The organism is Bacillus sp. FCW2 (assembly GCF_021228595.1).
Taxonomy (GTDB): domain Bacteria; phylum Bacillota; class Bacilli; order Bacillales; family Bacillaceae; genus Bacillus; species Bacillus velezensis.
This window is the reverse complement of record NZ_CP089436.1, coordinates 3696482-3754152: the sequence shown is the minus strand read 5'-3', so window position 1 is coordinate 3754152 and position 57671 is coordinate 3696482. Positions and strand designations below refer to the sequence as shown.

The 57671-nt window shown below is 48.0% G+C and carries 56 protein-coding genes and 1 pseudogene (1 of these 57 cut by a window edge); 43 read left to right on the top strand and 14 right to left on the bottom strand.

Annotated features, from left to right (window positions below; genetic code table 11):
* From K3G25_RS18645 to cyoE, 17 genes are all read left to right on the top strand, one after another.
* Positions 1-765: the 3' portion of a tRNA dihydrouridine synthase gene (locus K3G25_RS18645; RefSeq protein WP_029974017.1), read on the top strand. 219 nt of this gene lie to the left of the window's left edge; the window shows 765 of its 984 coding nt (coding positions 220-984); the start codon falls outside the window, past its left edge; it ends in the stop codon at positions 763-765.
* 156 nt (positions 766-921) lie between these two features.
* Complete coding sequence (locus K3G25_RS18640) at positions 922-1401, top strand: DUF6884 domain-containing protein (protein WP_014417213.1); 480 nt, start codon at positions 922-924, stop codon at positions 1399-1401.
* Between the two features lie 276 nt (positions 1402-1677).
* A complete protein-coding gene (gene acoA, locus K3G25_RS18635; RefSeq protein ID WP_053285219.1) occupies positions 1678-2679 on the top strand; it encodes an acetoin:2,6-dichlorophenolindophenol oxidoreductase subunit alpha in 1002 nt (333 codons plus the stop codon).
* A 1-nt stretch (position 2680) separates the two neighbouring features.
* Complete coding sequence (gene acoB, locus K3G25_RS18630; protein ID WP_007408525.1) at positions 2681-3709, top strand: acetoin:2,6-dichlorophenolindophenol oxidoreductase subunit beta; 1029 nt, start codon at positions 2681-2683, stop codon at positions 3707-3709.
* A gap of 14 nt (positions 3710-3723) precedes the next feature.
* Complete coding sequence (locus K3G25_RS18625; RefSeq protein ID WP_110085588.1) at positions 3724-4917, top strand: dihydrolipoamide acetyltransferase family protein; 1194 nt, start codon at positions 3724-3726, stop codon at positions 4915-4917.
* A 14-nt stretch (positions 4918-4931) separates the two neighbouring features.
* Positions 4932-6311: a dihydrolipoyl dehydrogenase gene (gene lpdA / locus K3G25_RS18620; protein WP_109566790.1), complete on the top strand. Its 1380-nt coding sequence runs from the start codon at positions 4932-4934 to the stop codon at positions 6309-6311.
* 106 nt (positions 6312-6417) lie between these two features.
* Positions 6418-8226, top strand: a complete 1809-nt coding sequence (locus K3G25_RS18615) for a sigma-54-dependent Fis family transcriptional regulator (RefSeq protein WP_128496513.1) — start codon at positions 6418-6420, stop codon at positions 8224-8226.
* A gap of 66 nt (positions 8227-8292) precedes the next feature.
* Positions 8293-8475: an H-type small acid-soluble spore protein gene (locus K3G25_RS18610; RefSeq protein WP_003155535.1), complete on the top strand. Its 183-nt coding sequence runs from the start codon at positions 8293-8295 to the stop codon at positions 8473-8475.
* Positions 8476-8645: 170 nt separating this feature from the next.
* Complete coding sequence (gene glvA / locus K3G25_RS18605) at positions 8646-9995, top strand: maltose-6'-phosphate glucosidase (protein WP_021493855.1); 1350 nt, start codon at positions 8646-8648, stop codon at positions 9993-9995.
* 68 nt (positions 9996-10063) lie between these two features.
* Complete coding sequence (locus K3G25_RS18600) at positions 10064-10825, top strand: MurR/RpiR family transcriptional regulator (protein ID WP_014417219.1); 762 nt, start codon at positions 10064-10066, stop codon at positions 10823-10825.
* Positions 10826-10841: 16 nt separating this feature from the next.
* Positions 10842-12428, top strand: coding sequence for an alpha-glucoside-specific PTS transporter subunit IIBC (locus K3G25_RS18595; RefSeq protein ID WP_029974000.1), 1587 nt, complete (start codon positions 10842-10844; stop codon positions 12426-12428).
* Between the two features lie 185 nt (positions 12429-12613).
* On the top strand, positions 12614-14938 hold the full coding sequence (locus tag K3G25_RS18590; protein ID WP_021493854.1) for a peptidase G2 autoproteolytic cleavage domain-containing protein: 2325 nt from the start codon (positions 12614-12616) through the stop codon (positions 14936-14938).
* 282 nt (positions 14939-15220) lie between these two features.
* Entirely contained in the window at positions 15221-16954 is a 1734-nt protein-coding gene (locus K3G25_RS18585; protein WP_021493853.1) for an ABC transporter ATP-binding protein, read from the top strand.
* Complete coding sequence (locus K3G25_RS18580) at positions 16935-18752, top strand: ABC transporter ATP-binding protein (RefSeq protein ID WP_021493852.1); 1818 nt, start codon at positions 16935-16937, stop codon at positions 18750-18752. Before K3G25_RS18585 ends, K3G25_RS18580 begins: the two co-directional genes overlap by 20 nt.
* A gap of 167 nt (positions 18753-18919) precedes the next feature.
* Positions 18920-19324, top strand: a complete 405-nt coding sequence (locus K3G25_RS18575) for a DoxX family oxidoreductase CatD (protein WP_012117101.1) — start codon at positions 18920-18922, stop codon at positions 19322-19324.
* Between the two features lie 16 nt (positions 19325-19340).
* Positions 19341-20198 carry a catechol 2,3-dioxygenase gene (locus tag K3G25_RS18570; RefSeq protein WP_021493851.1) on the top strand — a complete coding sequence of 286 codons (858 nt, stop codon included), beginning with the start codon at positions 19341-19343 and terminating at the stop codon, positions 20196-20198.
* Positions 20199-20555: 357 nt separating this feature from the next.
* Complete coding sequence (gene cyoE, locus K3G25_RS18565; protein ID WP_021493850.1) at positions 20556-21503, top strand: heme o synthase; 948 nt, start codon at positions 20556-20558, stop codon at positions 21501-21503.
* 37 nt (positions 21504-21540) lie between these two features.
* Here the strand turns inward: cyoE and K3G25_RS18560 are convergent, their stop codons facing one another.
* Positions 21541-22092 carry a PadR family transcriptional regulator gene (locus tag K3G25_RS18560; protein WP_014417225.1) on the bottom strand — a complete coding sequence of 184 codons (552 nt, stop codon included), beginning with the start codon at positions 22090-22092 and terminating at the stop codon, positions 21541-21543.
* A 233-nt stretch (positions 22093-22325) separates the two neighbouring features.
* Between K3G25_RS18560 and K3G25_RS18555 the strand changes: the two genes are divergently transcribed.
* The 5 genes from K3G25_RS18555 to bstA all read left to right on the top strand — a co-directional run bounded on the left by K3G25_RS18555 (position 22326) and on the right by bstA (position 27523).
* A complete protein-coding gene (locus K3G25_RS18555; protein ID WP_007408540.1) occupies positions 22326-22928 on the top strand; it encodes an NAD(P)H-dependent oxidoreductase in 603 nt (200 codons plus the stop codon).
* The gene (locus K3G25_RS18550) at positions 22919-24007 is read left to right on the top strand and encodes an acyltransferase family protein (protein ID WP_021493848.1); all 1089 of its coding nucleotides are present in this window, start codon (positions 22919-22921) and stop codon (positions 24005-24007) included. Before K3G25_RS18555 ends, K3G25_RS18550 begins: the two co-directional genes overlap by 10 nt.
* A gap of 241 nt (positions 24008-24248) precedes the next feature.
* Positions 24249-26660 carry a PEP/pyruvate-binding domain-containing protein gene (locus tag K3G25_RS18545; RefSeq protein ID WP_232489461.1) on the top strand — a complete coding sequence of 804 codons (2412 nt, stop codon included), beginning with the start codon at positions 24249-24251 and terminating at the stop codon, positions 26658-26660.
* Positions 26661-26682: 22 nt separating this feature from the next.
* Positions 26683-26955 (top strand): ribonuclease inhibitor Barstar, encoded by a 273-nt coding sequence (locus K3G25_RS18540; RefSeq protein ID WP_031304057.1) that lies wholly within the window; start codon positions 26683-26685, stop codon positions 26953-26955.
* 25 nt (positions 26956-26980) lie between these two features.
* Positions 26981-27523: a bacillithiol transferase BstA gene (bstA, locus tag K3G25_RS18535; RefSeq protein ID WP_021493845.1), complete on the top strand. Its 543-nt coding sequence runs from the start codon at positions 26981-26983 to the stop codon at positions 27521-27523.
* Here the strand turns inward: bstA and K3G25_RS18530 are convergent.
* Both K3G25_RS18530 and K3G25_RS18525 read right to left on the bottom strand, forming a co-directional pair.
* Positions 27483-29075 carry an MFS transporter gene (locus K3G25_RS18530; protein ID WP_021493844.1) on the bottom strand — a complete coding sequence of 531 codons (1593 nt, stop codon included), beginning with the start codon at positions 29073-29075 and terminating at the stop codon, positions 27483-27485. The genes bstA and K3G25_RS18530 overlap by 41 nt on opposite strands.
* A 108-nt stretch (positions 29076-29183) precedes the next feature.
* On the bottom strand, positions 29184-29666 hold the full coding sequence (locus tag K3G25_RS18525) for a MarR family transcriptional regulator (RefSeq protein ID WP_012117110.1): 483 nt from the start codon (positions 29664-29666) through the stop codon (positions 29184-29186).
* A 168-nt stretch (positions 29667-29834) separates the two neighbouring features.
* On the opposite strand from K3G25_RS18525, the gene mprF reads away from it, so the two are divergent.
* The 3 genes from mprF to K3G25_RS18510 all read left to right on the top strand — a co-directional run bounded on the left by mprF (position 29835) and on the right by K3G25_RS18510 (position 34045).
* The gene (mprF, locus tag K3G25_RS18520; protein WP_095061114.1) at positions 29835-32405 is read left to right on the top strand and encodes a bifunctional lysylphosphatidylglycerol flippase/synthetase MprF; all 2571 of its coding nucleotides are present in this window, start codon (positions 29835-29837) and stop codon (positions 32403-32405) included.
* A 94-nt stretch (positions 32406-32499) separates the two neighbouring features.
* Positions 32500-33384: a PhzF family phenazine biosynthesis isomerase gene (locus K3G25_RS18515; RefSeq protein ID WP_061861285.1), complete on the top strand. Its 885-nt coding sequence runs from the start codon at positions 32500-32502 to the stop codon at positions 33382-33384.
* Between the two features lie 76 nt (positions 33385-33460).
* Positions 33461-34045 carry a nitroreductase family protein gene (locus K3G25_RS18510; RefSeq protein ID WP_007408549.1) on the top strand — a complete coding sequence of 195 codons (585 nt, stop codon included), beginning with the start codon at positions 33461-33463 and terminating at the stop codon, positions 34043-34045.
* Positions 34046-34084: 39 nt separating this feature from the next.
* On the opposite strand, the gene K3G25_RS18505 is transcribed toward K3G25_RS18510, so the two are convergent.
* The 3 genes from K3G25_RS18505 to K3G25_RS18495 all read right to left on the bottom strand — a co-directional run bounded on the left by K3G25_RS18505 (position 34085) and on the right by K3G25_RS18495 (position 35414).
* On the bottom strand, positions 34085-34276 hold the full coding sequence (locus K3G25_RS18505; protein WP_003155508.1) for a YfhD family protein: 192 nt from the start codon (positions 34274-34276) through the stop codon (positions 34085-34087).
* A 70-nt stretch (positions 34277-34346) separates the two neighbouring features.
* Positions 34347-34457: a YfhE family protein gene (locus K3G25_RS18500; RefSeq protein WP_003155504.1), complete on the bottom strand. Its 111-nt coding sequence runs from the start codon at positions 34455-34457 to the stop codon at positions 34347-34349.
* A gap of 57 nt (positions 34458-34514) precedes the next feature.
* The gene (locus K3G25_RS18495) at positions 34515-35414 is read right to left on the bottom strand and encodes a TIGR01777 family oxidoreductase (protein WP_072176834.1); all 900 of its coding nucleotides are present in this window, start codon (positions 35412-35414) and stop codon (positions 34515-34517) included.
* A 91-nt stretch (positions 35415-35505) separates the two neighbouring features.
* Here K3G25_RS18495 and recX point away from each other — a divergent pair, with 91 nt between their 5' ends.
* The 3 genes from recX to K3G25_RS18480 all read left to right on the top strand — a co-directional run bounded on the left by recX (position 35506) and on the right by K3G25_RS18480 (position 37957).
* Positions 35506-36297, top strand: coding sequence for a recombination regulator RecX (gene recX / locus K3G25_RS18490; protein WP_022552784.1), 792 nt, complete (start codon positions 35506-35508; stop codon positions 36295-36297).
* A gap of 6 nt (positions 36298-36303) precedes the next feature.
* Complete coding sequence (locus tag K3G25_RS18485) at positions 36304-36618, top strand: YfhH family protein (protein ID WP_007408553.1); 315 nt, start codon at positions 36304-36306, stop codon at positions 36616-36618.
* A 145-nt stretch (positions 36619-36763) separates the two neighbouring features.
* The gene (locus K3G25_RS18480) at positions 36764-37957 is read left to right on the top strand and encodes an MFS transporter (RefSeq protein ID WP_129091760.1); all 1194 of its coding nucleotides are present in this window, start codon (positions 36764-36766) and stop codon (positions 37955-37957) included.
* Between the two features lie 39 nt (positions 37958-37996).
* Here the strand turns inward: K3G25_RS18480 and K3G25_RS18475 are convergent, their stop codons facing one another.
* The 3 genes from K3G25_RS18475 to K3G25_RS18465 all read right to left on the bottom strand — a co-directional run bounded on the left by K3G25_RS18475 (position 37997) and on the right by K3G25_RS18465 (position 39557).
* Positions 37997-38386 (bottom strand): DUF2606 family protein, encoded by a 390-nt coding sequence (locus K3G25_RS18475; RefSeq protein ID WP_061861286.1) that lies wholly within the window; start codon positions 38384-38386, stop codon positions 37997-37999.
* Entirely contained in the window at positions 38349-39260 is a 912-nt protein-coding gene (locus K3G25_RS18470; protein ID WP_029973980.1) for a trypsin-like serine peptidase, read from the bottom strand. The genes K3G25_RS18475 and K3G25_RS18470 overlap by 38 nt, the downstream gene beginning before the upstream one ends.
* Before the next feature lie 144 nt (positions 39261-39404).
* The gene (locus tag K3G25_RS18465; protein ID WP_003155495.1) at positions 39405-39557 is read right to left on the bottom strand and encodes a small, acid-soluble spore protein K; all 153 of its coding nucleotides are present in this window, start codon (positions 39555-39557) and stop codon (positions 39405-39407) included.
* 123 nt (positions 39558-39680) lie between these two features.
* Between K3G25_RS18465 and K3G25_RS18460 the strand changes: the two genes are divergently transcribed.
* The 6 genes from K3G25_RS18460 to K3G25_RS18435 all read left to right on the top strand — a co-directional run bounded on the left by K3G25_RS18460 (position 39681) and on the right by K3G25_RS18435 (position 45698).
* On the top strand, positions 39681-39950 hold the full coding sequence (locus tag K3G25_RS18460; protein WP_003155492.1) for a YfhJ family protein: 270 nt from the start codon (positions 39681-39683) through the stop codon (positions 39948-39950).
* A 131-nt stretch (positions 39951-40081) separates the two neighbouring features.
* Positions 40082-40609, top strand: a complete 528-nt coding sequence (locus K3G25_RS18455) for an SH3 domain-containing protein (RefSeq protein ID WP_232489460.1) — start codon at positions 40082-40084, stop codon at positions 40607-40609.
* 85 nt (positions 40610-40694) lie between these two features.
* Entirely contained in the window at positions 40695-41030 is a 336-nt protein-coding gene (locus K3G25_RS18450) for an SdpI family protein (protein WP_017419152.1), read from the top strand.
* A complete protein-coding gene (locus K3G25_RS18445; protein WP_095061110.1) occupies positions 41023-41883 on the top strand; it encodes an alpha/beta fold hydrolase in 861 nt (286 codons plus the stop codon). The genes K3G25_RS18450 and K3G25_RS18445 overlap by 8 nt, the downstream gene beginning before the upstream one ends.
* 212 nt (positions 41884-42095) lie before the next feature.
* On the top strand, positions 42096-43076 hold the full coding sequence (locus tag K3G25_RS18440) for a glycosyltransferase family 2 protein (protein WP_003155484.1): 981 nt from the start codon (positions 42096-42098) through the stop codon (positions 43074-43076).
* A gap of 36 nt (positions 43077-43112) precedes the next feature.
* Positions 43113-45698 carry a YfhO family protein gene (locus K3G25_RS18435; RefSeq protein ID WP_128496519.1) on the top strand — a complete coding sequence of 862 codons (2586 nt, stop codon included), beginning with the start codon at positions 43113-43115 and terminating at the stop codon, positions 45696-45698.
* On the opposite strand, the gene K3G25_RS18430 is transcribed toward K3G25_RS18435, so the two are convergent.
* Positions 45695-46678 carry a metal-dependent hydrolase gene (locus K3G25_RS18430; RefSeq protein ID WP_022552791.1) on the bottom strand — a complete coding sequence of 328 codons (984 nt, stop codon included), beginning with the start codon at positions 46676-46678 and terminating at the stop codon, positions 45695-45697. The two genes, K3G25_RS18435 and K3G25_RS18430, sit on opposite strands and share 4 nt — an antisense overlap.
* Before the next feature lie 225 nt (positions 46679-46903).
* Between K3G25_RS18430 and mutY the strand changes: the two genes are divergently transcribed.
* Positions 46904-48001 (top strand): A/G-specific adenine glycosylase, encoded by a 1098-nt coding sequence (gene mutY / locus K3G25_RS18425; protein WP_022552792.1) that lies wholly within the window; start codon positions 46904-46906, stop codon positions 47999-48001.
* A 6-nt stretch (positions 48002-48007) separates the two neighbouring features.
* On the opposite strand, the gene K3G25_RS18420 is transcribed toward mutY, so the two are convergent.
* Complete coding sequence (locus K3G25_RS18420) at positions 48008-48232, bottom strand: hypothetical protein (RefSeq protein WP_013351495.1); 225 nt, start codon at positions 48230-48232, stop codon at positions 48008-48010.
* Between the two features lie 81 nt (positions 48233-48313).
* Here K3G25_RS18420 and fabL point away from each other — a divergent pair, with 81 nt between their 5' ends.
* The 5 genes and pseudogenes from fabL (at position 48314) to K3G25_RS18395 (ending at position 52220) form a co-directional block, all read left to right on the top strand.
* Positions 48314-49066, top strand: a complete 753-nt coding sequence (gene fabL / locus K3G25_RS18415) for an enoyl-[acyl-carrier-protein] reductase FabL (RefSeq protein WP_232489459.1) — start codon at positions 48314-48316, stop codon at positions 49064-49066.
* Between the two features lie 83 nt (positions 49067-49149).
* Positions 49150-49302, top strand: a pseudogene (locus K3G25_RS18410) (gamma-type small acid-soluble spore protein); the annotation flags it as partial.
* 160 nt (positions 49303-49462) lie between these two features.
* Positions 49463-49729, top strand: a complete 267-nt coding sequence (locus K3G25_RS18405; RefSeq protein WP_003155476.1) for a YgaB family protein — start codon at positions 49463-49465, stop codon at positions 49727-49729.
* Between the two features lie 135 nt (positions 49730-49864).
* Positions 49865-50395 (top strand): nucleoside tri-diphosphate phosphatase, encoded by a 531-nt coding sequence (locus tag K3G25_RS18400; protein ID WP_003155475.1) that lies wholly within the window; start codon positions 49865-49867, stop codon positions 50393-50395.
* An 82-nt stretch (positions 50396-50477) separates the two neighbouring features.
* Complete coding sequence (locus K3G25_RS18395; RefSeq protein WP_014417243.1) at positions 50478-52220, top strand: ABC transporter ATP-binding protein; 1743 nt, start codon at positions 50478-50480, stop codon at positions 52218-52220.
* Positions 52221-52299: 79 nt separating this feature from the next.
* On the opposite strand, the gene K3G25_RS18390 is transcribed toward K3G25_RS18395, so the two are convergent.
* Together K3G25_RS18390 and K3G25_RS18385 are read right to left on the bottom strand one after the other, a co-directional pair.
* Positions 52300-53364, bottom strand: a complete 1065-nt coding sequence (locus tag K3G25_RS18390; RefSeq protein ID WP_007610190.1) for an aromatic acid exporter family protein — start codon at positions 53362-53364, stop codon at positions 52300-52302.
* A gap of 209 nt (positions 53365-53573) precedes the next feature.
* Positions 53574-54863 (bottom strand): glutamate-1-semialdehyde 2,1-aminomutase, encoded by a 1290-nt coding sequence (locus K3G25_RS18385; RefSeq protein ID WP_061890505.1) that lies wholly within the window; start codon positions 54861-54863, stop codon positions 53574-53576.
* A gap of 157 nt (positions 54864-55020) precedes the next feature.
* Here K3G25_RS18385 and bcp point away from each other — a divergent pair, with 157 nt between their 5' ends.
* Positions 55021-55494 (top strand): thioredoxin-dependent thiol peroxidase, encoded by a 474-nt coding sequence (gene bcp / locus K3G25_RS18380; RefSeq protein ID WP_003155466.1) that lies wholly within the window; start codon positions 55021-55023, stop codon positions 55492-55494.
* A 124-nt stretch (positions 55495-55618) separates the two neighbouring features.
* Entirely contained in the window at positions 55619-56056 is a 438-nt protein-coding gene (gene perR / locus K3G25_RS18375) for a peroxide-responsive transcriptional repressor PerR (protein WP_003155465.1), read from the top strand.
* Positions 56057-56090: 34 nt separating this feature from the next.
* Here perR and K3G25_RS18370 read toward each other — a convergent pair whose 3' ends face one another.
* A complete protein-coding gene (locus K3G25_RS18370; RefSeq protein WP_007408568.1) occupies positions 56091-56444 on the bottom strand; it encodes a YgzB family protein in 354 nt (117 codons plus the stop codon).
* Between the two features lie 202 nt (positions 56445-56646).
* Here K3G25_RS18370 and K3G25_RS18365 point away from each other — a divergent pair, with 202 nt between their 5' ends.
* Positions 56647-57531, top strand: a complete 885-nt coding sequence (locus K3G25_RS18365) for a nucleotidyltransferase-like protein (protein WP_014417244.1) — start codon at positions 56647-56649, stop codon at positions 57529-57531.
* Positions 57532-57671 lie beyond the last annotated feature (140 nt).

Below are 57671 nucleotides of genomic sequence, written 5' to 3'. Positions count from 1 at the left end.
GCCCACATATGGGGAGATAAGCCTGAAAACTTTCGCCAAATGAGTATTGGGATGGCCGAATTAGGGTTTAAGGGCCTGGATATCAATATGGGCTGTCCTGTACCTAATGTGGCGGGGAATGGAAAGGGAAGCGGCCTGATTTGCCGTCCTGAAGTTGCAGCCGAATTAATACAGGCGGCGAAAGCAGGGGGTCTGCCGGTAAGTGTGAAGACCAGACTTGGCTACACGGATATAGAAGAATGGCGCGGCTGGCTGACACACATACTGAAACAAGACATTGCGAATCTTTCCATTCATCTGCGTACAAGAGCGGAAATGAGTAAAGTAGATGCGCATTGGGAGCTCATCCCGGAAATCAAGAAACTTCGTGATGAGATAGCGCCGGATACCCTTTTGACGATCAATGGGGATATTCCTGACCGTGAAACCGGCTTGAAACTCGCTGAACAATACGGTGTTGACGGGATTATGATTGGACGAGGCATTTTTACTAATCCATTCGCCTTTGAAAAGGAGCCGAGAGAGCATAGCAGTAAGGAATTGCTTGATCTTTTGAGATTGCATCTGGATCTTCATGATGAATATTCAAAAGCAGAAGCTCGAGCATATAAACCGCTCCCCCGCTTTTTCAAGATATATCTCCGCGGATTCCGGGGAGCAAGTGAATTAAGAAATCAATGCATGAATACAAAGTCAACAGATGAAGTGCGTGCATTGCTCGATGACTTTGAGAGAAAGTATCTTGATGGGATGGAGCAAGAGTGACATAAACAACCTTCATCCGGCCCGGATTTCGATTTGAATTCCGGGTCTTTTTGTGTGCAGTTTTTACCCAGACAGATCCATGGCCAGTTTCGTCATGCAGAAATAAACGAATAATGGTACATTGATAGGAGATACATCATAAAGGGGGAGAGAAAAATGAAACGACTGTGCATCATCCCCTGCGGCAAGAAAAAAATTTGGGATGTCCATTCAGATACAGGTCCGGTAAGGGCGGAAGACGCTTATCTCAGCCCGTTGCATCAGGCGTGCGAGCGATATGCGAAAGCATTTTTCGATGAGTGGGTGATTTTGTCGGCGAAGCACGGATTCCTTTGTCCGGATGATATTGTTCCCGGAAATTACGATGTCACTTTTGGAACCGGTCATCCGGAGATCATGGCAGCGGACGAGCTGCGCCGTCAATTTCATGAAAAAGGCTTCTCCGACATCGAAGAGCTTGTCATGCTTGGCGGGAAAAAATACCGAAGCGTCCTAAACGCCGTCATCGGAGAGCATCAGCATATCACCTGGCCTCTGTCATCGTATAAAGGCATTGGCTACATGCTTCAAGCGCTGAAACGGGCTGTTGAAGAAAAGCATGAACTGCAGCACGTGGATATGAAAAAAAGAGTGTAACCACTCAAACGCCACGATAGACTGTATGCAGAAGAATGAAGCAGTTAAAAGATTTCCGAGGAAATAAATACGTCGATCATTGTCAAAGACAGGGTGATGCCCGGTCTTTTTTGTATGCCATAAAACGAGACAAAGGGAACAGATCGAGACAAAATGAGACACCTGTCTCAAACTGTCTCCATTGTAAAAATAAAAACATTCATTTTACGGGCTTCAAAGGCTGGCATGCTTCTTGCATTTATAAGTGTGAACCCTAAATAGAAGGAGGCGCACAAAATGGAATTGTTAAAACGAGAAGGCTTGTCATTAACTGAGGAAAAAGCGCTGTGGATGTACCAAAAGATGCTGGAAATCAGGGGCTTTGAAGACAAAGTGCATGAACTTTTCGCACAAGGAGTGCTTCCCGGATTCGTCCATTTGTATGCCGGTGAAGAAGCGGTAGCTGCGGGGGTGTGCGCTCATTTAGATGATGGCGACAGCATTACAAGCACACACAGGGGACATGGCCATTGTATCGCCAAAGGCTGTGATCTGGACGGCATGATGGCGGAAATATTCGGAAAAGCGACCGGACTGTGTAAAGGCAAAGGCGGTTCTATGCACATTGCGGATCTTGATAAAGGCATGTTAGGCGCAAATGGAATCGTCGGGGGCGGATTCACGCTCGCATGCGGATCAGCGCTCACGGCTAAATATAAACAAACTAAAAATGTAAGCGTTTGCTTTTTTGGGGACGGAGCCAATAACCAAGGGACTTTCCATGAAGGGCTGAACTTAGCGGCAGTATGGAACCTTCCTGTCGTGTTCATCGCCGAAAACAACGGCTACGGCGAAGCCACGACATTTGAGTACGCGTCAGCCTGTGATTCAATCGCCGATCGGGCGGCTTCCTATAACATGCCGGGGGTCACGGTGGACGGAAAAGATATTTTAGCGGTTTATCAGGCAGCCGGGGAAGCGATAGAAAGAGCAAGAAACGGCGGAGGCCCGTCTTTGATTGAATGTATGACTTACAGAAACTACGGACATTTCGAAGGAGATGCCCAAACTTATAAAACAAAGGATGAAAAGGCTGAGCATCTTGAAGAAAAAGATGCCATTCAAGGCTTTAAAAACTATCTTCTAAAAGAAACAGATGCAAATAAACTGTCAGACATCGAACAGCGTGTCAGCGAATCGATTGAAAAAGCCGTCTCGTTCAGCGAAAAGAGTCCATATCCGAAAGAGTCGGAGCTGTTGACAGACGTCTACGTGTCATATGAAAAAGGGGGAATGTGAGATGGCGAGAGTCATAAGCATGTCGGACGCGATCAATGAAGCAATGAAGCTTGCGATGAGAAAAGACGACAATGTGCTTGTAATCGGTGAAGATGTCGCCGGGGGAGCGGCGGTCGATCATTTGCAAGATGATGAAGCATGGGGCGGTGTACTGGGGGTCACAAAGGGGCTCGTACAGGAATTCGGGCGCAGCCGAGTGCTGGATACACCGATTTCTGAGGCGGGCTACATGGGTGCGGCCATGGCTGCGGCATCCACGGGGCTGAGACCGATTGCAGAACTGATGTTTAACGATTTTATCGGCACGTGCTTTGATCAGGTGATCAACCAAGGGGCGAAATTCCGCTATATGTTCGGCGGTAAAGCGCAAGTGCCGATCACCGTCCGCACCACATACGGAGCCGGGTTCCGGGCAGCCGCTCAGCATTCGCAGGCGCTGTATGGCCTGTTCACCAGCATCCCGGGTCTGAAGACGGTTGTGCCGTCCAATCCATATGACGCCAAAGGTTTGCTGCTTTCGGCAATAGAAGACAATGATCCGGTATTCTTTTTTGAAGATAAAACGTCCTACAACATGAAGGGCGAGGTGCCGGAAGATTATTATACAATCCCGCTCGGAAAAGCGGATATCAAACGCGAAGGCAGCGACATCACGCTGTTTGCGGTCGGCAAGCAGGTCAATACCGCGCTTGAAGCGGCTGCACAGCTTTCTGAGAAAGGCATCGACGCCGAGGTGCTTGATCCCCGGAGTCTGTCTCCTTTAGATGAGGAAGCGATTTTCACATCGTTAGAAAAAACAAACCGGCTGATCATCATTGACGAAGCCAATCCGCGCTGCAGCATCGCCACGGATATTGCTGCGATTGTCGCCGATAAGGGCTTTGATCTGCTTGATGCGCCGATTAAGCGGATTACAGCGCCGCATACACCGGTGCCGTTTTCGCCGGTGCTTGAAGATCAATATTTGCCGACACCAGACCAAATTGTCAGCGTCACGCTTGAATTGCTTGGCGAGCCGGCAATGAATTAAAGGAGGGATATAGAATGGCTGTAAAAGTAGTAATGCCGAAGCTGGGAATGGCGATGAAGAAAGGTGAAGTATCCGTCTGGAATAAAAAAGTCGGCGACCCGGTTGAAAAGGGAGAAAGCATCGCCAGCATCAACTCGGAAAAAATAGAAATGGAAATAGAAGCGCCTGAAAGCGGCACGCTTCTTCATATTAAAGTCAAAGAGGGAGAAGGAGTCCCGCCGGGAACGCCCATCTGTTATATCGGGGAAAACGGCGAAGAAGTGCGGGAGAAGGAGGCGCCGGCTCCTGAAAAAGCCGGGAAACCGCAATCTGAACCTGAACATATTCCCGCTCCCAAAGCCGGGCAAAAGCGTAAACACCGCGTGAAAATATCTCCCGTTGCCCGAAAAATGGCGGAGAAAGCCGGGTTGAAAGTTGATACGCTGAACGGGACGGGGCCCGGAGGCAGAATCGTAAAAGCTGACGTCATCAAGGCCATGAAGACGGAATCTGAACCGCAGTCTTCGGTTCAGACGGCACAGCCGGAGGGAAAACCGGCTTCAACGATGAGAAAAGTGATTGCAGACCGAATGCACAAAAGCCTGCAAAACAGCGCCCAACTGACGCTGACGATGAAAGCGGACATTACGGAGCTTGTGAAATGGCAGCAGCAGCTCGCCGACAGCGCGAAAAAGCGGAGCGGTGTTAAACTGACGGTCACACATTTCGCATCCCGAGCCGCGGTGCTCGCGCTGAAACAGCATCCTGAGCTGAACAGCTCTTATCAAGAGGAGCGGATCATCACCTATCCATATGTCCACCTCGGGATGGCGGTTTCTCTTGAAAACGGTCTCGTCGTGCCGGTGATCCGGGATGCGGAAAAGCTTTCATTCCTTGAGCTTGCGGATCACATCAGCACATCGGCACGCCGGGCGCGGGAAGGCAATGCTTCCGGAGATGATCTGCACGGATCGACATTTTCTATTACAAATCTCGGGGGTTACGGAATTGAGCATTTCACCCCGATTCTTAATCCGCCTGAAGCCGGTATTCTCGGAGTAGGCGCAAGCTATGAAACGCCGGCGTTTAAAGGAGATGAGCTTGTCAAAAGCACCATGCTGCCGCTGAGCCTTACCTTTGATCACAGAGTATGTGACGGCGCACCGGCTGCGGACTTCCTGAAAACGGTCAAAGCGCTGCTTGAAGAGCCGGCCGGATTGATTTTATAGAGAGGGTGAAGAGATTGACACTAGCCATTATCGGCGGCGGGCCTGCCGGATATGCAGCTGCCGTGACTGCCGCGCGGAGGGGAGAAGAAGTCGTTCTGATCGACAAAGGGCCGCTTGGAGGCACTTGTCTCAATGAGGGATGCATCCCGACAAAGTCGCTTTTGGAAAGCGCGAATGTGCTCGATAAAATCAGGCATGCAAATACATTCGGCATCGAACTGCCGCAAAACATTACACTCAATTGGGCCCGCATGCAGGGGCGCAAACGGCAAATCGTCAGCCGGCTCGTGCAGGGAATTCAATACTTAATGAAAGCAAATCAGATTAAAGTCATCAGCGGGACAGCTTCATTTCTCACAGAGCAGACATTGCTTGTTGAAGGAGAAGGAGGCGCAAAAGACATTCTGGAAGCGGATCGGATATTGATTGCATCCGGATCTGAACCGGCGGAGCTGCCGTTTGCCCCATTTGACGGCGATTGGGTGATCGACAGCAAAGATGCGCTTTCTTTACAGAAAATCCCTTCTTCTCTGCTTATTGTCGGGGGAGGTGTGATCGGCTGTGAATTTGCCTCTTTATTCAGCCGGTTTAAAACGAAAGTGACGGTGATTGAATCGGCTGACCGGCTGCTCCCGGCAGAAGACGGGGAAATCGCCGCCGTTTTCGAAGACTCTTTAAGAGACAGCGGGGCTGATATTCAGACAAAAGCCGCCCTTCAACGGATTGATAAAGAAAGGAAAACTGCCGTGTGGACAAAAGACGGCAAAGAATTTGAGGCGCAGGCTGATCACGTTTTGGTTGCAATCGGGAGAAAACCGCGTTTGCAAGAGCTGAATCTGGAGCAGGCCGGCATCCGGTATTCTCCGCGCGGTATTGAAGTCAATGACCATATGCAGACCAATGTGCCTCATATATACGCATGCGGCGATGCGGCCGGAGGAATGCAGCTCGCGCATGCCGCCATTCATGAAGGAATCACAGCCGCCGCGCATGCCACGGGAAAGGACAGCAAAGTCGATATGCGGGCGGTGCCCCGCTGTATTTATACATCGCCGGAAATGGCCGCTGTCGGGCTGACGGAAACACAGGCGAGAGAAACATACGGAGATGTGAAAATCGGAGAATGTTCATTTTCTGCTAACGGAAAAGCGTTAATTAAACATCAGCATGGCGGCAAAATGAAAATCATTGCCGAACCGGAATTCGGAGAAATCGTCGGCGTGTCAATGATCGGGCCGGACGTGACGGAATTGATCGGTCAGGCGGTCATGATGATGAACGGTGAAATGACGGCGGATATGTCGGAGCACTTTATCGCGGCGCATCCGACTCTGTCAGAAACGCTTCAGGAAGCCCTGCTGAATGTCACCGGACTTGCGGTGCATTCCGTATAACCGGAATACCCTTTCTCAGATGAGAAGGGGTATTTTTCGTTGAAAGCGCTTTATTTTTCCCCTACAATATATGAAAAGATGGTCTGAACAGGGGGGAGCGAATACAATGAATGTCATTCGGAATGATTTTAAAACCTGGAAGCGCTTTGTGAAAGAAGGCGTGCTTGATGAATCCCGTATTCAGAAGCGGGTGGCCGCCTCATGGCACCGCTGCAAAAAAGCCGACGTCAACCCTTATCTCGAAAAGGGGCCGAATGTAATGCCGGCAGATCATTTAGAAAGGCAGGCCGAGAAGCATTCATTATTTTTAGCAGCCTCAATGCCTCATGCAGAAAGAATGAAAACGGCGATGCGGGAAATGGAAATGATGGTTCTTCTGATTGATTCTGACGGCGTGGTTCATTCGGTTGACGGCCATCCGCGCACCATTCATGAAGCGCACCGCATCAATTTCTTAAAAGGCGCCCGCTGGACGGAAACAGCCGTCGGCACGAATGCGATCGGGACGGCTCTTTTTACAAATGAGCCGGTCATGATACACGGCTCTGAACATTATTCGCTCGCTTCTCATCAATGGAGCTGTTCCGCCGCGCCGATCCGTTATGAAGACGGACGGCTGGCGGGTGTCATTGATATTTCCTGCCCCGCCGCCCGCGCTCAGCCTTTTATGCTCGGAATTGCCTCCTCCATCGCTTATACGGCGGAACGGGAGCTTGCCCTAAAGATCAAAATGACAGAACTTGATATGATCAGCAAATTCGCCGGGCTGACCCGGTCTCACGATCCGATCGTGCTTTGCAATGAAATGAGCCGGATTATCGCCGCAAGCCGTCCCGTTCAGCATTTTACCGGACATACGCTGCGCGAGCTTGAGGAACAGGGCTTTCACATCAAGCAGGCGAAGCGGGAGGAGAACGGCTTCTCGTGCATTTACTTATCCAAACGAGAAGAAAAGCCTTCTTTTATATTTCATGGTGCGGCAGGCAAAAGCCCGTCATCCCGACATATGCTCCAGCAGCTGGAGCTTGTCGCCCGAACGGACGCAACCGTCTGTCTTACGGGAGAAACCGGGACGGGAAAGGAGGTTGCCGCCCGGGCGATTCATAACAACAGCTCCAGGAAAAACGGCCCGTTTATCGCCGTCAATTGCGGAGCGGTCCCCGAAAAGCTGATTGAGAGCGAACTGTTCGGCTACTCGGAAGGCGCCTTCACCGGGGCCAAACGGAAAGGACATAACGGCGCTTTGCAAAAAGCCGATAAAGGCACGCTTTTCCTCGATGAAATCGGAGAAATATCACACTCCATGCAGGTCGCTCTGTTACGGGTGCTGCAGGAACGGAAAGTCACCCCGGTCGGCGGGACAAAAGAGATTCCCGTCGACATCAGAATCATCACTGCCACCCACACTGATCTGAGACAGCTTGTCGAATGCAAAAAGCTGAGAGAAGATTTATTTTACCGGCTTCACGTCTGTCCGATTCATCTCCCTCCATTAAGAGAACGCACCGAAGACATTCCCGGACTCTTCCTTGAATTTCAGCGAAATCGCGGCTGGCGGGGGGAGCTTCCTGATGACTTTTTAGACCTATTAAAGAGCCGGAAATGGCCGGGGAATATCAGGGAATTGTTTAATGTATTTGAACGTCTTTCCGTCATGTTCCCGGACGGGCGGCTGTCAGGGCGCCCCATCGCAGCCCTGCTTGAAGCGTCAGGTCTTAAAGAGGCGGCCGAGTCTTATGAACAGGAAGAAGCGTCCCCCGTCTCCATCCGGGAGCACATTCAGAAAAACATCATCGTAAACGCGCTTGAATCGGCGAAGGGAAATGTCACGCTGGCCGCCAAAATGGCCGGAATCCCGCGGAGCACGTTTTACAAACGCCTCAAAAAATTCAAACTCACCGCCGGACAATTGTAAGAAACAAGCATACTTCTCTTGGCTGCCGGACACGTTATGTGTGAGGCCCTAAAGGAGGTTTGAAACGTGAATACACAGCGTGCGAAAGACATTTCGGAATCCGCCGCCATGGCGTATGTGACGTATGAAGGAGTCCCGATTTATATTCAGCATGTCAACGAAGACAAGGAAACAGCCAGAATTTTTCCGATCGGAAATCCGCAATTTGAGCAGGAAGTGCTGCTTTCTGATTTGCAAGAGCATTTTTGAGAATGGGTCTGCTGATGACAGCAGGCCTCTTTCGTACCTGTGGGAACTTTCCCGCTTTTTGAGAAAAATAACTAAAAATGATTAAATGATCTAACTCCTCCAAACCCGGTACAGATCGGACCTTCTCATGATATAAATAAAATGTAAACGTTATCAGAGGAGGGCTTCACATGACAGACAAATCATTCTCAATCGTTATTGCAGGCGGCGGCAGCACATTTACCCCCGGAATTGTATTAATGCTTTTGAATCACCTGGAAGAGTTTCCGATCAGAAAGCTGAAACTTTATGACAATGATAAAGAAAGGCAGGAGCGGATTGCGGGTGCGTGTGAGGTATTCATAAAAGAAAAAGCGCCGGACATTGAATTTTTGGCGACTGATGACCCAGAGACGGCTTTTACGGATGTTGACTTCGTCATGGCGCATATCCGCGTCGGAAAATATGCGATGCGCGCGCTCGATGAACAAATCCCGCTGAAGTACGGCGTGGTCGGCCAGGAAACATGCGGGCCGGGCGGAATCGCATACGGCATGCGCTCTATCGGCGGTGTTCTGGAGATTCTTGATTATATGGAAACGTACTCGCCTGACGCATGGATGCTGAATTACTCCAATCCGGCGGCGATTGTGGCTGAAGCTACACGGCGCCTCAGACCGAATTCAAAAATATTGAACATCTGCGACATGCCGGTCGGAATTGAGGATCGCATGGCGAACATCCTCGGATTATCTTCACGGAAAGAAATGAACGTCCGTTACTACGGCTTGAACCACTTTGGCTGGTGGACGTCCATCACAGACCGGCATGGCAATGATTTAATGCCGAAGCTGAAAGAGCATGTCCGTGAATACGGCTACGTTCCGAAGACGGAGGCCGAACAGACTGAAGCAAGCTGGAATGACACATTCAAAAAAGCGCGCGACGTTCAGGCGGCTGATCCGGATACGCTTCCGAACACATATCTGCAATATTACTTATTCCCGGATGATATGGTGAAAAAATCAAACCCGAACCATACGAGAGCCAACGAAGTCATGGAAGGGCGCGAAGCTTTCATTTTCAGCCAATGCGATATGATTACGCGCGAACAATCATCGGAGAACAGTGAAATTAAAATTGATGATCATGCTTCCTATATCGTCGACCTTGCCCGGGCCATCGCTTACAACACAGGGGAGAGAATGCTGTTAATCGTTGAAAATAACGGCGCGATCGCAAACTTTGATCCGTCAGCCATGGTTGAGATTCCTTGTCTCGTAGGTTCAAACGGACCTGAACCGCTCTCAATCGGGAACATACCGCAATTTCAAAAAGGCCTGATGGAACAGCAGGTGTCTGTCGAAAAACTGACGGCTGAAGCGTGGGAAGAGCGGTCATTTCAAAAGCTGTGGCAGGCGCTGATTCTGTCAAAAACAGTGCCGAACGCCCGTGTGGCAAAACTGATTCTTGAAGATCTGATGGAGGCTAATAAGGACTACTGGCCTGAACTTGATGTAAGTCCGTCTCCTATTTCTTGATGACAATCGTCCCCGTTTTCTTTATCTGTTATTCTATATAATAGAAAGAAAACGGGGGGATTTTTGGGATGAGTCTTGAAGAACTGGTTAACCAGCATTACGCGAAATTAAATGACAACGATTTTTATATTTTAAAATATATATTGAATCATAAACATACGTGCTACCATCTCGGTATCAATGACATGGCGAAAGCCTGCAATGTTTCTCGGTCTTCCATCCTGCGGCTCGCCCAAAAACTGGGCTTCAGCGGCTATAGTGAATTCCGGGTTTTTCTGAAATGGGAGGATCAGCCTGAAGAGGGCGAGAATATGACGTTTGAAAAGCTGCTGGATGATATTGAAGCCAATGTAAAATACGTGAAGTCAAAAGATATGACGGAGATGTGCCGGCTGATAGATGAAGCAAAACGGATTTTCGTTTACGGATCGGGGACGGCTCAGAGGGTGTGCGCCCGTGAGCTGCAGCGGATGTTTGTATCCCGGCGGAAGTATCTGATTTTAATTCAGGACATTATAGAGTTTGATATCATGTGTGATGATTTTAAGGTTGATGACGTATTCATCATTATTTCTTTATCAGGCGAAACACCCGAATTAATTCCGCAGGTAAGGACCCTGTCCGCAAAGGGAGTTCCGTTTATTTCAATCACCAATCTGAAAAACAACGTACTGGCGCAAACGACGCCGTATAATCTTTATGCGACCAGCAAGCCGGTGACGTTAAGCGATAAAACGGAAATCGTCGCATTTGCCCCGTTTTTTCTGGTGGGCGAAGCGTTATTCCGTGCATATGTTGATTATAAAGAGCTCGAAAATTTTGATAAATAGCGGGAGGTCACGTGAAATGATGCAAAAAGTCCAGCGCTTCGGCAGCGCGATGTTTGTGCCTGTTTTATTATTTGCATTTTCCGGTATTATTGTCGGTCTGAGTACGCTGTTTAAAAATAAAACGCTGATGGGGCCGCTGGCTGATCCTGACGGGCTTTGGTATCAATGCTGGTACGTCATTGAACAGGGCGGCTGGACCGTCTTTAATCAAATGCCGCTCCTGTTTGCGATCGGCATACCTGTCGCTTTAGCGAAAAAAGCGCAGGCACGAGCCTGTTTGGAAGCGCTTACAGTTTATCTGACATTCAATTACTTTATCAATGCGATTCTGACGGTTTGGGGCGGGGCTTTTCATGTCGATATGACTCAGGAAGCCGGCGGAACGAGCGGGCTGACGATGATCGCCGGCATCAAAACGCTTGATACGAATATTATCGGCGCCATCTTTATTTCATCTATTGTCGTGTATTTGCACAATCGTTATTTTGATAAAAAACTGCCGGATTTTCTGGGGATTTTTCAAGGATCTTCATACATCGTTATCATTTCTTTCTTTATTATGATACCGATTTCACTTGCGGTGGCATACGTATGGCCGATGGTTCAGTCCGGAATCGGATCGCTGCAAAGTTTTCTCGTTTCTTCCGGGGCGATCGGCGTGTGGATTTACACGTTCCTGGAGCGGATTTTAATTCCGACCGGCCTGCATCATTTTATTTACTCGCCGTTTATTTACGGTCCGGCTGTGGCTGAAGGCGGTATCGTCACCTATTGGGCGCAGCATCTCGGGGAATACTCTCAAAGCGTCAAACCGCTGAAAGAATTGTTCCCGCAGGGGGGATTCGCGCTTCACGGCAACTCGAAAATCTTCGGCATTCCGGGAATCGCGCTCGCTTTTTACGTCACGGCTTCAAAGGAAAAGAAAAAAATCGTCGCCGGCCTTTTGATTCCGGTCACCTTAACGTCCATTGTGGCGGGAATTACAGAGCCGATTGAATTTACATTCCTTTTTATCTCGCCGTTTTTATTTGCGGTTCATGCTTTGCTTGCCGCTTCCATGGCAACCGTCATGTATATGGCCGGCGTCGTCGGAAATATGGGAGGCGGTTTGATCGAAGCTGCGACCTTGAACTGGATCCCGCTGGCGTCAAGCCATGGCTTGACGTATGTATACCAGATCATCATCGGGTTGTGTTTTACCGCTATTTACTTTTTCGTCTTCCGTTTCCTCATTCTCAAATTCAACATCGCCACACCGGGCAGAGAAAAAGAGGAAGGACAGGAAACAAAGCTCTATTCGAAAAAGGAGTACAGAGAACGGAAGCAAGCTTCAAAAGAAACAGCGGCGGCAGACGAAACACAGCGGGATACAGCCGCTTTGTATATTGAAGCGCTGGGCGGAAAAGACAATATTACGGAGGTCACCAACTGCGCCACCCGTCTCCGCGTCACTGTCGCTGATGAATCAAAGGTCAAAAGTGACGCCGATTTCAGAGAGCTGGGAGCCCACGGCGTCGTCAGAAAAGGCAGGGCGCTTCAGGTCATTGTCGGATTAGGCGTTCCGCAAATGCGGGAGCGTGTCGAGAAAATATTGAACGGTTAAAATACTGCAGCAGCAGACTATGTGCAGAATGGGAAGAGCGCTTGTTAATCCGGCGCTCTTTTTATGTTTTGAAGAAATGTATGAATTTGTCATACCTTTGCCACCTGTACATGCAGGAGTGAAAACGAAAGACTTCTGTGGTGTTCGGTGTTTTAAACAGCAATTCAAAAATAGGAGGCAAGACAATGACAAACTATACGACTTTCTTAGGACTTTACAAACCCGATAAAGCTGAAGGGATTGAAGTTGAAAGCATTGCTCAAAACTTTGAAGCGATTGACAGCAAAATCGGTGCAGCCCTTAGTGATGGCACGTCAACTTATGAAAACTTAAACGAAAGACTTAACATGTATGAAAACAGGTTTGACAATGTTACAGAGCGGAACGTTATGGACTTTGGAGCTAAAGGTGACGGCGTAACAGATGATACGCAGGCATTTCATGATGCCATGGCCGACGGAGGTTATGTCGTAACAGTTCCCGCGGGTGTATTCAGAACATCGGGATTGTTCGTTCCGTCAAATACAATGCTTGTCGGAGCAGGCAAGAAAAGAACGGTCATTAAATTATTAGACGAAACACCGGTCGGTCATTCTGTTCTGACCAACAGTGATTATACGAACGGTAATGAAAATATTTACGTCGGCCATCTCACGCTTGACTGGAACAAGGATACGCGTCCTGCCGGCTGGAAGATTCCGAAAGGTCCCACATCAAGCTGTTTGCTTTTTGCGAATGTTGACTATTCTTTTGTTGAGCATGTGTTTGCGAAGAACGCCGGCCTGCACGGCTTTGATTCCACGAGCCCGAACTATAACAGACATGGAGAAAAAGATGATCCAACTTATTATCAGCCCGACGGCTGTAACTTTGTAACGTTTTCACATTGTGAAGCAACAGGGTCCGGGGATGATAACTTTACTTGTCACTTTGGATTCCACACTACTTTCAGCCACTGTGTTTCTTATCACCCGATGGGAAATGGGAATGGCACGTCAAATTCAAATTGCTTTGAGATCGATGACGGTTCTCAAGATGTATTTGTAGATAGCTGTGTTGCAATTGGCGGTGCACGCGGTTTTGAAATTAAGGCGCATGACTATGCACCGGCGGCTAAACGAGTTCAACTGGCTAATTGCCGTGCTTACGAAAATGCGATCGGTTTTTGCATTAGACATATTGGCCATCATTTATCGGCTGAGCCGACATCAAAAACTGCCCATGATGTTCAATTAGTAAATTGTCAGGCAACAAATCCTAAACAAAATTCTATATATAAAGGCGTCGGAGCGAGTGCGTTGGTTGTTTCGGGCTATGATTCAGTTAATATAGTGAATTTCCAAGCTATTTGTGAAGATCGTTCATACGATTACAGCAATGACACGATCATTATGATTTATTACAAAGGGCGGTATGTCAATCTGAAGAATATCACGATCCGCGGGTTCCGCTCCGCTGCTCATGATCTGTATGTTCTTGGCGGAGAAAATGCGGTAGGAAAGTGCATGATTGACGGCGTTTTTCTAGTTGATGGCGGCACGACGGGACTTACTTTTGGCGGAGGCGTTGATAATTGTACAGTGAGCAATGTATACGGGCATAGATTGGGAGCCAGCAGCGGAACGGTCGGACTCTATTCTTCGGGTCCGGATCTGAATATATCGAATATTGATTTTCAAGGATATGAAACAACATTTCATGTAGGCGGTAAAAAAACACCGTATGAGTTGTTTAAACATAAAGGATCTTCTGTTATGGCATCTAAAGATTCCCATGTTACAGGAACTAATGGCTTTGTCATCGGTACTGTCCGGGGACAGGCTGCAGGAGGTTCTCAATCTGGAGTAATCGGTTCATATAATACGATTAACCCAAATGCGAACTCAACTGTATGGGGCTGGGGTTCCGGCAGCACTCCGTCATCAGCCAACAGAAAGATTGAGCTTCACGCAAAAGAAGGAACCATTAAGGCCACGGGAGGCGTAACAGGTTCCTCGACATTCTCTGACTACGCCGAGTATTTTGAGAGCCTGAGCGGGGAAAAGATTCCGACGGGAACACTTGTCACACTTGAAGGTGATAAGATCAGGCAGGCTGAAAAAGGTGACCTCATGCTTGGGGTCATTTCGGAGACCGCCGGAGTGATTCTTGGTGAGTCGAGTTTTCACTGGTCGGGACGATACGTAAAGAATGAATTTGGCGGCTATGTTTATGAAGAACAGAAAGATGCGAACGGCCATACGGTCATGGCGCCAAAAGAAAATCCGGACTTTCGGCCTGAAGAAGACTACGTTTCAAGAGAAGAGAGAGACGAGTGGAACATTGTCGGACTCATCGGCCAGGTATATGTCAGATGCGATGAGACTGTGAAAGCGGGAGATTTTATTCACGCTCATAACGGGATTGCAACAAAATCTGATGCTCCAAACCAGCGTTGGCAGGTCATGAAAGTGATCAATGAGTTTGATGCTGATAAAGGATTCGGGGTCGCTCTCGTTTTCATTCGTTAAATGAAATGACACGGTATGGATGATCATCTGACTAGCGGACGTCTTTTAAAGGCTCCGCTAGTCATTTTAAAATAAAAGGCTCCGGTTCAGGAGCTGGTAAAAAGAAAAGGTAAGACAGCCTCCATATATCTGCACCCCTCATCCCTTCATTTTTATCTTCAATCATTTTACACAAAGTATATAATAAAAGTGCGGTTTCAAGGGTTAATCCTTTATTCATTTAAGACAAACAAATAAAATAAATATACATACATATTGAACAAAGGATTTGGAGGCTTACACATGTCAAAGGCTTTATCATATGTAAAACCGTATTCTCTTTTGGCGGGAATCGCTCTGTTTTTCATGCTCATCGAGCTTGCGGTAGAGCTGATACAGCCCCTGCTGATCGGGAAAATCATTGACGAAGGAATTTTAAAGCAGGATCTCGGTACGGTTTGGCTGTGGGGCGGCGTGATGATCGGACTGACCGCTGTTTCATTCGCATCGGGCATTTTAAATTCATTCTACTCCGCCCACATCAGCCAGAGCTATGCGTATGATACGCGAAAAGGGATTTTTCAAAAAATTCAATCCTTCTCTTATTCGACGTTTGCGCAATTCTCATCCACATCGTTTATCACCCGGCTGACAAACGATGTGACACAGGTCCAAAATATGCTTTTCATGAGTCTCCGGTTTATGCTTCGTGCGCCGTTAATGATCGCGGGCGGCATTATTCTCTCGCTGACCGTCAATGCGAAACTCGGGTTTTTTCTGCTGATCACGGTGCCGATTTTGCTTTTGTTTTTGCTGTGGGTGCTGAAAAGAGGCGGCGCGCTGTTTCGGTCTGTGCAAAAGCGGCTTGATCAGGTCAACACGATCATGCAGGAAAACCTGACGGCGATCAAACTGATTAAAGCGCTCCTCCGTGCAAACCACGAAGTGAAACGTTTTTTGAAATCGAATACGAAGCTGATGGAAAAAACGGTCTCCGCTTTTCGTCTCGTGGAAGCGGCGATGCCGATTTTAATGCTGCTGATGAACATTTGTATTTTGTTTATCTTATGGTTCGGCGCCAAAAGCATTGCTCAGGGCGGAGCGCAGGTCGGCGATGTCGTTTCCGTCATTAACTATGCGACGCGGATTACAGGCGCGCTGTCCGTCCTTCCTTTTCTCATCATGGTATTTTCCCGGGCGAAGGCTTCCGGGGAAAGAATCGGCGAGGTGCTGGAAACAGAAGGCGGCGAGGGAACGGGGCAGGACCCGGCACGGGCGCTTGCAGGCGGGATTGAGTTTCGCGAAGTGTCCTTCCGCTATCCGGGCATGGAAAAAGACGCGCTGCATCAAGTGTCCTTTTCTGCCAGCCCGAAAGAAACGGTTGCCATTATGGGCGCGACAGGCTCAGGAAAATCAACGCTTTTTCAGCTGATTCCGCGTCTGTACACGGCTGATTCGGGCAGTATTTTCATAGACGGCAAACCGATCGGTGAATTCTCCGCTTGCGGCCTGCGCAGGGAAATCGGCTATGTTCCGCAGGAAGTGCTTCTGTTTTCGGGCACCATCCGTGAAAATATCGCCTGGGGGCGGGAGGATGCTTCACTAGATGAAGTAATGGAAGCGGCCAAAGACGCGCAAATCCATGAAACGATTATGAAGCTGTCAAACGGATACAACACGGTGCTGGGACAGCGGGGCGTCAATTTGTCAGGCGGGCAGAAGCAGCGGATTTCCATCGCGCGCGCTTTTATCAGAAAGCCGTCCCTCCTGCTGTTAGATGACAGTACGAGCGCGCTCGATCTTCAGACGGAAGCAAAGCTTTTACAAGCGATCAGATCCTATGAATGCACGACACTGATTATTACGCAGAAAATAACGACTGCGATGAAGGCTGACACCATCTTATTGCTTGAAGACGGCGAACTGCTGGCCAAAGGCACGCACAAAGAGCTGATGGCACAGTCTCATCTGTACCGGCAGATTTATGAATCACAATTCGGAAAGGAGGGAGCTGACAATGCAAAAAGACATTCGTAAACCTTTCCGATATCCGAAAATACCGCTCAAATCAAATGAAGGCGGCAGAAAACGCGCGAAAGCAAAAGATACAAAAGGCACGCTGCGCAGAATCTGGTCTTATGTAGCCGAGAAAAAAGGGCTTTTAACCCTTGTGATCATCATGGTAGTCATAAGCGCCATATTCGGCCTGCTCGGACCGTTCGTCATCGGGAAAGCGATTGATCATTTTATCGTCGGACAGACGACAGACGGATTGGCGGGGGTGCTGTTCATGCTGTTTGTGATTTACCTCGTGCAATCATTGTCCTTATGGTTTCAAAACTATTGGATGATCAATATCTCGCAAAGCACCGTGTTTAAAATGCGGAGCGAGCTGTTTACCCATCTGCATGAGCTGCCGATTCCGTTTTTTGATAAACAGCGGCTCGGGGACTTAATGAGCCGGGTCACCAATGATATCGAAAATGTCAGCTCCACTTTAAATACATCCGTCATTCAAGTGCTGTCGAGCGTCATTACATTCGTCGGCACAATCGCCGTCATGCTGTACATGAGTCCGCTTTTAACATTGATCACGCTTTTGATTATTCCGATCATGCTTTTGAGCATTAAATGGATCACCAACCGGACGGGACTGCTGTTTAAACAGCAGCAGAAAAACCTCGGCGAGCTGAACGGTTTTATTGAAGAGTCGATATCAGGGGCGAAGGTCATTAAAGCCTATTCGAGGGAAGACCGCGTCATGGAACAATTTTTAGAAAAAAACGCGGCGTTACAATCATCGGGTTTTTGGGCGCAGACAATTTCGGGATTCATTCCGAAAGTCATGAACTCTTTAAACAATTTAAGCTTTACGATTATAGCGGCGGTCGGCGGGCTGTTTGCGCTGAAGGGATGGATTTCAATCGGTGCCATCGTCGTATTCGCCGAATACTCGCGGCAGTTCACGCGCCCTTTAAATGATTTAGCCAATCAGTTCAATACGATGTTATCGGCCATCGCCGGGGCTGAACGGGTGTTTGACGTGCTGGATGAAAAAGAGGAGCGGGAAGATGAAGAGCATGCGCTGTACCAGCCGATCAAAACGGGAGAAATTGAATTCCGAGATGTCTCCTTCGGCTATCAGGAAGACAGCCTGATCTTAAAACACCTGTCCTTCAGCGTTCCGAAAGGACAGTCAATCGCCTTCGTCGGACCGACCGGAGCGGGTAAAACAACCGTTACGAGCCTGATCGCCCGTTTTTACGAGCCGAATAACGGAAAAATCCTCATTGACGGAACGGACATCAAAAAACTGACGAGATCCAGTCTGAGAAAAAACATGGGGTTTGTCCTGCAGGATTCCTTTCTCTTTCAGGGCACCATCAGGGAAAATATCCGTTACGGCCGTCTGGACGCATCTGATCAAGAGGTGGAGGCAGCCGCAAAAGCCGCCAATGCCCACGGATTCATCGAACGGCTCCCGAAAGGCTACGATACCGTCCTTACCCAAAACGGCGCGGGCATCAGCCAAGGACAAAAACAGCTTATTTCCATCGCGAGAGCTGTGCTGGCGGACCCGGTGCTGCTCATTTTGGATGAAGCGACGAGCAACATTGATACGGTGACGGAAGTGAAAATACAAGAAGCGCTCGGCCGTTTAATGGCGGGCAGAACAAGCGTCATCATCGCTCACAGGCTGAACACGATTCAAAAAGCCGATCAGATTCTTGTACTGAAAGACGGCGAAATGGCTGAAAAAGGGACCCATGCCGAACTTCTCAGCCAGAACGGGTTTTACCAAGAATTATATGAAAGCCAGTTCCGGGAATCATAGATAGGGAAAAAGACCTCCGACAGAGTGCGGAGGTCTTTTTTTCGCGAAGGCAAATAGTACTTTTAAGTTATTTTCGTTAAATGTAACAAAATTACTTGACGTAAATAAGTTATGTATATATACTAGCTTACATAAAGTAAGTGATAATAATTTTCAAGGAGGATTTTATGAATAAATCATTCGAAACAGGAACACTGCTTTTAAGGGTTGTAACAGGTATTATCTTTTTTGTTCACGGTTTATCCAAGTTTCAAGGGTTGGAAGGAACTGCGCAATTTTTCCAGAGCATCGGGATTCCGGCCTTTATGGTCTATGTCATCGCGACGATTGAGCTTGTCGGCGGGGTTCTGATCTTTTTCGGTTTGGCAACGCGCATTATCGGCGTTCTGTTTGCCGTCACATTAGTCGGCGCCATTTTCACGGCGAAGCTTTCCTCACCATTTATGGGCGGATCGGAATTTGATTTCATCTTACTGGTTGCGTCAATTCACTTAGCGCTTTCAGGAAGCCGTCTGCTTTCATTGGATCAGCTCCTTTTCAAATCAAAAAAGGGAGAAACTTTTTCAGCATAAGAAAGAAGGCGTTCAAATGACCGGCATTCATCAAGATACGGCAATCGGTTATGTCAAATTGACCATTAAAAATATGGAACGCTCGCTCGGCTTTTACCGGAATGTAATCGGCTTTCAAGTCATCTCGCAGACAGATCGTTCAGCAAGACTGTCAGCAGACGGAAAACGCGTTCTGCTGGTGCTTGAAGAAAATCCAAGCGCCGTCGTTCTGCCGGAGCGGTCTGTCACCGGCCTGTACCATTTCGCGATACTTCTGCCTGACCGGAAAGAACTCGGCATCGCATTGGCCAGGCTGATTGAAAACGGTATCGCGCTCGGTCAGGGGGATCACGCGGTCAGTGAGGCTCTTTACCTGTCTGATCCGGACGGCAACGGTATTGAAATATACGCCGATCGTCCCAGCAGCACGTGGCGCCGGGATGCAGAGGGCAATTATGTCATGCAAACGGCGCCCGTCGATGTGGACGGGCTTTTGGAAGAAGCCGGAGCTGAACGGAAAAGCCGTCTCCCAGAAGGAACTGTTATCGGCCACATCCATCTTCATGTGACGGACTTACAGGAAGCCAAAGCGTTTTACACCGATATTCTCGGTTTTGACATTGTCGGCAATTACGCGGGCATGTCCGCTCTGTTTGTTTCGGCGGGAGGGTATCACCATCACATCGGTCTGAATATATGGGCCGGAAAACATGCGCCGCCGAAACCGGGAAATGCAAGCGGGCTGGATTATTACACCATCGCGCTGCCGCATCAAAAAGAGCTGTCACGTGTGACAAAAGCGCTGACCGATGCCGGCTTTGAGATCGAAGAAAAAGAAGAGGGCGTATTCGTCAAAGACCCTGTATCAGGGGCGGATATCGCATTTACACTGTAAGAAACACCCTTGCCGTCTAACCGGCAAGGGTTTTTATTTTTCTGAAGTTTTCTTGAAAAGGCTCGGGAAAGAACGTCTGTGACTTAAGAGAGCGAACATCTCAGTGAGGCGCAAAAATGACGCGGAGAGCCCGCCATCGCCGGCTCGAGCTCAGGGCATCCGCTGGATTGAAAACTGTATCCGTTCAGCAGATCGGGGTGCTGTATGGGCAGACTTTGAATAGAAAAAGGGAAAAGCCGCATCCGGACACAAGATGCGGCTTTTCACACAATTTACAATTGTGTGAAAAATGTCCAAAACAATTGTGCCTCCTGATTCTTCCTGATATGATAAGCCGAAAAAGGAGAACCTGAACAAATGAACTCAAATGCAGCACAGACGGAACAGTCTATGAAACATAACGGAAACCGGATGACGGTCAAGGACTTTATCATTCTTGCCAAACCGGGGATTATCATCTCAAATTCACTCGCCGCATTGGGCGGATTTTGGATCGCATGGCTTCAGTCGGAAAGGACGGGCGGAGGGCCCGGTATATTTGCCGCCATGGCGGTTGCTATGATCGGAACGGCGTTAGTCATGGCATCAAGCACTGTTTTTAATAACTTCTTTGACCGCGGCATGGACGCAAAGATGGCGCGAACCCGCACCCGCGCAAGCGTCACGGGAAGAATACCGCCGCCGGTCATGATCCTGTACGGCACATGTCTCGGCGCATGCGGATTCATCCTGCTTGCTTCGCTTAATGTACTGACCGCCGTTCTTGGGCTGCTTGCCTTTTTGCTGTATGCCGTCGTTTATACGCTTTGGTTTAAAAGACAATCCGTCTGGAGCACATTTGTCGGCAGCTTTCCGGGGGCGGCTCCGCCTTTAATCGGTTATTGCGCGCTGACCGGGTACATTGATATGCCCGCGATTTTGTTATACGCGATTATGTTTTTGTGGCAGCCGCCGCATTTCTGGGCGATCGGAATCAGGCGAAAGGAAGAGTATCGTGCCGCCGGCATTCCGCTTTTGCCGATCATAAAAGGCAATCGCGTCACAAAAATAAAAATGCTGCGCTATATCGCCGTTCTGACTGCGGTTTCGCTGCTCGTTCCTCTTTATATAGACGTCAGCCCGTTTTATACCGCGTCCGCTCTCCTGCTCGGAGCCATCTGGCTGTACCGGAGCGTCAAAGGCTTTCAGGCGGCGGATGACACGCAATGGTCGAAGGGGATGTTTTTTTATTCGATTGTGTATTTCAGTCTGCTTTTTCTTATTTTAATGGCTGATTCGTTTATCAATGCGGTTCTCAGAACGTAAACAGGCGGCCTGCAGATACAGAGCCGCCCCGTTTTGTTTATGCTTTTTTGATGAGAGCCAAAATATCTTCAAGCCAGGAAATATAATTCCGTTCCCGCTCAAGCGCTTTTGTCAGTACGAGATAATGGCCGAAATCAGGAGAAGAAAAAGAATCCGCCTCCGCGGACGATGTCATCAGTTCTTGATAACTGTTTTCCAGATCGGACAATTTCTCCTTCCGCTTTACGAGCTGATCGGTGAATAGTTCATCCGCTTCTTCCTGCGTCAAAGCTGAGATGAAATAAGCCTTCAGCATAAATTCATCCTTCACCGTTTCCGGAATCGGGTCTTTTTTCGTCAGCCAGGCAGCAAGCTCCAGCTCTCCCTTGCCAGTCAGCGTGTACATTTTTTTCTCAAGCTTCGTTCCTTGAATCGCAGTGCGAAACGTAATAAATCCCTCAGCCGTCAGTTTTTTTAATTCCGGATAAATCTGGCTGTGCTTTGCGCTCCAAAACTGGCCGAGCTCTTCCTTAAAATAGCTCGATATATCATATCCGCTCAATTCGCCTTTTCGCAAAAGCCCTAAAATCGCGTACTTTAAAATTCTCATGTTGTCCTCCAAGCCCATTCATTTGACAGCTAGTATACCATACCGCCGCTCAAAAACGCAGAAGTGCCGGATGCTTGTCATTGAATCTGCGGCGGCAAAATCAGCGAAAATATGCAGAAAGGGGTTATCGAAACGGCAGCAGTACCGGAAAAAGCCTTTCTCATGTCTTTGCCTCATTCATATGACAACATGATATAATCATTGTAAAAATTAATAAATACTGGGAGGGACATATGAAGACGGTGATTGTGTATGCAAACCCGGATGAGAACAGTTTCAATGCGGCTCTCGTAAAATACGTCGTCATGGCTTTAAAGGACAGCGGCCAAAGCTATACGGTCATTGACTTATACGCCGACCAATTTGATCCCGTGCTGAAGTACGGCGGCGAAAAAAAGCGCTCTGACATGAACCGGGACGCTGAAACGAAGAAATACCGGAAACTGATGAAAGAAGCGGATCATCTCATTTTCATCTACCCGCTGTGGTGGGGAGGCGTTCCGGCGATTATGAAAGGCTTTTTTGACAGAGTGCTTGTCGCCGGAGAAGCCTACACATATGAAAACGGCCGCGTAAAAGGACTGCTCCGGGCAGAGACGGCACAGGTCTTTTATACGGCGGATTCCCCGGGCTGGTACTTAAAGTGGTTCCGGAAAAACTCGGACTGGATTACGCTGAAAAAAGGCATTCTGCAATTTTGCGGCATTCAAAAAGCCGAGCGGAACCTTTTTTCTGTCGTCAAAACGAGCACACCCGAGCTGCGGGAAAAATGGCTGCGCCAAGCATACGCTAAAGTCCGGCGCGCTTGTGAAAAAGGAGCGGCCGCATGCAGATAAAAGAAATTTTCGTGATTCGCTGCCTGTCCTGTTTAAGTGTCGTTCTGCTTCACGTTGTTTCAATGGTGCTGATGATTCAGGAAGAGTCCTTAGCCAGTGCCGCCCATACGGTTGATGCTTTTCGGACCCTGTTGATGTTCAGTACGCCGGCGTTTATCTTTATTTCGGAATTTCTGCTTGCCAGGTCATACCCGGGAGGCGTTCCCGCGGGTTTTTTAAAGAAAAGGGGCAAAGTCATTTTCGTGCCGTTTCTGTTTATTGCCGCGGTGGATGCCATTTTAATGAAAAGCGTGGCGGAAGAAGGAGCCGGATTCATTTCAGTGATCGGTAAATTTTTAGAAAATGTGTTTTTAGGAAACTTCATCGGCTACTTCATTCTTGTGATCTTTCAATTTTACATTCTCCATATGCTGCTGCACCGCTGGCTGAACAACACATCTCCCGTGTGGGTGCTGTCTGTTTCATTTATCATCAACGCTGTCTATCTGGCTTACTTTTCCATCTTTCATCCGCCGGCATCATCGGGGCTTGATTCTATTTTTCCGTTCTTTTGGGTTCCGTTTCCGGGCTGGGTGTTTTATTTCTGTCTGGCATTTTATTGCGGAAAGGAATATCCGCGTTTTTTAGCGCTCATCAATCAGTACCGTTATGCGGTTTACTTCAGTGCGGCCGTATCGGCAATATTGATTGTGGCCGTTTCATATATCAGCGGCGGCTCCATTTCCTCTAAGCGTCCGGATATTATGATTTACGCGGTCAGTATGATCTTTCTGTGTTTTCATCTGTTTTCAAAGCTCAAAAAAGTGCCCGCGATTGTGATGATGATCAGCAACTATTCGTTTTCAATCTATCTGCTGCACTCCTACTTTTTAATCAGCGGATATCTTCTGGAAGGCTATTTGCGGTCAATGTCTTTGCCAGCTGCCATCCTTCTTTTATTTTTGATCTGCACGCTCGGTCCCATTTTCGTATCTTGGGTGTGCAACCATTTCAGATACGGATACCTGTTTGTCGGGAAAGTGTATCAGCCGAAGCAGACCAAAAGAAATACGGCGGCGCATCAAGGCCGCACAGTCTGAAAAAAAGGCGGCGTTTCGGCCGCCTTTTTGATACGGGTCCGATTTATCAAGTTGTACATCCTGCAAACAAAGCCCCCGCCTGCGGCCGTTTTGACGGATGCATTTATGACAAAATAACGCCATCGATTTTCTCCCTTGTGAAGACCGATATAATGTATACTTATAGGAAATACTTTCAAAAAAAGTGAAAAAGAGAAAAACTGTGAGCTTGGATGAACGACTAAAAAGGAGCGGGGACATTATGAATGACTGTGTCAAAACATTCGGAGAACTTCCGGCCGAACTTTATTCCTTTGCGGGGGGAAAAGGAAGCATTCTCTCTAAAATGTATCAAAGCGGGTATCCTGTGCCTGAAGGGTTTGTGATTTTGCCGTCAGCCTTTCAGGACGGACAGCTCCGCCATCAGGCGAGAAAGGCTATTGATCAATATGTGAATTCCATCCGCAGCCGCCATGCATCTGCGTTGTTTGCCGTACGCTCATCCGCGCTGAGCGAGGATTCCGCTCAGGCTTCCTTTGCCGGAGAATTCGATACGGTGTTGAATGTCAAAACAGATCAAGACATGTCCAGGGCGATTGATGAAGTCCGCCGATCGGCACAGTCAGAAAGGGTAAAAGCGTACAGCGCCGTTCAGGGAATGGAAGATGAGCATGAAATCGCAATCGTCATCCAGCTGATGATACCGTCTGAGATATCCGGAGTGCTGTTTACCGCAGATCCGATTACGGGGAGCAGGCGGGAGATGACAGGCAATTACGTCTACGGTCTCGGGGAGCAGCTCGTTTCCGGGGAAGCCGATGCCTATTCTTTTAAACTGGCACGGCCCAAGAAAAAATATGACGGCCCCGCAGAATTTCGCAAATATGCGTCAACGCTCTATAAACTGGCGAAAAAGCTGGAAAAAGATCTCGGAGGGCCGCAGGATATTGAATGGGCCGCCGCGGGCGGGACATTGTATATTCTTCAATCCCGCCCGATTACGACCTTACAAGCCGGAAATCTGGAAACCTATGAATGGAATGATTCTTTCAGCGGTGATTTTTTATGGACAAACACAAATATAGGAGAAGCGATTCCCGATGTGATGACGCCGCTGACATGGTCGCTCCTCCGGAATCTGGATGAAGAGTCGGGCATCATTCCGGGTTATTATGTCTGGTCCGGCAATATTTGCGGCAGAGCCTATAACAATATGAGCCAGCCTCTTTCCGTTCTCGCCGCTTTCGGCCTGAATCCGAAAGGCGGTAAAATAGGAAAAATGATGAGCGATACATTGGGAGAAATCCCGGCGGAAATGAAGATTCCTTTATATCCGTTCTCAAAGTATGAACTTTTGAAGATCATCTCGAAAAAACTGAAACCGTATCTGTCGAAAATGAAGCACGCGAAAAAAAACATGTCCTCCTATTTGGACGAATCGCCGGAGTGGTGCCGGAATATTGAGGAAAAGCTGAAACGTGCCGAAACGGAGCGGGCATTATTAGCGATATGGAACAATGAGATCTATCCGTATTTATGCAACGCGTGGTTTGCGTTAATATCCGGCGGGCGTGATTCTGCGCAATCCTCTTCGTCATTAACCTCTCAATTAACAAAACTCGCAGGAATAGAAGATGCGAATCTCCTGCTTTCCAATCTGAGGGGAAAAGGCGGACTGGCCAGCCTGGAGCCGATTATCGGCATTGATCAAGTCATAAAAGGCCGTATGAGCGAGGAAGAATATCTCAGGAACCAAGGCCACCGAGGCCCGCATGAATACGAACTTTCCATACCGCATCCGGGAGAAAACCGGGATTGGCTGACGAAGCAGATCAAAGAACACAAGGAGTCGGGTATTGATGCCGAACAACTGCTTTTGAAACAGCAGCGGGCGCATGAACAGGCCTTCCGAAGATTTGAAGAAAAGTTTCCTCATAAGGTCAAATGGCTCAAAGCCAAAATGGAAAAAGCGTCAGAATACGCGAATATTAGAGAAACAACCAGATCCGAATTTGTCAGGGTGTACCGGACAGCCAGAGCATTCGCGCTCAGAGCGGCGGAAATGACCGGCATGAAGGACGACATTTTCTTCTTGTATCTGCATGAAATAACCGATCTGCTCGCGGGGAAAGAGCCGGCGGTTGCGTCGATTCAAGCGAGAAAGCAAAACTATGAAACCTATAAAAAACTGCCGCCGTTCCCATCCGTTATTAACGGAAGATTCAATCCGTTTAAATGGGCTGAGGAGCCTGACAGAAGAGCGGATTATTACGATGCTTTTATGCCTGCGGAAACTGATGATGCGCATACTTTAAAAGGTTTCGCGGGAGCGGCCGGGAGAGTGGAGGGCATTGTCCGTGTCCTTGATGCTCCGGAAGACGGGGATTCTTTTGCGGCGGGGGAAATTTTAGTGACTTCGACAACCAATGTAGGCTGGACCCCGCTTTTTCCGAGAGCGGCTGCCATCATAACGGACGTCGGCGCCCCTCTGTCCCACGCGGCGATCGTCGCCCGGGAACTTGGGATTCCTGCCGTTGTAGGGTGCGGAAATGCAACGTCAAAACTGAAAACGGGGGACAGGGTGGCCGTTGACGGCGGGCAAGGCATCGTCCAGCTGGAACCGCGGCAGACTCCGGCCACTTCTGAAGAGGAAAATGGTAAACTGATAGAATAAAATCATGGGAAAGGAGCCGCGCATGAATAAAGCAGTTATTAACGGGGAGGAAATCAGAAGTATGAGCGACCTGCATCAGACATTGAAAAAGGAACTTGCCCTTCCTGAATACTACGGTGAAAACCTTGACGCTTTATGGGATTGTCTGACCGGCTGGGTGGAATACCCCCTCGTTTTAGAATGGAGCCAGTTTGAACAAAGCAAGCAGCTTACAGAAAATGGCGCCGAGAGTGTGCTTCAGGTCTTTCGTGAAGCGAAAGCGGAAGGCTGCGACATCACCATCATACTTTCATAATACGATCAGCGGGAGAGAGACAGATATGGAAAAACAAACCCTCAACTATCCGATTGGAGAATATCAGCCGGATGAATCGATTTCGGCCCGGCAGAAACAAGAATGGATCAATGCGCTGGAGCACGCTCCGGTCAAACTGAAACAAGCTGTCAGAGCGATGTCGGACAGTCAGCTTGATACGCCGTACCGCGAAGGGGGATGGACTGTCCGCCAAGTGGTTCACCATCTGGCGGACAGCCACATGAACGGCTATACTCGGTTTAAATTGAGCTTAACGGAGAATGAACCGGAAATCCGTCCTTATGATGAAAAAGGCTGGGCTGATCTTCATGATTCCAAAACCGCCGCTTGCGGGGATGCGCTTGAGCTGTTAACGCTCCTGCACAGAAGATGGGCCGCTCTTTTGCGCTCCATGACGGAAGCCCAATTCAAACGGACATACTTCCATCCTGTGTCTAAAGAGACGGTTACGCTGGAACAGGCGCTCGGACTATATGTCTGGCACTCTGAACATCACATCGCCCATATTACTGAGCTTTCCCGGCGGATGGGCTGGCATCTGTCTTAGAGGATGCCGGCTTCCGGAAAAACGCCAAAACAGCCGCAGACACAATCGTGCATAATGAAATAACGGCGGCTGCCGTATAAAGATGGTGGTAGCCGCTGGAAATGCCTGCTTCAATCGCATCAGAAACCGCTTTTTTGACGGCGGGAACGGGGATTCGGCTTACCTGCTCCTGCAACGAAGAAAGTCCGCCGCCGATATCGGGCGTTTGCGCCTGATCAGCGGGAATGCCGCTTTTCGCTAAACGGTTTTTGATGTCATCTCCGATCCGGTCAAAGCCCGCTGTAATGAAGCCGGCATATAAAGCCGGAGCGAGCGTCAGCCCGACCTGCCTTACGAGTGACAGCGTGCCTAGCGCTGTTCCTTTGTTTTGGCCCGCCGTTTCTGATACAAGCACATTCAGCGGAGCCCCGAGCAGAAATCCGAAACCGATCCCCGCAATGACACTCGCTATGACAAATTCCCATTTATCCGTCACCCATAACGGAAACAGGCTGAAGCCGGCAAATGCGATGGCGCCTGATACAACCGCGGAAAAGACCGGCCCTTTTTTATCCGTGATCGCCCCGCCGAGCCACGCTCCGATGCCTGACGCCAAAGCGAGCGGCGTCATCCAATAACCCGCTTTCTCCGCCGATACGTGCAAATATTGCTCCGCATAAGAAGGAATAAAAATGACCGCAGCGAGCAGCCCTCCCGATAAAAATCCGATGACGAGCGTCCATTGAAACACTTTATTTTGCAGCAGCGAGTAGGCGAGAATCGGATCGCCCCCTCGGTTTTCAACCCGCTTTTCGACCTTAAGCAGCACCAGAAAGAGAAGTGCCGATCCCAAAAGAGACCCGTACACCTTTACGTCCATTATGCTTTCTGACAGCTTCGCCCCATTGAGATTCGTAATACCGATCATGCAAGATAAGATCGCAAGAGACAGCAGCATTGTGCCGGCGAGGTCAAGCCGTTTCGCCCCAGGCTCTTTCGTTTCAGCGATAAACAAACCGCCGCACACAACCAAAGCGGCGGCAATCGGCAGGTTAATTAAGAACAGCCAATGCCACGACCCGGTTACATCAAGCAAAAAGCTCCCGATATTCGGTCCGAGGACGGCCGCCATACCGTTCATCGCCCCTAAAAGCCCGAGAGCTTTCCCCTGTTTCTCCTTCGGAAGCACGGCCAGCACATGCGAACTCCCGATTATAAAAATTCCGCCGCCGCCAAGCGCCTGAATGAGCCGTGCCGCCAAAAACATCGGGAAGCTCTGACTGAGTGCGACAAGCAAAGAGCCGAGTCCGAACAGCCCGACTTCAATCATAAACAGCTTTTTCCGCCCGTATCGGTCCGACAGCTTGCCGACAATCGGCACACTGACACTGAGTCCCAATGTGTAAAGGGTCACTCCCCAAGATCCCCATGAAGGAGAAACATCAAAAGAGCTGTTAATCGTCGTCAGAGCAGCGGAAATAATTCCGTTGTCCAGCGCCGCCATGAACACACCGATCGTAAAGAGAGTGATGGCCCGGCGCTGGTTTTTTTCTGTTTGCAAAGGCTCCGGCATACTGATCAATCCTTCCGTTTTTAATTCACTTCAAATATATTATTCACTTTGAGTGAATTAAATGTCAAACAAAAAAAGGCCGCCGATACCGGCAGGCCTTTTTCATCTCTATCCCTGTTTGGAAGAATCAAGCGCTCTTGCCAAAATGGCAAGCCCTTGATTGACCGTTTGTTTTTCTTCAGCGGTCAGCGTTTCCAATGAACGCTTCAATTTTACATGTCCTTTTTGATAAAGGCTGCGGAAAATATCTTTCGCGTTTTCCGTTAATTGAACGACGACTGAACGGCGGTCTTCTTCTGACGGAGCGCGTGTAATGAAACATGATTTTTCTAAACGGTCAAGGAGCCCCGTCGTATTTGAAAGGGAAGCGCCCATTTTCTCCGCTATGTCACTTACCTTAAGCGTCCCGTGGTTGTTCAGAAGCATCAGCACCTTCATTTGCGGCATGCTCATATCAAGCTTCATCCACTCCGACACATCGCCGAGCCCCGCCGATGTCATCACTTTCATGTACAGCACCCAAATATCCCGTTCCTCAGGAGAAAAAATATCGCCGCTTAATACCGTTGTATCATGCAGATTATAATCCATCGTCTCACTTCCTCATTCATACTCCTGCATACCATATTACTGATTTTAATCAGAGAAAGAAAGTTGCAGGCGAGTTTTGTTTGAATGTGAGGTGGTAGTGTATAATATGTTGGAGATTATTGGGGGAATTATAATAAATAAGCTATTTTATGATGATTGGAGAGAACATTGCTGACTAAAAAGAATGCCTTATCGATATTAAAAGTATTATTTCCTATTGCAGTTTTGCTTTTAGTCATTTATCAGTCCAAAAAGGAATTGACAGACCTTTCTTTTAAACGAACGCTGTACATTATTAACGGGATTGAGCGTTACGATTTATTTATTCTCGTTCTGCTCGGCCTTCTTGCCGTCAGCGCGATGTCCTTTTATGACTTTGTGCTGAAACGGACGCTTCGCCTCAACATTCCGAATTGGAAAGTATTCAGGGTCTCCTTTATCGCCAATTCCTTTAACAATGTCCTTGGATTCGGCGGTCTGGCGGGCGTCGGGCTGCGGACGATGCTTTACAAAGAACATACGAATGACGTAAAACGCCTCGTCGCAGGCATCGCCTGGCTTACGTCCTCAGCGCTGCTCGGGCTGTCCGTCTTCAGTATCCTGACCATCGCCCGGGTTCTGCCGGTTGGAGAGATTACAGGTGAGAAACCGTGGCTGTGGGCTGTCATCGCCGGCGTGGCGCTTATTGTGCCGGTGGCCTTAATCGCCGCTTGGATCAACAATAAAAAAGCTGGCGCAGAAGACGGTGAAGCAAAACCGAGGCATCCGGTTTTTTCTTACATCGGGGCATCGTTTGCCGAATGGTTTGCGGCGGCTGTCGTCATGTATTATTCTCTGTATGTCATGGGGATTCACGCGGATGTCCGCCATGTATTCGGTGTATTTGCCATTGCCGCCATCGGGGGAATCATCAGCCTTGTGCCGGGAGGATTCGGTTCGTTTGACCTTCTGTTTCTGCTCGGCATGCAGAATATGGGCTTTCCGCAGGAGGCGGTCGTGACATCCATCGTCATCTACCGGATTGTGTATTCATTTATCCCGTTTGTGTTCGGTCTGTTCTTTGCGGCCGGGGACTTAACGGAAAATACGCTTAAACGGCTGGAATCAAATCCGAAGATGGCGCCTGCCGTGGAAACGACGAACGTGCTTCTCGTATTCCAGCGCGCTATCTTGATCAGGGTGCTTTACGGTTCGCTGTCGCTTTTGGTTTTCGTGTCGGGAGTCGTCGTGCTTGCGTCCGTCGCCCTGCCGATCGACAGGGAGACGGTCATTCCGCACATTCCGCGCCCGGCGCTCCTTGCGTTTAACGGGTTATCGCTAAGCGCGGCTTTGATTCTATTAATTTTGCCGATTGAATTATACAAACGGACGAAACGTTCTTATTCAATGGCGGTTGCCGCGCTGGTCGGCGGCTTTGTGTTCAGTTTCTTAAAAGGAATGAACATCAGCGCGATCTTTATTCTGCCTGTCGTCATCGTATTGCTTGTGCTGTTAAAGCGGCAGTTTATCAGAGAGCAGGCATCGTATACGCTCGGCCAGATGATTTTTGCGGCCGCTCTGTTTATTATCGCCTTGTTTAACTACAATCTCATTGCCGGCTTTATTTGGGATAAAATGAATCGGCTCCTTCGCCACGACTATTTCGTCCATAACAATTCGCACATTACATATGCCACGATGACGGCCATTATTGTTGTGCCGCTGTTTTTCCTTGTGTTTACGTTCTTTTATCATAAAAGATCGAAGCCGATCGGAGAAGAGGCCGATCCTGAACGGCTGAAGTCCTTTTTGGCGGAAGAAGGCGGAAATGCCCTCAGCCATCTCGGCTTTCTCGGGGATAAGCGGTTTTATTTCTCAAGCGACGGAAAAGCGCTTTTATTGTTCAGCCAGATTTCCAGAAGGCTTGTCGTGCTCGGTGATCCGTCAGGACAGAGAGACTCTTTTCCGCTTGTGATTGAGGAATTTCTGAATGAAGCGCATAAGCAGGGGCTGAGTGTCATGTTTTATCAGATCGAACGTGAAGATCTGGCGCTGTACCATGACTTCGGCTATAACTTCTTCAAGCTTGGAGAAGAAGCGTTCGTGGATATGGAGGCATTTACGCTGTCAGGTAAGAAAAAAGCGGGGCTGCGGGCGATTAACAACAAATTTGACCGCGAAGGCTACACGTTCCATGTCGGGGAACCGCCGTTTTCCTCCGAGTTTATCGCCAAGCTGAAAGGCATTTCGGACGAATGGCTCGGTCCGAAAAAAGAGAAAGGTTTTTCCCTCGGTTTCTTCGACAGGGATTATCTGGAACAGGCGCCGATTGCTTACGTGAAAGACGCGGAAGGGGAGATCATCGCTTTTGCCAACCTGATGCCGATGTATCAGGAAGGCGAGATATCAGTCGACTTGATGCGTTATCGGAAAAGCGCGCCGAACGGTATTATGGACGCGCTTTTCATCCGTCTGTTTCTCTGGGCGCAGGAAAAAGGCTATACCACCTTCAATATGGGCATGGCGCCTTTGTCAAACGTAGGAACGGCTTTTACATCTTTCTGGTCGGAAAGAATCGCGGCCGTCATCTTCAACAACGTCCGGTATATGTACAGCTTCAGCGGGCTGCGGGCCTTTAAAGAAAAATACAAACCGGAGTGGCGCGGGAAATACTTGGCGTACCGCAAAAACAGATCGCTGTCCGTCACGATGATCCTCGTCACCCGCCTGATCGGAAAAACCAAAAAAAGACGCCGTTAAAAGGCGTCTTTTTTTTTGAATAATTGACTAAAAATTCTAATTTCACTCTGTTATACTGAATAACATGATCATAAGGTGAAAGGAAGGCTGATGAATGAAACAGGCAACCGTGTTTAAATATGAAGCGTTTTCCGATATTCCGGATTTGGGAAATCCCGCGGGAATCGTCTTTAACGGAGATGATTATTCAGATGAAGAGATGCAGATGATCGCCGAAATGGCAGGGTACAATGAAACCTCATTTCTCTGTAAAAGCGGAGAAGCCGATCTGCGCATCCGCTATTTTACACCCGGCCATGAAATGAATTTATGCGGACATGCTACCGTCGCCTCTCTTTACGCATTAATTGAAAAGGGAAGGCTTCAGGCTGATCAGGCATATCAAATTGAAACAAAAGCCGGCATTCTTCCCGTAAAAGCCGCTGAACGAAACGGCCGGGTATACATCACGCTCGAACAGGCTCCCCCGCAATTTCTGCCGTTTACGGGCGACAAAGAAAAGCTTGCGGCCTCGCTCGGGATTACGGCTGAGGATTTTCACAGCGAGCTGCCGATTGTTTACGGATCAACGGGGATCTGGACACTGATTGTTCCGCTGAGATCACTTAAAGCATCACGGAATATGGTGCCGGACAACGCACAATTCCCCGCTATTTTGCGCGATCTTCCGAAAGCGAGCGTTCATCCGTTTTCTCTGGAAACCGTTCATCCGGAAAGTGATCTGCACGGACGCCATTTTTCTTCCCCTTTCTCCGGTACGACCGAAGATCCCGTCACGGGAACCGCTTCAGGCGTCATGGCAGCCTATATGCGGCAATACGGAGGCTCCGAAGCCGAATGCCTCACGATTGAACAAGGCCAGGAAATCGGGAAAGACGGAAAAGTGGAAATCAGGATTACAGAAGATAACGAAAAGATGAACATCAAGATGACGGGAACGGCCGTGTATGCCGAAACAATTAATTTTCAGCTTCCGTAACGGTTTACAAAAGCGGGTCATATCCGTTATATTATAAATGATAATCATTTTCATTTGGATAGGAAGGTGAATCGGCATGCCGAAAACCGAACAATTACAGCAAAACGAAAGTCTTGCACATACAATCAGAAACAGAAGATCCATCCGGTCGTTTAAACCGGAAACCGTACCTTCTGAAGTCATATTAGATATGCTTGAAACGGCCGTTTACGCACCGAACCACAGACTGACGGAGCCGTGGCGTTTTATCTACGCAGCAAGCGAAGCGGGAAAAGCAAAGCTTGCGGACAGCTACGTCTCATTTTTCAAAAAGATAAAAGATGATTTCAACGAGGAAAAAGAGCGGAATATGAGAAAAAATCTCAGCGCCGTTCCGGGATTTTTGCTGGTCGTCTTAAAAGAAGATGAAAATGAATTTACGAGAAACGATGATTTCGCGGCGCTGAGCGGCATGATTCAAAACCTTCAGCTTCTCGCACATGAAAACGGCATCGGCATGGTCTGGAAAAGCGGCCGCATTATGTATGACAAACAGGTGCACCAAGACTTCGGCCTTGCTGACAATGAGCGCTTTGCCGCCATCATTCAAACGGGCTATCCGGATGAACAGCCTAAGGCGAAAGAACGGACGCCGGCAAAAAGCCTGTTTACCGAACTGTAAAAAAAATCCCCGTCTCTATACAGAGGCGGGGATTTCGTATTAGCGGGTTTTGCTTTTAGCTCTGTTGTCAGCGGCTTTCATCCGCGCCTGCGCTTCACGGTCAGCGGAATCAGCAAGCTCGCTTGAATATTCCTCATATGTGCCGTCTGTTTCGCGTTTCAAAGCATCCGGAACTTGAGGAAGTTTTTGTTTGTTTTTATCACGGTTTTTGTGAGTATGATTTCTGCCCATATCAATCGCCCCCTGAAAAAAGTGATATCAAACAAATATAGTATCTGCCCGGTCCCGATCTTTATTCAGTTTATTTCCGTTTGGCTGCTCTTTCCGCTTTTTTGAATTCACCGGAATAAAGGACTTCCTGCATTTTTTTCAGATTGGCTCCCTGTTGATGTTTTTCGCGCTTCTTTTCCATAAAAGAAGACCCTCCTTCAAAACAGAATACCAATAGGATTGGCTTTTATTTCCGTTTTTATGCAGATAAGAGATCCTTTAAAGCCAAATCAAGCTCTTCATACGTAAATTGAAAACCGGATGTCAGCGCCTGCTTAGGCAGGGCGCGCTGGCCTTTTACGATCAGCAGGCTCATTTCTCCCAAGGCCTTCTCCAGAAAAAGTTCCGGTACGGGAATCCAATGGGGGCGGTGCAGGACGCCTGCGATCGTCTTTCCGAATTGCTTCATTTCTACGGGGTTCGGCGATGTCACATTCATGGGACCGGACAAGTCATCATGCTCCGCCGCAAAAGCAATAAGTTCCGCGGCGTCATCCACATGAACCCATGACAGCCATTGCCGTCCAGAGCCGATGGTGCCGCCGGCTAACAGTTTATAAGGGAGAACCATGAGCGGCAGGGCGCCTTTTTCACCGAGCATCACCCCGAATCTGGCATATACCGTCCGGATGCCGAGCGCTTCAATTTTCTGGCCTTCACGCTCCCACATATGAGCCGTATGACTGAGAAAGTCTTCATTTGACGTATCGGACTGTTCGGTGAACGTTTTCTCTGTGCTTGTGCCGTAAATGCCGACGGCGCTGGCCTGAATCAAAGCCCGGGGTTTTTTCGGCTGCTGCTTCATAATCCGTCTGACTTCTCTCGTCGCTTCTATTCTGCTTGAGATGATTTGTTCTTTCGTTGTGTCCGTCCAGCGGTCAAAGATGGATTTGCCGGCGAGGTTCACCCATACATCAATAGGGGGAAGCTCGCGCTCAGGCGCCGCGTTTTCGGCCAGCCATTGAACATATGTCACATTTTTTTGTTCGGTTTCTCTCTGTTTTCTTGATAAAATATAGACATGATGTCCCCGGCGGGTCAACACACCTGTCAGATGCCGGCCCAGAAAACCGGTGCCGCCTGTCATCGCGATATTCATATCCATCTCTCCTTACACGTTGATATATATACTGTACCTCATTTGCCAAAAAGAAAAACGCCTGAACATCGGGGCGGGAAAGGAGACCGGGATGCCGTTTATTACAAAAATATCGACCCAAAAGAAAAATACCGAGCGCTTCAACATCTTTCTTGATGAGAAATATGCATTCAGCGTCGACGCGGACGTGCTTGTGCGTTTTGACCTGAAGAAAGGGAAAGAACTGGACGAGCTTGACATTCTTGAAATCCAGCATGGCGATGACGTGAAAAAAGCCTTTAATCGCGCCGTAGAATTTTTATCATACCGGATGCGCTCTGAAAAAGAAGTCCGGGATCATCTGAAGAAAAAAGAAACACCGGACATGGTCATTTCTGAAGTCATCCATAAACTGTACGATTACCGCTACTTAAATGACAAAGAATTTGCCGAAGCTTATGCGAGCACCCACAAAAAAACAAACGGCAAAGGCCCTGACGTCCTGTTCCGCGAGCTGAAAGCGAAAGGAATAGACGACGATACCATCAAGGAGACGCTCAGTGCGTTTACATTTGATGATCAAATACAAGAAGCGCTGAAACATATCGGCAAAATCCTCAAAAAAGACAAAAAGCTGTCCACAAAAGAGATCAGACAGCGGGCGCAGATGCAGCTTCAGCGAAAAGGTTTCCCTTTCGACGTCATCAATGCCGCTCTGGAACAGACGGAGTATGAAAATGATGATGAAGCCGAGATGGAAGCTCTGAAGGCTCATGCGGAAAAAGCGATCAGGAAATACCGCTATGACGGCAGTTATGAAAGCGGAATGAAGGTCAAACAGTACTTATTCAGAAAAGGATTCTCGATTGACGATATTGATCAATTCTTGCAGGAAGAGGAGTAAACTGAAATGGACAAACGATACAGTCAAATGACGCCTCATGAACTACAGACAGAAATTGCGGGACTGACGGAAAAAGCGCGAAAAGCGGAACAGATGGGTATTGTAAATGAACTGGCCGTGCTTGAACGGAAAATTACGATGGCCAAAGCCTACATGCTGAACCCGGAAGACTTTCGGCCCGGCGGGGTGTATCAGATAGAAGGTTCTGATGACACTTTCCGCATTGATTACATCAACGGCGTATTCGCCTGGGGACACAGATCTTCCCCGTCTGACGGGGAAGAAGCGCTGCCGATTTCCGTTTTAAAAGAAAAAAAATAACAAAAGAGGCCGGTTCCGGCCTCTTTTTCTTTTCGGGCACATTCGTTTCAACCTTTCAGTAAAAAATGATTGAATTCATTTTTGATATCTTTTAAGATGGAATTCGTTGTTTTTTTAAATAAAAAGGAGGCGATTTGCGTTGAATATCAAAATGAAACAGCCATCTGTGAAATTAATGATTTTTGTTTTAATGATTTGCACATTTTCCATCGGGTATACGGAATATGCTGTCATGGGTATTCTGACGTCGATTGCCGATGACTTTCATATACATGTATCTTCAGCGGGCATGCTTGTTACGGCGTACGCGGCAAGCGTCTGCCTGACGGGCCCGATCGTAACCATTATCGCGGTTAAGCTGCCGAGAAAGCCGGTTCTGCTAGGGTTGATGGGCATCTTCGTCCTTGCCAACCTGATGAGCGTCTTTGCGCCGAACTTCGCCGTGCTGGCGATTTCCAGAATTTTATCCGCATCCATCCACGGAGCTTTTTTTGCGATCGCCATGGTGTTTGCGAGTGAAATGGTGCCGCCTGAAAAACGTTCCGCCGCCGCGGCTTCCATGAACGGCGGATTAACCGTGGCGCTGATGCTCGGCGTCCCGTTCGGCTCTTATTTAGGGGATGCCCTTAACTGGCGGGCCGTCTTTTTCATTATTTCCGTTTTAGGCATGATCGGGCTGATCGGACTGATGCTGGTCGTACCGAACCGGAAACCGAAAGTGATTCCGGTGCTGATGAATGAATGGAGTGTCTTTAAGCATAAACAAGTGATTTTTTCCTTTGCGATCACCATTCTCGGCTACTCAGGCGTATTTATCGCTTACACGTTTATTGAGCCGATTTTAAGAGATTCAGCGGGGTTCGGCACAGTCGGCATTACAGGCGCATTATTCGCCTACGGTCTCGGCGGAGTGGCGGGGAATTTCTTCGCGGGCAAAGTGCCGCTCAAACTGCTGACGCGCACGATGATCGGTGTGATGATCGGCTTGATCGGCGTCTTGGCGATTTTCCCTTATATCGCCGTTTTTCCAGCCGCCGCCGTTTCAGCGACATTTTTATTCGGCGCATGTGCGTTCGGCACGCCGCCGCTTTTGCAGACCAAGGTTATTTCTTCCTCTGAAAACGGCACGACAATCGCCGCTGCGGTGAGCGTTTCCGCCTTTAACCTGGCAAACGCGCTCGGCGCCTGGATCGGCGGGTTGATTCTCGGGGGAACGGGATCTTACTCATGGCTGTTTGCCGGCGGTGCGCTGATGACGGCTCTCGGCCTTGTGCTTTCCACGTTCGCTCATCTGTCTGAGAAGAAAGATGTCTATGAATACCAAGTGCATAAAGGATAACAAAAAGCTTGCAGGGGATATTCCGCCTGCAAGCTTTTTTCAGTGTTTCAATGTAATGCTGATCACCGTATGTTTATCACTCTCAGCTAAGGAAATATTCCGGGTTTCCGGTACCCCGTCTTTTTCAAAAACGACGGCATAGGTTCCTTTCGCGCCGCTTTTCCATGCAATATCGCCGTGGTGATCAGTCTTGCCTATTATCTCTCCGCGGTCTATATTCGGCTGATGATCTGACTCCGCCGCTTTCATCACGGTGACCGTCACACCGGCCGCCGGTGAACCGTCTGCATCCTCAACATGGAGCGTAACGGGCAGTGCTTTTTTGTCGGCGGAATCATCCGCTTTGCCGCATCCGCATAAAACGGCCGCGGCGAGCAAGAAAACAAAAGCTTTATTGATTTGACCAATATTGAATGTTGTCGAATACACTGTTTGTCACCCTTGTTCCCAGATTATAAGACGACCCGCCGTTTGTATGAATGGCAATGGCGGTCTGGCCGGTGTCGCTGTAATTGCGGTAAACGGGCGATCCGCTCTGGCAGCCGAACGTATCTGTCGTGTAGGTGAGTTTATATGTCTCGGCAGAACGTATCGGCTTGCTGTCCGACCACATGGAACCGGACACTTTGTCGCACGGATACCCTGTCACGGTTGAGGAAAGCCCGGCCGGACTGGAACTGTTGGTCGTCCGGTAGCCGTACCAGCCGACAGTATTCCCGGGCGACCCGTTTACTTTGATTGCGCCGTAGTCGTAGTTTGTGTCACCGTTTTCTGTCCACCCTTTGACGCTGTAGAATGTCTTGCCTGAATAAGAGCCGTACGGGTACGATGACCCGTTGCGGCCGGGAGCTGCCGTAATTTTCGATGCCCAGCCGTTTTTCTGATCATACACGCAATGTCCCGCCGTAACGATCGTGTCGGCATTGACAAAAAAACCGGTGCATCCGTAAGTGCTTGTGCTGCCGCTGTATGTAACGGTCAGCTGTGCTGTCGCGCGATATGGAAATGATGTTGTAGGAGAAATTCTGATTCGTTCGTCTGTCCCAATAATACTGGAAGGCTTTAATGACTTGATGTCAGCTTTGCTGTTTTGTGCAAGCTGTCTTTTGGTGAGGCCCGTTCCTTCATAAGCGGGGGATGTCTGTGTTGTTTGTACAGGCTGATTCAGATGTGCGTCAAACTCCTCACCGCTGTTTGATACAGATGTCTGCGGACTGCCCTCTGCTTCTGCTGAAACAGCAAATAATGAAACTGACAGTAAGAATGCGGTAAGGCTCAGCAATCGTTTTGAAACTGTCTTCATTTTATAAAACCCCTCCTTTTTTGTCTACCGGCTTTCGGTTGAACATTTAACATATTATGGAATTTATTTAGCGTTATGACCTCAAAAGAATGTTTTTCTCCGCAAAAAAGAGACCGGATCATTCCCGGTCTCTTACGGTGTGTGTTATCGTCTGCCTGAAGCTCTCATGCGCTCTTGCGGGTGCGAATTAATTGAACCGTCCGCCCGTTTAGAAGCGTAGTCATCCTTTGCACGCGGTTCGCCTTCAAACTTATTATTGTTCTGATTAGGAAATCCTTTTGCCTTGTTCCGGACCATTTGTTTTCCCCCTCGGCCAATATCAAAAGGTTGCGCCTTCTGGACTGAAGACGTAAAGTTAGTATATGCCTGTGACAAGCTGCGTAAAAGCAGCAGGTTTTCCCAAGGAAAGGAGACAGAGACATGAATACATATATCGACAAACTGACGAATTTGCTGCTTGAGAAAAATGACATGCTCAGCTATTTGCAAGCGCGAACTTGGGTTGAGCTTTTATGGGGAGATTTCGAAGCGACTTACGCAAAAGCCGGCCGCCCGTATCAAGGAGAGCAAATGACGGAACGCGTCGTCAAGGAATGGATCGAATCATACGGCAGCAAGCTCCATATGTTCCAGAGCGTTCGGGAAGACGTTTCTCATTATTTGGATCAAAGCAGGGGCCTCCTGCATTAACATAGCAGTGCGCCCGCCGGATATATTCCGGCGGTTTTTTCTTTTTATAAAAGAAATGGGAAAATCATGTTTGACGACCCGCGGAATGTGGAAATGTGTAATAACTTATAAAATAGCGGGGAGGAACCACAATGAACATGAAAAAGGGGTTAACCGCATTTATTCCGGCCGCAGGACTTTGCTTATTTTTAGCCGCAGGCACCGTTTTTTTCGATCCGGCAGCGAATGCCGCAGCAGTTCACCAGACAAAAATAGACACCGCAGCAGATACATATATCGTGAAAGCAGGAGAACTTAACGTCCGCAAAGAACCAAATAAACAAGGGTCGATTATCGGCACGCTTCGTTCAGAGGATTCCGTAAAGGTTAAACGGCTTCAAGGAGCAGATTGGGCTGAGATTGACTACAAAGGTCACAAAGCCTATATTTCCACGCATTTTCTGATGAAGCAGCCGGTGAAGGCGGTGACGGCGAAACAAACCGCTTTTTATACGCCGACTTTGGAAACCGGCAAAAAAGCGTCCGTTAAAGCGGGTGAAACCGTCAATGTGCTCGGCTGGGGGTTCAGCCATGACGGAGGGTGTGACCGTAAATGGGCGTACGTCACATACGGCGGGAAAGCAGGTTATGTGAAAACGGCCGACTTAACTCAAAAATAAAGATTCAGGCAGGCGAATGAGCCTGCTTTTTTTCTGAAACTTTCCGCCTTTCCTTTCGTAAAAGATGAAAAGGAGAGTGAGGGATATGATAATGGTGATCGGCGGCCTTCTGATGGCTGCGGCCGGCATTTTAGTCACATTTTTTCCGCCGAAGTCGATCAACAGCCTGTACGGATATCGGACGAAGCGCTCTATGGCGGATGAGTCGCAGTGGAGAGAAGGAAATCGATTCAGTGCGCTCCTCATGATTTTGTTCGGCCTTATTTCGGCGGCAGCTGGATTTGCGGGCAGCCTGCTTATCCGGCTGACTCAGCCGTTCGCCCTGATCGTTCAGGCCGTATTGTTGATTGCGATCAGCGTACTGATCATCGTCTTAACAGAAAGAAGATTGAAACAAACGGGGAGGAGAATCGATGAATGACATTACGTTTCACATGATCGAAACAAACGGAGTGACGCTGCACACGGCTTCAGCCGGTCCGAAAGACGGTCCTTTGGCGGTGCTGCTGCACGGATTTCCGGAATTCTGGTACGGCTGGAAGAGTCAGATCAAACCGCTGGCGGATGCCGGATACCATGTTGTCGTGCCTGATCAGCGCGGCTATAATCTCAGTGACAAACCGGAGGGCATTGAAAACTATACCATTGATACGCTCAGAGACGACATTATCGGGCTGATCACTCATTTTACAGATGACAAGGCCGTCGTCATCGGACACGATTGGGGAGGAGCCGTGGCCTGGCATTTGGCATCCACGCGGCCGCAATACGTAGAAAAATTGATCACGGTCAATATCCCGCATCCGGCGGTTATGCGGAAGGTCACACCGTTCTACCCGCCGCAGTGGAAGAAAAGCTCTTATATCGCGTTCTTTCAGCTTCCGGAAAAGCCGGAACGGAGATTGTCTGAAGACAATTACCGCGTATTGGATCACGCGATCGGCTTATCCGAACGCCCGGCGCTTTTTTCACGGGAAGATATCGGCAGCTACAAAGAAGCATGGGGCAGAAAAGGAGCGCTCACGGCGATGCTGAACTGGTACCGGGCGATCAGAGCCGGCGGTTTAGGCCCTGCCGTTCCGCTTAAAATGCCCGTTCCGTACCGATTAATATGGGGCGTCAATGACCGCGCGCTGAGCAAAAAGCTTGCCAAGGAAACAAAACGGATGATTCCAAACGGCGACTTAATCTTTATAGACGATGCCTCACATTGGGTCATTCACGAAAAACCGCGCATCGTCAGCCATTTGATTCACGAATACCTTCAGCAATAAAGTCTGTCCCGCGTACAGACTTTTTCTTTTTTTTTCTCATATCTGCCGAAAAACATGACAAAATATAAACCATATGCAGAAAAAAATTTCTTTCCCTGTAACAAAAAAAGGGTTTAAACGTCATTAAAAAAAGGAAAAGCCTTACTGAAGTTTTGCGGACAATTCCTTTAAGGCCGTCCTAAAAAAAAGAATAATACAAAGAAGGTGCCTTCATGAAACAAAGGTTAATCTCAATTATTATTCCGTCTTACAATGAAGGGAACAACGTCAAGCTCATCCATGAATCTTTAAAAAAAGAGTTTCAGACGATTCATTATGACTATGAAATTTTCTACATCAATGACGGAAGCGCGGATGACACCCTTCAGCAGATTAAAGAACTGGCCGCCAGAAACCATCGCGTCAAATACATATCTTTTTCCCGAAACTTCGGGAAAGAAGCGGCCATTTTGGCAGGATTTGAACACGTGCAGGGCGAAGCGGTAATCGTGATGGACGCCGATCTGCAGCATCCGACCCATCTGCTGAAAGACTTCATTCAAGGCTATGAAGAAGGGTATGACCAAGTCATCGCGCAGCGCAACCGAAAAGGGGACAGCCCCGTGCGTTCCGTGCTTTCTTCCCTGTATTATAAATTTATCAACAAAGCCGTCGAAGTGGACCTGCGTGACGGGGTCGGAGATTTCCGCCTGCTGAGCCGGCAGGCCGTTGATGCCCTTTTGAAGCTGAGTGAAGGGAACCGTTTCTCGAAAGGGCTGTTCTGCTGGATCGGGTTTGACCAGAAAATCGTATTTTATGAAAATGTCGAAAGGAAGAACGGCACGTCCAAATGGTCATTCAGCAATCTGTTCAACTACGGAATGGACGGTGTCGTCTCCTTCAACAACAAGCCCCTGAGGGTGTGCTTTTTCACCGGTATTCTGATATTGCTTCTGTCGATGGTTTATATTGTAACGACCTTTGTTCATATTCTGACACACGGCGTGTCCGTACCCGGATACTTCACCATTATTTCCGCCGTGCTGTTTTTAGGGGGCATCCAGCTTTTGAGTCTCGGCATCATCGGAGAATACATCGGCCGGATTTACTATGAAACAAAAAAACGCCCGCACTACTTAATTAAAGAAGCGAATATAACGTATGGAGAACAAAATGAAACGAATTATACAAAAAAGCGCAAGTGGAACCATTAAACAGCCGCCGCTGTGCGCAGGGTCTGGGGACGTTGTATGAAAAAAAATAAATGGATCTTGCCGGCAGCCTGTGTGCTGGCTGCGGCAGCCGCTCATATTTTTTTCTTAAAAGAGTGGTCGGCAGGCCGCTATATGACGGGGTCTGGAGACGGGATCGCCCAAATGGCGGTCTTCAAAAAGCTGCTGTTTGATCAATATATGAACGGCAGGCTGTTTTACAGCTATTCGTTCGGACTGGGCGGGGGAGTGTACAGTCAGCTCGGCTATTATTTCTCTACTTCTTTTCTATTCCTGTTTATCTCCGCCGCTGTCCGCTTTTTGCAGCTTATTCAGCTGACGGGCGAGGCTGATGCGCTGTTCTGGGCGCAGGCCTCCGTTTTTATCAGCATCGCCAAGCAGAGTTTTATCATATTCACGGCGGCGTGTGTGTTCCGTTATTTCGTCAAACGGACGGTGCCTGCTTTTGCCGGCGCCGTGTTGTACGGGGTCTCGATTATCTACTTCCGGCATGAGGTATATTGGGACTTTTTCACTGACAGTATGGTGTGGCTGCCGCTGCTCGTGCTCGGCGCGGAAAAAATCATCAGGGAAAAAAAGCCGGCGTGGTTTATCTTCGCCTGTGCGCTGACATTGATCAACAACTTTTATTTTGCGTATATTAATTTGATTTTCATCGGCATTTATATCTTATTCAGGTGGGTGATCCCCCTTGAAGGCAATGAGGCGAAAAGACTCACTCAATGCAGGATATTTATTCTGTCGGGTCTTCTCGGGTTCGGCATAAGCGCAGTTTCCTTTATTCCTGTCGTATACGGATACCTTCATAATCTGCGGCCGCCGTATTCAGAGCATATTGCATGGCTTGATTTTTCCGACAACATTTTATTTTCAAGCCGGATTATCATCCTGCCGGCGGCTTTTTTGCTCTTTCTATTTACATTTTCTTTATACAAAAACCGCTTGTTCCGGCTGTTTGCGGGAATCAGTCTGCTGTATATTGTGTTTCACTTCAGTCCGTTTGCGGCAAGTGCCTTTAACGGTTTTTCAGCTCCGCAGAACAGGTTTGAATACGTCCTGTGCTTCACGATTGCCGGAACGGTTTCAGCCGGGCTTTCTAGGCTTTCAGGCATCAGCATGAAGAGTATGCTGATGTCCGCCGTACTCGTCGTTCTGCTCTATTGGAGCCAGGTGAGGCGGTACAGTCTGGATATTTCTGATCACGCCAATCTGCCCGTCATTCTTCTTCTGGTGCTGACCATAGCCGCTTTCTTCGCAGCAAAGACAAGACTGAAAGGCGCGGTGCCCGCCGTCTATGCCGTCATTTTGCTTACGGCGGTGCTTACGGCTAATACATATGAAAAATATGCTTTATCAGAAGGCGGGAAGATTTATACGGTATCGCATACATTTATGACGGGTGCTGACTATAAAGGCAAAGAGCAATCAGAGCTCATTCAGCGTCTGAAAGCAAAAGACCCTGATCCGTTTGCCCGTTTAGATTGGATGAACGGTGTTTTCAATAACACCCCGATCATATACGGATTCAACGGATTCAGCGTATACTCAAGCATACTGAACCGCAATCTGCTGTCCTTTTACTGGAACGACCTCCGGATTGACATGGGCAGAGAAAGCGTCAGCCGCTATGCGACATTAGGAAACAGGGCTAATTTATACAGCCTGCTTTACGGAAAATATTATATGACGGAAAAAACAAACGAGGCCGGCGTGCCGTACGGGTTCAAAAAAATCATGGAATCATCCCATTATGCGGTTTATCAAAATCAATATATGCTTCCGTTCGTACGGACAGCCGATCGCGTATATAACGAGGGCGGTCTGAAAAAAGCGCCCGCCCTTGCCAGGGAACGGGCAATGCTTGACGGGATCGTCATGGAATCAAGCACAACCAACACGAAAAAAGCGCCTGAGGCGAAAAATATGATCCGCCATGCAGAGGTAGCGGCCGAACATGGCGATTATCATAACGGCATCCTGACGGTAAACGAAGACGGCGGCGGCCTGATCATTAAGCCGCAAGCCGCTAAGATGGACGGCGGCGATTATTACGTCAGCTTTTATTTGAAGAATAAAGCGAAGGACCAGGGCTTTACATTAAAAGTGAACGATTACACGACAACGAGAAAATCGAATCAATCCATTTACAAAACAGGTGTCAACGATCTTACTGTGAGAGTGCCGAAAACAAAAAACATCCAAATCCGTCTGCCGAAAGGATCGTATCAGCTTGACAGACTGGCGCTTTATGAAGAACGGTACGATACGCTGAAAAGCGCATACCGAAAAGCGGAAAAAGAACCGCCGGCCGATCTCAGCTGGCGCGGAAATACGCTTCATATCTCGTATGATAACAAAACCCGCGCGCCGTATATCATGCTTCCGATTCCATATGAAAAAGGCTGGGAGCTGAAGATAAACGGCAGAAAAGAGCAGATTGAAAAAGCGGATTATTCCTTTATCGGATTTAAAGCGCAAAAAGGAAAAAACGATATTCAATTAACGTATTACCCGCCGTTTTTTAAACCCGCGGCCGCTCTATCGGTGATCAGCCTCGTGTTTGCCGCTATATATGTGAGAAGACAAAAAAAGCCCGGCTCTTAAACAGAGCCGAGCTTTAATTTTTTCTGCAGTTTTTCCTCGCTGAAAATCCAGCCCGTGTAAGAAGAGAGAAGCTCTAAATCATGACTGAGGTGGACGATGGCGACAAAAGGATAGTGGCCTTTGCTCCGGTAGCGCAAATCAATAAAGCGCACCTCATAATGATCTTTAAAGGTATCGACCTCCCACCTGTAAACAGGGGAAAAGGAAAGAAAGGCCGCAATATTTTCGTCCTGTTTCGCGGCCTTCATCACATCGGTTTCCGGAACGGGCACGCGGTTGAATGTATCCAATATCACGACATGGCCGTCAAGGCTTCTGCCGACATAAAAGGCATGCGCCGTTGTCACGGCGATACGCCACTGCCTGAATTTCATCGTCGGCGAAATAATGATGGTTTCAATCTCCTCTTCAATCATCTCGCGCAGCCTTCGCTTTATCCGCAGCTGCATCAAAAACCGGACGGCGTAATATCCTGCGAGGATGATATAAAGCATCAGAAATGTCACGCCCGGATGACCTCCGAGATACCACACGGCAATCGCGGCCAAATGGCTGACGAAAATAAACGGATCAAAGGTATTGATTAAACCGAGAGCGATCCATTTTCTCGAAAACGGGCGGATGGCCTGCGTGCCGTACGCGTTAAAAATGTCAACAAACACATGCAAAACGACAGCGAGAAGCGTCCACAGCCACAGGTGCAAAAAGTTCGCTTCCGGATAAAACATAAACAAAATACCCGGAATCAGAACGGACCAAAATAAAACGGCGGGAATGGAGTGCGTGAACCCTCTATGATTTCGAATATAAACGGCATTATTTTTCAGCTTCAATATGGTATCAATATCAGGTGCCTGAGAGCCGGCAAGAGCGGCGATCATAACTGCCTGAGACATGGGGGTGTGCATGCCGACGGCAGGATCAAGAGTTGCGATTCCGCCAAGCGCGATACCCATGACAACGTGAGTGCCAGTATCCATTGTTGACCTCCTAGCAGGCGTTAAAAATCAGTCGCCCGCATATTTCGCATTATAAGATATTCCCCATTTTCTGTTTGCCCAATCATGGCGTTTATCCGCCGTTCTCATATGTTTCCGCTTTTTCTTTATCACTATTTAATGTAACATATTATCGTAACGTGCCCTAAGTTTACACCAAAATACGGTGTCAAGAAAAGCGGAACCCGAAACATCTGAGGAGAAGATATGAACGCACTTGAAGAAAAAATGAAACAAAAAGATATAGACAAATTTCGCGAGGACTTAATTACATGGTTCGAAAGAGAACAGAGAATTCTGCCGTGGAGAGAAAATCAGGACCCGTATCGGGTGTGGGTATCAGAGGTGATGCTGCAGCAGACGCGCGTAGAAACCGTCATTCCTTATTTCCGGCGGTTTGTTGAGCAATTTCCGACCGTTTCGGCGCTCGCGGAAGCCGATGAGGAAAAAGTGCTCAAAGCCTGGGAAGGGCTAGGTTATTACTCCCGTGTAAGAAATCTGCAAAGTGCCGTAAAAGAAGTGCATGAGCGGTACGGGGGAGTCGTCCCTGCCGAGGAAAAGGAATTTGGCGGACTGAAAGGCGTCGGCCCTTATACAAAAGGCGCCGTGCTCAGCATCGCATACAACAAACCGATTCCCGCCGTAGACGGCAATGTGATGCGTGTCATGTCGAGAATTCTTTCCATATGGGACGATATCGCAAAACCTAAAACGAGAACTATTTTCGAACAGGCGGTATCCGCTTTCATTTCTCATGAAAAACCATCTGAATTCAATCAGGGTTTAATGGAGCTCGGCGCGATCATCTGCACCCCGAAATCGCCGTCCTGCCTGCTTTGCCCCGTACAAAAGCACTGTTCGGCATTTGCGGAAGGGACAGAGCGGGAGCTGCCCGTTAAAAGCAAAAAGAAAAAGCCCGGAATAAAAACAATGGCAGCCGTTGTGCTGACAGACGATCAAGGCGATGTCTATATTCATAAACGGCCGCCAAAAGGCTTGCTCGCCAACTTGTGGGAGTTTCCGAATACCGAAACCCAGAAAGGAATCAAAACCGAGAGAGAGCAGCTTGAAACCTATTTAGAAAAAGAGATGGGAACAACCGCTGAAATCGGGGAGCTGGAAGGCATCGTAGAGCATGTTTTCACCCATCTCGTCTGGAATATTTCGGTCTTTTTCGGTAAAGTAAAACAAGTGTCGGATACAACGGAATTCATACGGGTCACAAAAGAGGAGCTCGAGGAATACGCATTTCCCGTTTCCCATCAAAAGATATGGAAAATGGCGGAAGAAAGCGGCCGCCTGTAAAAAGCGTCAGTCATAGCTGACGCGAGTGCCGTGGCCGTAATCCGCTTCATTCCGTTTCAGTCCGCCGCGGGCTTCGATTTCCTGAATCAGTTCCCGGTATTTGGACTGGCCTTCTTCGTTTAAATACGGCATAATTTGCTGGAAGGCATGATGGAAATAGGCGAGCTCTGAATCTTTCCAATCTTTTTTGGGCATCATGGCCAATTCGCCCATATCACGTCCGACATACATATAAAAGACCCCTTTCAACACATATTGCTTTTATTGTTTGTTGAATGAAAAGAACTATACACAGCAAGGAGCTGAGGAAAAATGGAACAAAATAAATGCGCACTGGTCACGGGAAGCAGCCGCGGCGTCGGGAAAGCAACCGCCATCAGACTCGCGGAAAAAGGATACAACATCGTCATCAATTACGCCCGCAGTAAAAAAGCGGCATTAGAAACCGCCGAAGAAATTGAAAAACTCGGCGTTAAAACGCTCGTCATTAAAGCCAATGTCGGCCAGCCGGCAAAAATCAAAGACATGTTCCGCCAGATTGACGAAACATTCGGCAGACTGGACGTGTTCGTCAATAATGCGGCTTCAGGCGTGCTGAGACCGGTTATGGAACTCGAAGAAACACACTGGGACTGGACGATGAATATCAATGCGAAAGCATTGCTTTTCTGCGCCCAGGAAGCGGCAAAGATGATGGAGAAAAACGGAGGCGGCCACATCGTCAGCATCAGCTCGCTCGGCAGCATCCGCTATCTTGAAAACTATACGACGGTCGGTGTCTCAAAAGCCGCTTTAGAATCGTTAACCCGTTATCTGGCGGTTGAGCTGTCTCCGAAAAATATCATCGTAAACGCGGTGTCAGGCGGAGCGATTGATACGGACGCGCTGAAGCATTTCCCTAACAGAGATGAACTGCTGGAAGATGCCCGCCAAAATACGCCGGCCGGCAGAATGGTCGAAATTAAAGATATGATCGATACGGTGGAGTTTTTAGTTTCTTCAAAAGCGGACATGATCCGCGGTCAGACCATCATAATTGACGGCGGACGCTCTCTGCTCGTATAAGTTTTAAAAAAGATGAATAGCCTTATCGTCTCCTGCGCATTCTATAGTGCGTGGAGGTGATAACAATGGCAAACTCAAAATTCAGCAAAACAGACGTTCAGCAGGTGAAAAGACAAAACCAGCAATCAGCTTCCGGTCAGGGTCAATTCGGCACTGAATTCGGCAGTGAAACTGATGCGCAGCAGGTTAGAAAGCAAAACCAATCTGCTGAACAAAACAAACAGCAAAACAGCTAATCACTGAAACGAAAAAGCACTTCATCTTCGGATGGAAGTGCTTTTTTCTGTTGCCGAAACGACAAAACTTGTGATTCCTCTACAGAATGAGTCAAAGGGTTTTCCGGCGGAAAATCGAAATGGTAAGGAGTATCAACCTAAAAGCCTAAGGAGGAACCCGATGTCAGAGTTTGAAAAGCTTGTAAGTGAACAGATGAAAATCATGGATCAGCTTCTCGAGCTGCAGTCAGAACTTGACCGCTGCCGGCAGGTGGAAGCGGAACTCATCAGTCTGGAAAGAGATGCAAAGCTGGACAATGTACAGGACGAAATTGCGACAAAGCGAAAAGACCTGGCCGGCATACAGGAGTTATTCCAAAGGCAGACAGAGCAAGTCATCCAGTCTTATCGCAGCACGGAAAAGCCGTCTTCCTATGTGCAGAAATGAATGTGCCATTCCGGAAGCGGAGTGGTTCTTTTATTTTCATTTTTTAATTCGTAACGTTATAATAGTGAAAAGACTTGTCGGAAAGCAATTGCGGCTGCATTGACTGCAGGGCTTTACAGAAAGTAGGGGAGAAATATGGGATATCCCAAGGAAGGAGAAACCATTCAAATTCACAGCTATAAGCATAACGGGCTGCTTCATCGAATTTGGAATGAAACGACGATTTTAAAAAGTACGGAATTGTGTATCATCGGAGCCAACGACCGGACAATGGTGACGGAATCCGACGGACGGACGTGGGTGACGAGAGAGCCGGCGATCTGCTACTTTCATGCCCGTCAGTGGTTTAACGTCATCGGAATGCTGAGAGATGACGGGGTACACTATTATTGCAACATCAGCTCGCCGTTCGCTTATGACGGAGAGGCCATCAAATATATTGATTACGATTTGGATGTCAAGGTGTTTCCGGATATGACGTATAACATTCTTGACGAGGATGAATACGATGACCACCGCAAATCAATGAATTACCCTAAAGAGATCGACAGCATTCTGAAGGAGTATCTGAATACGCTGCTGCACTGGATTCATCAGCGGAAAGGACCGTTTGCTCCGGAATTTGTTGATATGTGGTATGAACGGTATCTGCGCTATACAAAATAAAGAATACAATAAAAAACCTGTTGGGGTGTCAACAGGTTTTTCACATGGGCTCACACGCCTTAAAGAGAGAGGGGGATAAAGTGTGGGCGTAATCAGACGCTATATGCAATTTGTAAAACCTTATAAAAAACAAATTTTTATCACAGTGTTAATCGGCATCATAAAATTCTCCATCCCGCTGGCTCTCCCGCTTCTGTTAAAATACGTGGTCGATGACATTATTCAAGGGAGCGGAACGGCAAGCGCTAAAACATCATCGCTATTTACGATAATGGGTATCATGTTCGTGCTGTTTTTAATTCTGCGCCCCCCGGTAGAGTACTATCGGCAATACTTCGCGCAATGGACGGGCAGCCGGGTGCTCTACGATATCAGGGGGGTATTGTTTGATCATATTCAAAAATTGAGCCTGAGGTTTTATGCCAACACGAGAACGGGCGAAGTCATTTCCCGGGTGATAAATGATGTCGAACAGACAAAAGACTTTGTCATAACGGGACTGATGAATATCTGGCTTGATATGATGACGGTGCTGATCGTCATCTGTATTATGTTTACACTCGATGTCAAGCTGACATTGATATCTGTCATTTTGTTTCCGTTATACGGAATTTCAGTGAAATACTTTTACGGCCGCCTCCGAAAACTGACACGTGAGCGTTCTCAGGCACTCGCCCAAGTTCAGGGACATTTGCACGAAAGAGTTCAGGGGATGCCCGTCATCAGAAGTTTTGCCATTGAAGATTATGAACAAGCCAATTTTGATGAAAAAAACGGACATTTTCTGGACAGAGCGATCCGTCATACGAATTGGAACGCAAAAACGTTTGCAGTCGTGAATACCATTACGGATTTGGCGCCGCTGCTTGTTATCGCGTTTGCGGGTTATTTTGTCATAAACGGTCCCCTGACGGTAGGGACGATGGTTGCGTTCGTCGGCTACATTGACAGAATGTACAATCCGGTCAGAAGATTGATCAACTCATCGACGACGCTGACCCAGTCGATCGCTTCGATGGACCGCATATTTGAATTTATCGACGAGCCGTATGAACTGACTGATAAACCGAATGCAGTAAAAGCTGACGGCATTAAGGGCGAAGTTGAATTCCGAAATGTCTCGTTCCGTTATGAGGAAGGAAAAGAAACGATTTTGCAGGACGTTTCCTTAAAGGTGACAAAAGGGGAAACCGTCGCGCTCGTCGGGATGAGCGGCGGCGGAAAATCGACGCTTGTCAGCCTCATACCGCGTTTTTATGATGTATCCGGCGGCAGCCTGCTGATTGACGGCACAGATATTCGCGATTATGAAGCGAGAAGCCTCCGCAATCAAGTCGGAATGGTGCTTCAGGATACGTTTCTGTTCAGTGAGACAATTCGTGAAAATATCGCCATCGGTAAACCGGGAGCGTCTCTGGATGAGGTGGTTGCGGCAGCGAAAGCGGCAAATGCCCATGAATTTATTATGAACTTCCCCGAAGGCTACGAAACCAAAGTCGGCGAACGGGGCGTCAAATTGTCAGGCGGGCAGAAACAGCGGATTTCTATCGCGCGTGTATTCTTAAAAAATCCGCCGCTGTTAATCTTGGATGAAGCGACATCGGCTCTTGATCTTGAAAGTGAACACTACATTCAGGAAGCGATGGAAAAGCTTGCGAAAAACCGGACGACTTTTATCGTCGCCCACAGGCTGTCCACGATTACGCATGCGGATAAAATTGTCGTCATGGAAAACGGCGCCGTCGTCGAAACCGGCACGCACGAGGAATTAATGGCCCAAGGCGGCCAGTACAGACACTTATTTACGATTCAGAATTTGAACTGATACAAAAACGTATGCCGTCCGAATGGGCGGCATAAGTTTTTTTGAATGCAAAAAAACCCGGTTTTACGGAAGCACCGGGTTACTCTTCGTCTGTTTCTAATTCGCTGTCTTTCGGGTGGTATGTCTGAAAACTCGTAATTAATGTATCGAGATGCTCCAGCTGCTCGCGGTATTCCGCAACCGCAGCCATAATGCTGAGCATATTGTAATCAAGCAGTTCATCCTCGCAGTTCTGCTGATTTTTCAAGAAAGACTTCGTCAAAAGCTGTTTATATCTTATGCTTTCTTCAGCATCGTCATCATGCGGTTTGATCTTGCCGACCGTCCGCATCAGAATCCTTTCATGCCAATGTAGCAGATAATCAATTTCTTCTGTCAGCGTCTCCTGAAATTCCTCCGGCATATGATAAATCTCGTTTTCATAGCGGTGCAGCTTTTTCAGCGTATCAAGCGCCCGATTCGCCGTAATAATCGCCTGTCTGAACAATACAAGCTTGCGCGACTTTACATACGTCGTTTTCTTAAAGTAGCTTCTCTCCTCTTTATAAAGAAGGTACGTATGATCAAGCTTCATCATCTTTTCCTTCAGCTTCTCAATATCCTCTTTCAATATCGAGTGTTCCGTGGACTGGCGCATCGTCAGCCTGATCCATTTCATGATCTCATCGGTATATTCAACCGTATGATGAGTCAGCTTCGTTTCGTATTTCGGCGGAAGAAACACAAGGTTCACAATAAAAGAAGACAGCACGCCTAAAATAACGGTGCTTGTTCGTATCAGAGCGAACGTCAGGAAGCTGTTTCCCGGTGTTTCTAAAATTGCGATAACCGTCACGAGCGCAATCGAAATGGTGTGTTCAATTTTCAGTTTTAACATGATCGTGATGACAATCACTGCGGTCAATCCGATCATAATCGGACTCGGTCCGAAAATCAGTCCGAATGCCGTAGCGATGACAGCGCCGATGATATTTGCCTGAACCTGATCAATAATGATAAGAAAAGACCTGTAAATAGAGGGCTGTATGGCAAATATAGCTGCGATCCCGGCAAAGATCGGCGACGGAAGTCCGATCCATGATGCTAAGTAGAGCGCGAGCGTAATCGCAATCCCTGTTTTAAAAATGCGGGCACCAAGTTTCATTGGTTTGTGCGTGCATTCCTTTCTCTAATAAATTATGTGCCGAACGAACGGCTGACACTTACATTTCCCTGTCGGCTGATTTGCTAAACAATAAAGTAATATACAGGGATCATACCAATTATTCAAGGTCTTTTTTTGAAAAAACCATTATCTCACAAATCGGACAAAAAGAAAAAGCGGAAGCCCCGGGCTCCCGCTTGTTTCAGCAGTTATTTTTTCATATGTCTGAACGCATCTTCAACGGCTTGTAAAGTGGCGTCGATATCCTCTTCAGTATGTGCGGTTGTGATAAACCAAGCTTCATACTTCGATGGAGCGAGATTGATGCCGCGCTCAAGCATCAGCTTGAAGAACTTGGCGAATGCTTCTCCGTCCGTATTTTCCGCCTGCTCGTAATTGACGATCTTTTCATCAGTGAAGTAAACCGTGAGCGCGCCTTTTAAACGGTTGACGGTGATGGTAATGCCATGTGTCTCCGCATGGGCGAGAATGCCTTGCTCAAGTCTGGCGCCGAGCTCATCAAGCCGCTCATAAACGCCTTCTTCCTTCAGGACTTCCAGGCAGGCGATGCCTGATAGGATAGATGCCGGGTTTCCGGCCATCGTACCGGCTTGATATGCCGGGCCGAGCGGAGCAACCTGCTCCATGATCTCTTTTTTGCCTCCGTAAGCGCCGATCGGCAAGCCGCCCCCGATAATTTTACCGAGCGCCGTTAAATCAGGCTTCACTTGAAGAAGATCCTGCGCGCCTCCATACATAAAACGGAACGCCGTGATCACTTCATCATAAATGACGAGCGCGCCCGCTTTATGGGTCAATTCATTTACCTGTTCTAAAAATCCTTCTTCAGGTTCAACGATGCCGAAGTTGCCGACGATCGGCTCGACGAGAACCGCTGCAATTTCCGAACCCCATTTATCCAGCGCGGCTTTGTAGCTTTCAATGTCATTGAAAGGAACGGTAATCACCTCATTGGCGATGCTTTTCGGCACGCCGGCGGAATCAGGGGTGCCGAGCGTAGACGGACCGGAACCCGCAGCGACAAGTACGAGATCAGAATGGCCGTGATAGCAGCCTGCGAATTTAATGATTTTTGTCCGGCCTGTATAAGCGCGTGCAACCCGGATCGTTGTCATTACCGCTTCAGTGCCTGAGTTTACGAATCGTACTTTATCAAGTGAAGGAATGGCCTCCTTCAGCATTTTGGCGAAAGTGACCTCATGTTTGGTCGGCGTCCCGTACAGCACACCGTTTTCAGCCGCTGTTTTAATTGCTTGAGTAATATGCGGGTGGGCATGTCCGGTAATAATCGGGCCGTAAGCCGCTAAATAATCAATATACTGATTCCCGTCTACATCCCAGAAATAAGCGCCGTTCGCTTTTTCCATCGCAACGGGTGAACCGCCGCCTACCGCTTTATAGGATCTGGACGGGCTGTTCACGCCTCCGACGATATGCTCTAACGCTTCCTTATGAAGTTCAACTGATTTTGTATACAAAAAATGACCCTCCTAATATCTCCTTACATCATGTTCTATTGTAGCATGCTTCATTGCAAGCACAACGGTTCATGCTTCCAGAAAAGAGCGGGAGGATAACGGTTGTAATCTTAACGTGAATTGGATACGCTTAATAAAAAACCCGGAGGTATAAGAAATGACGATTGAAATCGGACAAACAGCACCGGATATGAAATTAGTGAATGACAGCGGGGAAGAAGTAGCATTGACGGATTTTAAAGGGAAGTACGTCGTTCTCTATTTTTATCCGAAAGACATGACACCCGGATGCACGACGGAAGCATGTGATTTCCGTGATCAGCACGAAAGTTTCGCGGGACTTGATGCGGTTATCATCGGAGTAAGCCCTGACAGCCGTGATAAACATGAAAAATTTAAGCAAAAACACGATCTTCCTTTCCAGCTCCTCGTTGACGATGAGCACAAACTGGCGGAAGCTTTTGATGTGTGGAAGCTGAAGAAGAATTTTGGGAAAGAATATATGGGTATCGAGCGATCTACTTTTTTGTTAGACAAAGAAGGCCGTCTTGTGAAGGAGTGGAGAAAGGTAAAAGTGAAAGATCACGTTGCCGAGGCGCTTCGCGAATTGGAACAAATTGCGTCTAATTAATGGACAAATGCTGAACTCACGGGGTTTTCTTCAGATTACATTTGACAGGAGACCGGAAAAAGATGTACACTAATTATAAACATTATAAAGTAAGAATCTTTTTTAGAAGAGAGGTGCATGACGGATGGCTGCACATGAATTAAAAGAAGCCTTAGACACGTTGAAGGATACGGGAGTCCGGATTACTCCTCAACGTCATGCCATTCTGGAATATCTCGTGGATTCTATGGCACATCCGACAGCGGACGATATATATAAAGCCTTGGAAGGGAAATTCCCTAATATGAGTGTTGCGACAGTGTATAACAATTTGCGTGTATTCCGGGAAGCGGGGCTTGTAAAGGAACTGACGTACGGAGATGCGTCCAGCAGATTTGACTTTGTCACCTCTGACCATTATCACGCCATTTGTGAAAGCTGCGGGAAAATCGTAGACTTCCATTATCCCGGGCTTGACGAAGTGGAACAGCTTGCGGCTCACGTCACGGGGTTTAAGGTAAGCCACCACCGTTTGGAGATTTACGGCGTCTGCCAAGAATGTTCCAAAAAAGAAAACCACTAAACGAAGCTGACCGCTTTGATACGGTCAGCTTCGTTTATTTTACACTGTTTTTTCTGTTATAAGACTCATCGAACGCTTTGCCTTCCAATCCTTTATCCAATGTAAGCGGCTCTCTGCAATGCATGCACATATCCACTCTGCCCAGAATCTTCGTTTCTTTCTCGCAAGCGGGGCACATCACCCGGACCGCTTTTGTGGACAGCATGCCGATCCAAAAATAAACGGCGGTGCTGAGCCCGATCGACAGCAGGCCGAGAATCATAAACAAGCTGGCAAGCAAAACAGACTGCTTAAAGAACAGCCCGATGTACATAATGATAAACCCAACGAAAACCAAACTTAACGCAAACGTTCTGATCTTATTAATTTTGCTTGAGTATTTCGCCATGTCCATCCCCCTCTCGTTTAACTATAGCACAAAACAGATGGCATATTCTTCATGTTTTCGTAAGAAAAGGGAAGAATAAATATGGCACCTGAAAGGAAATTTGTTATAATAGTGCAATGTGTTTAGAAAAAAGGACTTTCATGTTTTATCATAGAAATGTAGAAACAATAGCTAGTGAAACAATCGCATTGGAGGAATCGTAATGGACAATCTTCTCCGTCCAATTTACCAAGAAAGAGCAAGTCATCCCGATACGCTGGCCGTCCTTATGATTGAGAGAAGGAGTAAAGCATCATCCATCACGGATAACTTTGATGCGGTCATGCTTGTCATTGTCAAACAGGCTGATGAACCTCTTTTTATAAAGCATTATGAATTCGAACAAAAAACCGCTTCTTTACATATTGTAACGGATGCTCTGCTTCAGGAATGGATTCTGCTTGGGACAAATAGAAGAGTCATAGATTGGATCATCAACGGCAAAGTGCTGTTTGACCGCAATGAATATATATCTGAACTCAATGACCGGCTCAGCACTTTTCCTTTCGCCGAGCGGAAATTAAAGATCGGAATGGAATACGGCAAGCTGATCAGAAGATTTGTAGAAGGAAAAGCGTTTTTTGAAGCTGATCATTTTCTGGATGCATATTATGCGGTAGTGCATGCTCTTCACCACTTGGCCCGCATAGAAGTGATTGACCGGGGGTTTTATCCCGAAACGACAGTCTGGAACCAGGTCCGTCACATTGAGCCGCAGGTATATAAGTTATATTCCGAACTTGTCGAGAGTCACGAAAGTTTGGAGAAAAGGCTCGAATTATTATTCTTAGCAAATGATTTTCTCATCCATTCAAAAGCTGAAATCGGTTCTGCGCACCTTTTTCAAGTGATGAAAGAAAAAGAAATGTGGCAGTTTGGAGAATTGCTACAGCACCCTGAACTGCTGCACTTCACCCAAGATCTTGGTGTCATGCTTGATTACCTGACGGAAAAAGGCTTTGTTGAAGTATCTCAAATAGAGACCAAAGGGCAGGAAGTATATCATCGAGGATATTCTTTCAAAAAAAGTGTTGACGCTGAATCATAGGCATGGTATATTATTAAACGTCGCTGATGCGCTTCAACAAAAAGCTCACAGCGGCGAAGAAATAAAAACAAAAAAACATTTGACAGCAACTTTCTGAAATGTTATACTGAAAAAGTCGCCTCAAGATGAGGTTGAGATGA

What these genes read in the sequence shown, in the direction of transcription:
- K3G25_RS18640 (WP_014417213.1), top strand. Translation starts at nt 922, where the DNA reads ATGAAACGACTGTGCATCATCCCCTGCGGCAAGAAAAAAATTTGGGAT.
- acoA (WP_053285219.1), top strand. Translation starts at nt 1,678, where the DNA reads ATGGAATTGTTAAAACGAGAAGGCTTGTCATTAACTGAGGAAAAAGCG.
- acoB (WP_007408525.1), top strand. Translation starts at nt 2,681, where the DNA reads ATGGCGAGAGTCATAAGCATGTCGGACGCGATCAATGAAGCAATGAAG.
- K3G25_RS18625 (WP_110085588.1), top strand. Translation starts at nt 3,724, where the DNA reads ATGGCTGTAAAAGTAGTAATGCCGAAGCTGGGAATGGCGATGAAGAAA.
- K3G25_RS18615 (WP_128496513.1), top strand. Translation starts at nt 6,418, where the DNA reads ATGAATGTCATTCGGAATGATTTTAAAACCTGGAAGCGCTTTGTGAAA.
- glvA (WP_021493855.1), top strand. Translation starts at nt 8,646, where the DNA reads ATGACAGACAAATCATTCTCAATCGTTATTGCAGGCGGCGGCAGCACA.
- K3G25_RS18600 (WP_014417219.1), top strand. Translation starts at nt 10,064, where the DNA reads ATGAGTCTTGAAGAACTGGTTAACCAGCATTACGCGAAATTAAATGAC.
- K3G25_RS18595 (WP_029974000.1), top strand. Translation starts at nt 10,842, where the DNA reads ATGATGCAAAAAGTCCAGCGCTTCGGCAGCGCGATGTTTGTGCCTGTT.
- K3G25_RS18590 (WP_021493854.1), top strand. Translation starts at nt 12,614, where the DNA reads ATGACAAACTATACGACTTTCTTAGGACTTTACAAACCCGATAAAGCT.
- K3G25_RS18585 (WP_021493853.1), top strand. Translation starts at nt 15,221, where the DNA reads ATGTCAAAGGCTTTATCATATGTAAAACCGTATTCTCTTTTGGCGGGA.
- K3G25_RS18580 (WP_021493852.1), top strand. Translation starts at nt 16,935, where the DNA reads ATGCAAAAAGACATTCGTAAACCTTTCCGATATCCGAAAATACCGCTC.
- K3G25_RS18575 (WP_012117101.1), top strand. Translation starts at nt 18,920, where the DNA reads ATGAATAAATCATTCGAAACAGGAACACTGCTTTTAAGGGTTGTAACA.
- K3G25_RS18570 (WP_021493851.1), top strand. Translation starts at nt 19,341, where the DNA reads ATGACCGGCATTCATCAAGATACGGCAATCGGTTATGTCAAATTGACC.
- cyoE (WP_021493850.1), top strand. Translation starts at nt 20,556, where the DNA reads ATGAACTCAAATGCAGCACAGACGGAACAGTCTATGAAACATAACGGA.
- K3G25_RS18560 (WP_014417225.1), bottom strand. Translation starts at nt 22,092, where the DNA reads ATGAGAATTTTAAAGTACGCGATTTTAGGGCTTTTGCGAAAAGGCGAA.
- K3G25_RS18555 (WP_007408540.1), top strand. Translation starts at nt 22,326, where the DNA reads ATGAAGACGGTGATTGTGTATGCAAACCCGGATGAGAACAGTTTCAAT.
- K3G25_RS18550 (WP_021493848.1), top strand. Translation starts at nt 22,919, where the DNA reads ATGCAGATAAAAGAAATTTTCGTGATTCGCTGCCTGTCCTGTTTAAGT.
- K3G25_RS18545 (WP_232489461.1), top strand. Translation starts at nt 24,249, where the DNA reads ATGAATGACTGTGTCAAAACATTCGGAGAACTTCCGGCCGAACTTTAT.
- K3G25_RS18540 (WP_031304057.1), top strand. Translation starts at nt 26,683, where the DNA reads ATGAATAAAGCAGTTATTAACGGGGAGGAAATCAGAAGTATGAGCGAC.
- bstA (WP_021493845.1), top strand. Translation starts at nt 26,981, where the DNA reads ATGGAAAAACAAACCCTCAACTATCCGATTGGAGAATATCAGCCGGAT.
- K3G25_RS18530 (WP_021493844.1), bottom strand. Translation starts at nt 29,075, where the DNA reads ATGCCGGAGCCTTTGCAAACAGAAAAAAACCAGCGCCGGGCCATCACT.
- K3G25_RS18525 (WP_012117110.1), bottom strand. Translation starts at nt 29,666, where the DNA reads ATGGATTATAATCTGCATGATACAACGGTATTAAGCGGCGATATTTTT.
- K3G25_RS18515 (WP_061861285.1), top strand. Translation starts at nt 32,500, where the DNA reads ATGAAACAGGCAACCGTGTTTAAATATGAAGCGTTTTCCGATATTCCG.
- K3G25_RS18510 (WP_007408549.1), top strand. Translation starts at nt 33,461, where the DNA reads ATGCCGAAAACCGAACAATTACAGCAAAACGAAAGTCTTGCACATACA.
- K3G25_RS18505 (WP_003155508.1), bottom strand. Translation starts at nt 34,276, where the DNA reads ATGGGCAGAAATCATACTCACAAAAACCGTGATAAAAACAAACAAAAA.
- K3G25_RS18500 (WP_003155504.1), bottom strand. Translation starts at nt 34,457, where the DNA reads ATGGAAAAGAAGCGCGAAAAACATCAACAGGGAGCCAATCTGAAAAAA.
- K3G25_RS18495 (WP_072176834.1), bottom strand. Translation starts at nt 35,414, where the DNA reads ATGAATATCGCGATGACAGGCGGCACCGGTTTTCTGGGCCGGCATCTG.
- recX (WP_022552784.1), top strand. Translation starts at nt 35,506, where the DNA reads ATGCCGTTTATTACAAAAATATCGACCCAAAAGAAAAATACCGAGCGC.
- K3G25_RS18485 (WP_007408553.1), top strand. Translation starts at nt 36,304, where the DNA reads ATGGACAAACGATACAGTCAAATGACGCCTCATGAACTACAGACAGAA.
- K3G25_RS18470 (WP_029973980.1), bottom strand. Translation starts at nt 39,260, where the DNA reads ATGAAGACAGTTTCAAAACGATTGCTGAGCCTTACCGCATTCTTACTG.
- K3G25_RS18465 (WP_003155495.1), bottom strand. Translation starts at nt 39,557, where the DNA reads ATGGTCCGGAACAAGGCAAAAGGATTTCCTAATCAGAACAATAATAAG.
- K3G25_RS18460 (WP_003155492.1), top strand. Translation starts at nt 39,681, where the DNA reads ATGAATACATATATCGACAAACTGACGAATTTGCTGCTTGAGAAAAAT.
- K3G25_RS18455 (WP_232489460.1), top strand. Translation starts at nt 40,082, where the DNA reads ATGAACATGAAAAAGGGGTTAACCGCATTTATTCCGGCCGCAGGACTT.
- K3G25_RS18450 (WP_017419152.1), top strand. Translation starts at nt 40,695, where the DNA reads ATGATAATGGTGATCGGCGGCCTTCTGATGGCTGCGGCCGGCATTTTA.
- K3G25_RS18445 (WP_095061110.1), top strand. Translation starts at nt 41,023, where the DNA reads ATGAATGACATTACGTTTCACATGATCGAAACAAACGGAGTGACGCTG.
- K3G25_RS18440 (WP_003155484.1), top strand. Translation starts at nt 42,096, where the DNA reads ATGAAACAAAGGTTAATCTCAATTATTATTCCGTCTTACAATGAAGGG.
- K3G25_RS18435 (WP_128496519.1), top strand. Translation starts at nt 43,113, where the DNA reads ATGAAAAAAAATAAATGGATCTTGCCGGCAGCCTGTGTGCTGGCTGCG.
- K3G25_RS18430 (WP_022552791.1), bottom strand. Translation starts at nt 46,678, where the DNA reads ATGGATACTGGCACTCACGTTGTCATGGGTATCGCGCTTGGCGGAATC.
- mutY (WP_022552792.1), top strand. Translation starts at nt 46,904, where the DNA reads ATGAACGCACTTGAAGAAAAAATGAAACAAAAAGATATAGACAAATTT.
- K3G25_RS18420 (WP_013351495.1), bottom strand. Translation starts at nt 48,232, where the DNA reads ATGTATGTCGGACGTGATATGGGCGAATTGGCCATGATGCCCAAAAAA.
- fabL (WP_232489459.1), top strand. Translation starts at nt 48,314, where the DNA reads ATGGAACAAAATAAATGCGCACTGGTCACGGGAAGCAGCCGCGGCGTC.
- K3G25_RS18405 (WP_003155476.1), top strand. Translation starts at nt 49,463, where the DNA reads ATGTCAGAGTTTGAAAAGCTTGTAAGTGAACAGATGAAAATCATGGAT.
- K3G25_RS18400 (WP_003155475.1), top strand. Translation starts at nt 49,865, where the DNA reads ATGGGATATCCCAAGGAAGGAGAAACCATTCAAATTCACAGCTATAAG.
- K3G25_RS18390 (WP_007610190.1), bottom strand. Translation starts at nt 53,364, where the DNA reads ATGAAACTTGGTGCCCGCATTTTTAAAACAGGGATTGCGATTACGCTC.
- bcp (WP_003155466.1), top strand. Translation starts at nt 55,021, where the DNA reads ATGACGATTGAAATCGGACAAACAGCACCGGATATGAAATTAGTGAAT.
- perR (WP_003155465.1), top strand. Translation starts at nt 55,619, where the DNA reads ATGGCTGCACATGAATTAAAAGAAGCCTTAGACACGTTGAAGGATACG.
- K3G25_RS18370 (WP_007408568.1), bottom strand. Translation starts at nt 56,444, where the DNA reads ATGGCGAAATACTCAAGCAAAATTAATAAGATCAGAACGTTTGCGTTA.
- K3G25_RS18365 (WP_014417244.1), top strand. Translation starts at nt 56,647, where the DNA reads ATGGACAATCTTCTCCGTCCAATTTACCAAGAAAGAGCAAGTCATCCC.